Source organism: Aliidiomarina celeris, from assembly GCF_003316875.1.
GTDB lineage: Bacteria > Pseudomonadota > Gammaproteobacteria > Enterobacterales > Alteromonadaceae > Aliidiomarina > Aliidiomarina celeris.
The window spans coordinates 1-57,671 of record NZ_QMIL01000009.1 but is presented as its reverse complement, the minus strand read 5'-3'; the positions used below and the strand labels follow the sequence as shown (position 1 = coordinate 57,671).

The following is a 57,671-nucleotide window of genomic DNA, read 5'->3' as shown; positions in this document are numbered from 1 at the left end:
CCGCAATATATTGCGATAAAAGAAGCGGCTATTCCGGCTTTAATTGGCGTGGGTGTGTGGTTAAGCCAGTTCACCAAGTTTCCGGTGGTCGAAAAACTGCTGTTGAATCCGGATTTAGTGAACGTGGAGAAGCTGCAAAAGCGGCTCGCGGAGCGCAAGCAAACAGCGGCTTTTGCCCAGGTTATAAAACGTGCGGGCATTGGGGTAAGTGGTGGTTTTTTCCTTTCGGCCACCCTCAATTATATTTTGGCGCGCATGATTGTAGTGAGCCCAGCCGGCAGCGAGGCATTCAACCAAGAGCTTGGCCGTATGACCGCGCTAAGTTTTCCCGTGATTGTTTTGCCAGTGATGCTTATACTCATGGGGTCGGTATTTTATTTATTTTGGCAGATCAGCCGGTTAACCGGCGAGTCGATAGAACACTTCTTACATGAAAAATAAGCATAGGGGAGCGCGTTGGTATACGTTGATTTAAAAGACAGCTTTCATTTACGTATAACTCGCGATTTGGGTGACTTTCCCGAACACCATTTCGACGCCTGCTTGTTTGTTCCCGGTGAACTCGAATTTTCCGAAAACTTCCTAGAAGAGCGTGCCTTTTACCAACAAGGGCTGCAAATTCAGCGAACCTACCAAAGTACAGCAACCTTAGAGCCTCTGGTGAAAAGCCGGTTGATTCAGCGTTTGAGTAAGCAACGAGAGCGGCCTGACCCGCAATACCGTATGAGCTTAAGTTTGTACGGCTACCAATATGTAACAGCGATGGAACAGTCGGTGCGCAAAATATTAAGCCAACCGCCTGAAGACTTGCGCGCCGAACTAGGCGAAGTGATTGAGTTAAGTGCCACCATTTTACGCCGCTTGCGGCGCAACCGCCCCGTCGATAACGCTATGTCGTTGTACTTTGTAAACGTGGATAATTATTTGTCGTGGTTTACCGAGCAGCAGTGCCTAAAGCTGGCGGTAGAGCTCGATTGGGCCGACAACGAAAAAGACATGAAGGAGCTGCTCCTTCGAATTGGCCGTCGCGAGTCGCGGTATCGCACCGAGCAACAGTATAACGCCGAACGGGTGAGCCAAGACCCGGTGCGCTTGTCGAATAAAATGCGTTTATTGCGGCGCTTAATTGAATATCCTGTGTCGATGCGCCGGCTTGGGCAAGCGCTCGGTGGCACGGAGCAAAAGTTGGTGCGGGCGGGCGTAGCGGCGGTACTCATGTCTGCGGCATCTGTCATGGTGTTGTTAGCGCGTGATCGGCTTAGCGACGTAACCTTTATTTTTGTACTTGCGCTGGCGGGCTTGTATGCCATACGTGAGCTGTTTCGCGAAGACATACAAACGAAAATCTGGAACTGGTTACGAAAAGGTCGGCCCAAATGGCGTTATCAGTTTATCGACGTGAACTCCGAGCAAACCGTTGGCCGCGCGGTGGAATGGTTCGACTACAAGAAATTTGAGGACTTACCAGAGGAACTGAAAAAAGCACGGCAAAGCACTACGCCACAACGGGAGGAAACCGTGGTGTGGTTTCGAAGTGCGTCAAAAATGCTGCCGGCTCGGTTTTTGAGTGGTTATTCGGGGGCGCGAGAAACCATGACCATAGACATGGCGTTGTTGCAGCCGTTAATGAACCAAAGCGCCTATGCGTTATATATTCAAGAAAACGGCGAGGTGCGGCGCGAAGACGTTGAGCGCCGGTATATTTTTAACTTGGTAACGCGGGAACGGGTTGGGGCGAAGAAAGTAAACACCCAGCGGTGGAAAATTATTATGAATTACTCACGCATTCTTAGCGTAGAGGCGAGCGACTAAATGTATACGCCCTTGCAAGTTAATGCGCCGAAGCGTGAAATCTTTGGTTGGGCCATGTACGACATTGCCAATCAAGCCTACACCACTATTATCATTTCTTTTGTGTACTCTGCTTTTTTTGTGAGCACCATTGTGCCAGCCGACAGTGTTTGGCGTGATAGTTATTGGTCGCTAGCCATTATTGGCTCAACGTTATTGGCCATGGTGCTGTCGCCAATTGTGGGGCAAAAAATAGACCAAGGTATGTCGAAAAAAAGGTTACTTTTTGTTTCCACCCTTATTTGCGCCGTGTTTACCTGCGGGTTATTTTGGGTTGGCCCCGGCGACGTATGGTGGGGCGTGGCTATTATTCTGATTACCAATACTGCCTGGATGCTGGGCGAAGCCATCATGTCGGCGTTCTTACCCGAGCTAGCTACCAAACGGAACTTAGGGTTGGTGTCGGGCTTGGGCTGGGGGCTAGGGTATCTCGGTGGTTTTGTTAGCATGGTGATGGTGTCGGTACTGATTATTCGTGCCGATCCAATTTCCGAGAGCGCGCTTTTTATTAGTCAGCATCAGTGGGCCATGATCGCCATATCCGTTTATTTTATGGTAATGGCCATTCCCACCTTTGTGTTAGTAAAAGGACAGCCACGCAAACCCCGTGCGCGAACGACCGTTACACAACCGTGGTGGCAGAGTTTGAATTTTCGCCAACAACGCCTCGCGCAGCCGCTGCTTTTTAAGTTCTTTGCAGCATTCGTGTTTTACATGGCGGGCGTACAAACGGTGGTGAAATTCATTGGTATCTACAGTACAGGTGAATTGGGGTTGTCGCAGGCAGATTTGGTAGCGGTGTTTTTAGCGACCCAATTCAGTGCGTTATTTGGAGCAATTCTATTTGGGGTATTAGAGCGCAGTTGGGGGGCAAAACCCGTATTGTTGGTGGTTATTGCAGTGTGGATTGTTGCTATTGCAGGCATGTACAGTATTCATTACTTAGGTACTCTTTTACCCTTCAGTACCCGAGATATATTCTTAGTTGTCGCACTGCTGGCGGGTACCGGTATAGGTTCTATTCAAGCGTCGAGCCGCTCGGTGGTGGCGTTATTGGCTGCCCCCGAGCGCGACGGCTCCGCCTTTGGTTTATGGGGCACAGTGAACCGGGTATCTATGCTGTTCGCTGCTAGTTTTGGTGTAGTTGCCGATTTATTGTCGCGCCAGTCGGCATTGTTGTTAGTGATCGGCTTTTTCATTCTTGGCGGCTTGCTTTTAGTTCGGGTGCCGCTGGTATTAGCACCGAAAGTTGAAAGATAACAAAAGGGGCTTCAGATGTTAGGAAATATAGGGTTAATTCTTGGATTAGCATTGCTAATTGCGTTGGCATTACGCGGTGTGAACATTCTGCTGGCGGTGCTGGTGTCGATTCTGGTGATTGGTTTAACCAATGGCATGGCGCTACAAGAAGTGTTTTTACAGCACTTTCCATTTGGCCCGTCGGGAGCGTTTTCCTTTGCCGGGAACTTCCTTTTGCTATTTTTGTGCGGTGCTTTGTTCGGCCGGGTTATGGCTGCAAGCCGGGCCGCACAAAGTGTGGCGTTGGCAATTACTCATTGGCTTGGTGCCAAGCGCGCGTTGCTCATTGCTATGCTGGTATGCGCGTTGTTAACGTACGGCGGTGTGGTGGTGTTCGTGGTTATTTTTACCATGTATCCAATTGGCGTTACGCTCATGCGCGAAGCCAACATTCCGCGGCGTTTGTACGCTGCTGCCATTGCGCTCGGGGCCGGCACCTTTACCATGACCGCTTTACCGGGAACCCCCTCTATTCATAACGTCATTGGCGCCCGTTCGCTAGGAACCGATTTATTTGCCGGCGGCTGGTATGGCGTGCTTGCTGGGCTTGTTATGGCAGTGGTGGGCATGTGGTATTTAGAACGCCAATGGCGCCGCGCCGAAGGCACGGGTGAAGGTTATGAAGCCACCGCAAAAGACGAACAAATGCGTGCTTTAGCTGAGCAACAAGAGGGCAACCAACCCAGTTGGCAGCTTGCCATTTTACCCATGGTGTTTGTGTTAGCCATTATTGTGGTGCCGCGTTTGCTGCAAATGAGCGGCCTTTCTAGCGCATGGATTCAATTTGCTGCAACGCAACCGGTGTTGTGGGCTAGCTTTGCATTATTGGTTGGCGCAGCCAGTTGTTTTGTGTTGTTTGCGCCGGTGCGAAAGCAGTTTGTTAAGGCCGCCGGAGAGGGGGTAGACGACGCGATTTTGCCGCTTATTAATACGGCTGCGGTGATCGGTTTTGGGGGTGTAGTGATTCAAACGGCTGGCTTCCACGCCTTTGCTGCATGGTTGTTGGAAATGCCGATTCCGCCGTTATTGTCGGTGTTTTTGTCGGCTAATTTAATTTCTGGTATTACGGCTTCGGCTTCTGGCGGATTACAGATCTTTATGTCGGCATTGGCGCCGGCCTACCTTGAAGCGGGTATTGCACCCGAACTACTGCACCGGATTGCGAATCTAGCCGCAGGTGGGCTCGATTCGTTGCCCCACTCGGGGGCCGTTATCGCACTACTTACGCTGATGGGACTTACGCACAAAGAAGCCTACCGCGATATTTTTGTAGTAACGGTGGCTATTCCTATGCTGGCGGCGTTAGTGGCGGTGTTTGTGGCACTGGCGGTTACCTAGGTTGAGCTGTTTGGTCGTGTATGCGCTTCGCTTTACCGAGCAAAGCTAGACTTTTACAGCCAACTTCAATACAACCAAAGCACACCAACAACTAGGTTGAATAAAAATGAAAACAGTAACGTTTAAGAAATGGTTGCCCGCCTTGAGCGTGGCCATAACACTCGCTTGGGCTGGGCAAGCGACGGCAAGCGGTTGGTCTGTGGCTGAGCCGCCGCAAGCTGAATTTAACGACATACGCATTGCCACCAGTGAAGGCACCTGGATGAGCGTGGACATTAGCCCCGACGGACAGTGGGTGGTGTTCGATATGCTAGGTGACATCTACCGCATGCCGGCGAGTGGCGGCGACGCAGAGTTACTGCGTGGCGGCGTAGCGTGGAATATGCAGCCTACTTATAGCCCAGACGGCCAGTATATTGCTTACACCTCCGACGAAAATGGCGGCGACAATATTTGGGTTATGAAAGCCGATGGTAGTGAAGCTTGGGCGGTTACTAACGAAAACTTTCGCTTACTGAATAGCCCCGCGTGGAGCCCAGATGGCGAATATCTGGTAGCCCGCAAGCACTTTACCGCACGGCGCTCACTCGGCGCGGGGGAAATTTGGTTGTATCACCGCAGTGGTGGTACTGGCGTGCAGCTTACGGCGCGGCCCAACGACCAAAAAGACTTAGGTGAGCCGGCTTTTTCACCCGACGGTAAGTATGTTTATTTCTCGCAAGACGACACACCAGGCCCTGTTTTTGAGTACAGCAAAGACTCGGTTGCTGGTATTTACTCCATTAAACGCTATGAACTGGAAACGGGTGCGATTGAAACTGTCATTAGTGGCCATGGCGGCGGCATTCGACCGACCCCGTCACCCGACGGTAAGTATTTGGCTTATGTAAGCCGCGACGATTTTCAAAGTAAGCTTTATTTGCTCGACCTTAACACTGGTGAGCGTCGCGAAATTTACGACAACCTCACGCGCGACATGCAAGAAACTTGGGCTATTCATGGTGTTTACCCCGCTATGGGTTGGACCGATAATAGCCGCGAGCTAGTATTCTATGCACAGGGTAAAATTCACCGTATTAACGTGAACAATGGCCAAGTGGCGAACATTCCGTTTGCCGTGGACACCACCAAGCAAGTTCAGCAAGCGGTACGAACGGCGCAGAATATTGACACTGAAAACTTCCGTGTACGCATGTTACGTAGCGTGCAAGTTGCACCGAATGCGAGCCAAGTTATTTATGAGGCGCTGGGTCAGCTGTACACTCGCCCATTACCCAACGGAGAGCCTACCCGGTTAACCAGTCGCGACAATCATTTTGAGCAATTCCCTGCATATTCCAGAGACGGTCGCTATTTGGTGTACACAACGTGGAATGACCAAGAGCAAGGCCAAGTTGTGGTGCGCGATTTACGCAACGGCCGCGAGCGCGTGTTAGCAACTGGCACAGGTAAATTTATTGAACCCACCTTTAGCCCAGACGGCAACGCCGTGGTGTACCGAAAAATTAGCGGCGGTTACTTAACAAACCCTGCTTATGGCTTAAATACCGGGCTTTACTACTTGCCACTCGACAGTGACACGCCTACCCGTATAGCGCGCAGTGGTTCGCAGCCGCACTTTGGCAGCCGCAACGACCGTGTTTACGTACAAGGATTTGGCGCCAGTGGGCCAGAGCTGCGCAGCATTGATCTGGACACCCACGAGAGTAAAACCTTGTATACCTCGTCGCATGCAACCGAGTACCGGGTGTCGCCGAATGGCAAATATTTAGCCTTCGCAGAGCGCTTTCGCGTGCATGTTACGCCCTTTGTGGAGCGTGGTAAGGCTATTTCAATAAGCCCGAGCGACCGCCAGTTGCCAGTGGAAACGCTTTCCAAGCGCGCCGGTAGCGATATTTCTTGGACAGCCGATAGCTCGAACTTATATTGGGCATTAGGCCCAGAGCTCTATTCGGCCTCGTTAGAAGGAATGTTTGACTTTGCCGCTAGCGATATGGAATTGGTAGCCGACGGTACCGACATTGGCTTTGAACATCCCGTGTATGTGCCGGAGCAAACGGTCGCATTCGTCGGTGGCCAAGTGGTAACCATGAACGGCGACGAAGTAATAGAGAACGGTGTAGTGGTTGTCACGGGAAATCGTATTGAAGCGGTAGGGCGCCGCGGTGAAGTACGTGTGCCGTCGAATGCACGCGTAATCGACACCAGTGGCAAAACGGTTATTCCAGGCTTAATTGACACGCACGCCCATGGTGGCCAAGGCGAGCAGCAAATTATTCCGCAGCAAAACTGGATTCTTTATGCTGGGCTTACCTTTGGCGTGACGACCATTCACGATCCGTCGAACAATACCGCGCAAATTTTTACGGCCAGTGAAATGCAGCGTGCTGGCGCTATTGTAGGGCCGCGTATTTTTTCCACCGGCACTATTCTTTATGGTGCTAATGGGGCGGGTATTACTGCACATGTAGACAGTATCGACGATGCGCGCTTCCATTTAGAGCGCATGCAAAAAGTGGGTGCGTTCTCGGTGAAGAGCTACAACCAGCCGCGCCGCGATCAGCGTCAGCAAATTATGCAGGCAGCTCGAGAAATGGGCATGTTGGTTATGCCTGAGGGCGGTTCACTGTTTCAACATAATATGAGCATGATAGCGGACGGTCATACGGTAATTGAGCATGCCATTCCGGTAGAAACCATTTACGACGACGTGAAGCAATTTTGGCGACAAACGGAAACAGCCTACACGCCAACCTTAGGCGTAGCGTACGGCGGTATTTGGGGTGAGCATTATTGGTATGCCCATACCAATGTGTGGGAGCACCCCAAGTTGTCTAAATTTGTACCGGAGCGAATTTTACGCACCCGCTCGATGCGCCGACCTATTGCGCCAGAGCACCACTATAACCACTTTAATGTGGCACGTGGCGCGTACGAGCTGCAACAAGATGGTGTAATGGTAACTGCCGGGGCGCATGGTCAGCGTGAAGGCTTGGCCCAGCATTGGGAAATTTGGATGATGCAACAAGGTGGCATGTCGCCGCACCAAGCGTTGCGTACTGCAACGATAGACGCTGCGCGTAGCCTCGGTATGGAGCAGTCGATTGGTTCCATAGCAAGCGGTAAGTTGGCAGATATTGCCGTAATCGACGGTAATATATTGGCAGACTTCCGGCTGACTGATCGGGTGGTGTATACCATGGTGAATGGCCGTTTATTTGACGCCGAAACTATGCAAGAAATGGGGCCGAATGCGAAAGCACGCCAGCCCTTCTATTTTGAGCAAGTCGTTAACGACTAAGGTTTGCTCAAACGCTCACCAAGCCCTCGTTTGTTGACTCAAACGGGGGCTTTTTATTGAGGCTTTTTTAAACCAGAGAGCTTTGCTATTGTGGTAAAGATTTTGTAAGGTTGTCCGACCAGATGGTTGTATAGTTGTTGCCGTCGATACATAAGAATATGAAAAGTGCGCTTTCCCCAATAAAGGGCAGGAGAAGTACCCATGTCATTTTTAAAACAGCAATTTAATAAGCTGTCTACACGCATTATTGCCGGCTTTGCCGCCGTCGCCGTTTTAATCGCAGTGACAGGGAGTGTCGGCCTCGGGTTTATCAATAGCTTTGAGCGCACCTTAAGTTACGTAACCGAAACCACAACCCCCACAGTAACCCTCACAGGTGAGCTAAAGAACGCCATGTATGAAGCTAACGGACTCGTAGGTTTAGCGTTAGCATCGACCGATATTAGTGAAATCGACAACTACAACACCCAGTTTGACGCTGCTAGCAGCGCATTCTCGAGTCGTTATCAACGCTTAGAGTCGCTCGTGTCTGAGCCGAGTATCAGGGCTACCTTAGCGGAGTCGATGAATGCGCGACGGGACTTTGAGCAACAAGCATCTATTTTATTTGAGCACCACCGTACTGGGCTGTTGCGCGCGGCGGAAGTGCGCCGACGGCTAACCGAGTTTGATCGCATAGCAGCGTTTTTAATCGGCGAGCTTGGCAATATTTCATTTCATGCCGAGCAAGTAGCACAAGATGTTGAGCTCACCTCCGCGGCCACAAACCTGCAAAGTTTAGTTATGGAAATTCAATATTTAACCCGTGACTACTTGAGCCAACGAAGCACGATTACGTTACCGCCATTGGCTGAAGAGTTAGAACAGGTGTTTGAAATTTTCGACTTCCCGATGGAAACCCTGAACGACCGCGCCGACGCAAACATTGCGGCATCGGTAAGTGAAGTGGAGAATTTACTTGCACAGTGGCGCGAAGCGGCCTTTAGTGACGGTGCGCTTTTACTTTCTTACGAACTGCAACTTGAATCGGAAACCGACGCAGCCTTAAGCGCTACAGCGATGGCGGCGGAAATTGAAGCGGTGAATGAAGCGTTGAATCAAGTAGAGCTGGCGGCAATTGAGCTCAATGAAAAAAGCTCTCAACAAGCGGCGGCCAAGGTGCGGAGCGCATTGTGGATTATTGCCACTGTGGTTATTGCTGGGTTTGTACTCGCTGTTGTTTTAGGTGTTTTTGTTACGCGCAGCGTTACGCGGCCATTGGGTGGCGAACCGCAAGAAATGCAAAACTTGGCGGAGAAAATAGCCGAGGGTGACTTACGTATTCAAACGCACGGTGAAGAAACCGGTGTTTTAAGTGCAATGGTTCGCATGGCAGAAGGGCTGCGCGAGCTGTTAGCTGAAATTACCGAGGCGAGCCGTTCGTTAACCCGCTCTGCTGGCGAAACCTACCAAATTGCGGAAGAAACCGCACACGACGTACAGGCGCAAGAGCAATCGGTGGAGCGCGCCGTTACCGCTATTGAAGAAGTTGTGCGTACCGTGGAAGATATTGCCAGTGCGGCGGCAAGAGCTCTGCAAGCAACTCGAAATGCGGAGCAAGAAACGCAAATTACTGAGCGCGTGTTCCAAGAAACCTCAGAAGCCATTCAAGGCGTGGCCGACGATGTAAAACATGCGGCCGAAGTAGTGCAGCATGTTGAAGCTCAAAGCACTGAAATTGGAACCATTTTAGAAGTAATTGAGAATATTGCAGAGCAAACCAATTTGTTGGCGCTAAACGCAGCAATTGAAGCGGCACGGGCGGGTGATCAAGGTCGCGGTTTTGCGGTGGTTGCAGACGAGGTTCGAACGCTCGCGCGGCGCACGCAAGACTCGACCTTAAATATTCAGCGCATTATTGAAACGCTACAGAAGGGCACGCGAGACGCTGCAACCGTAATGCAGGGCAGCCAGAAGGGTGTGGAAATTACCTTAGAGAAGTCGATTGCGGCACGCGGTGCGCTCGACACCATTCGCGAAGCGGTGGGTGAGCTTACCGGTATTAACGATCAAGTGGCGACGGCTTCGGAAGAACTAGCTTCGGTGACCAGTGAAATTAAGCTGAACATTGACGAAATTAGTGAGCGCACCGGGCGCTCGGCGAAAAGTGCGCACCGTATTACTGGCTCCAGCGGCGAGCTTTCCGACATTGCAAAACGGCTGGAAAAACTCGCCTCACGCTTCGACGTGTAACGGTTGCCTAAGCTTGGCTGGCAACGTCGGACACCAATTGGCGGAACCAACGGTGGCCCTCGTCGTGTTGTAGCAGAGGGCTCCAGATCATTTGCAGGTCAATATCGGGAATGGCAAAGGGTGGTGTTTTTAATACTAAGTCTGGGTTGTTTTCGTAAAGCTTCGCGGCACGTGTCGGCAGCGTTGCAACTAGCCCTTCGCGCGCAAGGTGCATGGCAACATGATAGTTACGGGTAAATACCTGAATGCGCCGAGTGTGACCTAGTTTTGCTAAAGCATTGTCGACCCAACCGAGTTTTTGTACAGCGTCTGGCGTCATACCAATGCCAACACCGAACCCTGTTTTACTCACCCAGCAGTGCTGCGCTGCTAAATAGGCGTCTAAGGTATAGTTTTCGAGTATCGGGTGGTCGCGATGTACAAGGCAGGTAAAGTCGTCGCTCCAGAGCTGCTTTTGGTGAAACGACTGCGGTAGGTCGTCGAATCGGTTAATGGCAATATCAACTTTGCCGTTTTCAACGTCGTGAAAGCTCACGTCGCTTGGGGTCATGAGGTCAATTGTAACGTGCGGTGCTTGGTTACGTAAGCTTTTAAGCAGCGGCGACATCAACGTAGACGCTGCATAGTCGGACACCATAATACGAAACACTCGGTCGCTCTCTTGCGGGGAAAAGCTGCGAGTAGGCTGTATAATTTCTTCAACTGAATACAAGATTTGGCGCACTTGCGGCTTCATGGCTAACGCCCGCTCGGTCGGCACCATGCCTTCGCTGGTTCGCACTAAAATTGGGTCGTTCAACAAGGTGCGAAGGCGCTTCAAACCATTACTCATGGCCGGTTGGGTAATATTCAGTTGTTCCGCTGCGCGGGTCACGTTACGCTCACGTAGCAGCGCGTCGAGGTAGATGAGTAGATTAAGGTCGATTTGGCGAAAATGATTCATCGAATGAATTGCCTTAGCGCGTGGTGATAAGTGAGATGAATTATAAAGAACTTCATGGCAAGCGCAAGCGAGGCAAAACGGAACTATGGCAACCTACAGGCAAGTAGCACGCACAATATTAGAAGGCTTTCACCGTCATTATCGGGCATTTCAAGCCATTACCGAAGACGCCCGCGAACGCTTTGTGCAACGTGACTGGAGTGCGATTCAAAACTCTGCCCGACAGCGTATAAGCTTTTACGACACAAGGGTACAAGAGGCGGTTGCCGAGCTAGAACGAATTGTGAATTGCGCGCATATTGACGAGTCGTTGTGGGAAGATGTGCGCCGTTATTATGAAGAGCTTTTGCAGTTTCATCCGCAGGCCGAGTTAGCGGAAACCTTTTTTAATTCGGTATTCTGTAAGCTGTTTCACCGCACCTATTTTAATAACCGTTTTATTTTTGTAGAAAGCGTGCTGGCGCGGCGCATTCCGTTGCCACAGGAAACTGAGTACCGTGCTTACTTTCCGGTGGCCGAGGGTATCGAAACCACCTTGCAACATATTATTGAAGACATGCAATTTGGCGCCGAATTTGCCAATAGAGAAGCCTGCCAAGGGCACCTCATGCGTGCCTTTGTAGAACAGGTTAATATTCGCAAGCTCAGTGACCATCAACTTCGAATAGACGTGTTGAAATACCCGTTTTACCGCAACAAAGCGGCGTATGTGGTGGGCCGAATTGTAACTGAACACCAACAGTATCCTTTTGTGGTGCCGGTGCTAGTGAACCAGCATGGGCTGTTGTATGTAGACGCGCTGATTACCGATGTAGAGCAAATGCTCATTATCTTTAGCTTTGCACGCGCATACTTTATGGTTAAAACAAGAGCGCCTTCTGCGCTCGTTCGTTTTTTGCAGGGCCTGATGCCGCGCAAACGTTTAGCCGAGCTCTATTCAGCCATTGGCCTACACAAACAAGGTAAAACAGAGTTTTACCGCGAGTTACTCCAGCACTTACAAAGCTCAGACGACCAGTTAGTCGTAGCGCCGGGTATTAAAGGCTTGGTCATGGCAGTTTTTACCATGCCTTCGTTTCCTTATGTATTTAAAGTTATTCGCGACGAGTTTGGTGAGAGTAAGCCTTTTGGTCGCGACACTGTGCTTGCGCGCTACCAGCTGGTGAAACGCCATGACCGGGTTGGCCGTATGGCCGACACCATTGAATATTCGAGTGTGGCCTTGCCTAAAAGCCGTTTTTCGGCCGACTTATTAGCGGAGCTTGAAGCAAGTATTGCCGGCTCGATGGAAGTAGAAGGCGACATGATTATTCTCAAGCACGTTTATATTGAGAAGCGCTTAACGCCACTGAATATTTATTTAGAGTATGCGAACGACGATGAGGCCAAAGCGATTCTCGACGACTACGGCCGGGCGCTAAAAGATATGGTGGCGGCAAATATTTTTCCTGGCGACATGCTGTTAAAGAACTTTGGCGTAACCCGAGGAAAGCGCGTGGTGTTTTATGATTACGACGAAGTACAGTACCTTACGGATGTCAACTTTAGGGCGTTGCCGAAGTCGAACGATACGCAAGATCAACTGGCCTCTGAGCAGTGGTATTCGGTGGCCCCGCAAGACGTGTTTCCAGAGCAACTCACTACTTTTGTTTTCCCAAACCCGCGTTTTCGCAAAATTATTGAAGCATTGCACCCAGAATTAGCCGACGTAACTTTTTGGCAAAGCCAGCAACAGCAAATACAAAAAGGGATGCTCCCAGACATATTTCCTTATCCGCAGAGCATCCGCTTTCAATACCAATCTGAGCCTTCTAGTGCTTAGAACTGCTCTTCTTCGGTAGAGCCTTTAAGTGCCGTAACCGACGACTGGCCGCCTTGAATAACATTGGTCACGTCGTCGAAGTAACCTGTGCCAACTTCCTGTTGGTGAGCTACAAAAGTGTAGCCACGGTCCGCAGAGGCAAACTCTTCTTGCTGCAGTTTTACGTAGGCAGACATGTCGTTGCGTGCATAGTCGTAGGCGAGGTTAAACATGTGATACCACATGTTGTGTACGCCGGCTAAAGTAATGAACTGGAACTTATAGCCCATGCTGGCCAGCTCTCGCTGGAACTTGGCAATAGTGGCGTCGTCGAGGTTGCGTTTCCAGTTAAATGAAGGAGAGCAGTTATACGCCAACATTTTACCTGGGTACTTAGCATGCACGGCTTCTGCAAACTGGCGTGCTTCGTCGAGGTCTGGCTTTGCGGTTTCACACCACACTAAATCGGCATACGGAGCGTATGCAATACCACGCGATATGGCTTGTTCAATACCGGCGTTCACCCGGTAGAAGCCTTCGGCGGTGCGCTCTCCAGTTAGGAAAGGCGCGTCGTTTGGATCAACATCGTTGGTCAGTAAATCGGCTGCATTAGCGTCGGTTCGGGCCACAATAAGTGTGCGTGTGCCGGAAACGTCGGCGGCTAAGCGAGCTGCAATAAGCTTTTGCACAGCTTCTTGGGTGGGCACTAACACCTTACCGCCCATATGGCCACATTTTTTAACCGAGGCAAGTTGGTCTTCAAAATGAACGCCAGAAGCGCCGGCTTTAATCATTCCAAGCATAAGCTCGTATGCGTTCAGCACACCGCCAAAACCTGCTTCTGCGTCGGCAACAATAGGCGCAAAGTAGTCGATATAACCTTCGTCGCCCGGGCCAACACCCTTCGACCATTGAATTTGGTCGGCGCGGCTAAACGAATTATTAATGCGCTCAACAACTTTCGGTACCGAGTCTACTGGGTAGAGCGACTGGTCGGGATACATGCTGGCCGCGCTGTTGTTGTCGGCTGCAACCTGCCAACCCGACAAATAAATGGCTTGTAGCCCTGCTTTAACTTGCTGAACGGCCTGGCCGCCGGTTAACGCACCCAGTGCGTTCACATAGTCTTTACCAAATTTTTCTTGAGCTTTGCCGTTCAGCAGCGTCCATAATTTCTCCGCGCCTTTTTCGGCATGGGTATAAGAGACTTGGCGAGAGCCGCGTAAACGAACAACGTCATGGGCGCTGTAAGTACGCTCTACGCCGTTCCAACGTGGGTCTGTAGCCCACTCCTTTTCTAACTTTTCTATTTCGGCTTGCATATGCTGTGGAGCAGTCATGGTATGTTCCTTGTGTTGGTTATTTCTTATTTATAAGTAGTTGTAGCCCGGCAAGGTAAGAAACTCGGTGAGTTGCTCCGCCGTAGTAATTTGGTCCAGTAATTGCTGCGCTTGCTGGAAATGTTCGGCTTGCCAACGATCGTCGCCTACCTCGCCTTTTACCCGCTGCGCTTCCTCATTTAGTAGTGCGCGGAATAGAGCCACGGTAACGCGCTCGCCGTTGCTTAATGTTTTGCCGTGTTGAATCCATTGCCAAATGGAGGTGCGCGATATCTCCGCAGTTGCGGCGTCTTCCATAAGCCCATAAATAGGCACACAACCTTTGCCCGAAAGCCACGCTGCAATGTATTGCAGCGCCACACGAATATTGGTGCGCATACCTTCTTCGGTACGTTCGCCTTCACTTGGCTCAAGTAAGTCGGCAGCCGTTATGGGTGCGTCTTGCTCGCGTAACACCTGCAGTTGATTTGCGTTTGCGCCAAGGTACTTTTCGGCCACCGCACGAACGGTAGGCGCGAGCCCCGGGTGCGCAATCCAGGTGCCGTCATGGCCGTTACTGAATTCCAATTCTTTGTCTGCTTTCACTTTGTTCAGAATAACTTCATTTTCAGCGGGATCTTTTGCCGGAATAAAGGCAGCCATTCCACCCATGGCCAACGCACCGCGGCTATGACAGGTTTTAATTAACAGTCGCGAGTAAGCACTGAGGAAGGGCTGGCTCATGGTGACGACTTGGCGGTCGGGTAATACGCGATCAGCGTGCGCGCGAAGGGTTTTGATGTAACTGAAAATATAGTCCCAGCGGCCGCAGTTTAGGCCCACAATATGCTCTTTGAGGCTGTGTAATATTTCATGCATTTGAAACACAGCCGGTAGAGTTTCAATTAGAACTGTAGCTCGAATGGTTCCTGTGGGCTGGCCAAATTTTTGCTCAGTAAAATGAAACACATCGCTCCACCATTGGGCTTCGCTATGGTGCTGAAGTTTGGGGAGGTAAAAATACACGCCGCTGTTGTTGGCTGTTCGTGTTTTGTAGTTATGGAAAAAATACAGTGCGAAGTCCATCAGCGCGCCTGGAATAGGTTTGCCTTGCCATAACATATGCTTTTCTGGAAGGTGCAAACCACGCACCCGAGCAATAAGAAGTGCAGGGTTGGGTTTCAGTTCGTAGTGCTTGCCTCGTGCTTCGTCTACATAGGATATTTGCCCTGCATTGGCGTCGCGCAGGTTAATTTGCCCTTGCATTAAGCCGTCCCAAGTCGGCGATTGCGCGTCTTCAAAGTCGGCCATAAACACGTCTACGTCAGCGTTTAGGGCATTGATTACCATTTTGCGATCTACCGGACCAGTAATTTCTAAATGGCGCTTTTGTAAATCATGGGGAATGTTTGCCACTTTCCAGTTGCCGGAGCGAATCGCCGCCGTGTTGGGATCGAAGTCGGGAAGTTCTCCTGCGTCGTAATTGTTCTGTGCGTGCTCTCGCGCCACTAAAAGCTGCTCTACTCGAGGGGCAAATTTCTCACACAGCTCGGTGAGAAAAGCTACAGCTTCGGGGGTGAGAATTGATTCATAATCATTCGATAGCGGTTGGGTAATTTCTAGTTGCGATGCGCTCATAATTCAACCTGACTTGTTAGTTTGTTGTGAAACACGGAGCTAGTATGGACCGCGCACTTGTATTCATCTAGAGCATGCTAATTATTTTCTATATTTTGTACATGAATGTTATTCCTGTCATTCATTTCGTGAATGCAGGATATGAGGCAGGTAAAATACCGTAAGGAAGGTATTTCCATTAGACATTAGTAGTAGGGGTGATTTTCTACGAGTTTTTAACAAAACCCTGTGCTATTATCCGCGCCGCATAAATCCCTCCCGTTACTCACAGGTATTAAAATGACACGCTTGATCGTTGTAATTATTTCGCTACTTGCCGTGTTGGCGAGTCCGGCGGCGTTTGCTGCTGGGCCTGCTCCGCTCGATCTCACCGGCTCACTAATAGGCTTTATTTGTATTGGTATTTTCGTACTGGCGTACGTGCTGGTTATGGGTGAAGAAAAGCTTCACATGCGAAAGTCGAAGCCTGTTTTAGTCGCGGCGGGAATAATATGGATACTTATTGGCTGGGTATATGTGCAGCATGGCTTTACTGATCAAGCCGAAACAGCCTTCCGCCACAATTTACTCGAGTTCTCTGAACTGATGCTGTTTCTTTTGGTGGCAATGACGTATATCAATGCATTGGAAGAGCGGCGACTTTTCGACGCCCTTCGTGCATGGCTTATTCGTAAAGGGTTTAGCTACCGGAGTTTGTTCTGGATTACCGGGCTCTTAGCCTTCTTTATTTCACCCATTGCCGACAACTTAACCACAGCATTGCTGATGTGTGCGGTTGTTATGAAAGTGGCAGAAGGGGACCGCAAATTCATTAGTTTGTCGTGCGTTAATATTGTTATTGCGGCAAATGCGGGTGGAGCATTTAGTCCCTTTGGCGACATTACTACTCTTATGGTTTGGCAGGCAGGGCTGGTTTCCTTCAATGAGTTCTTGGCGCTGTTCATACCGTCGATGGTGAACTACCTTGTGCCTACCTTGCTCATGAGCTTATTTATTGAAAATCGCAAACCGTCGCAATTAGAAGAAGATGTAGAGCTTAAGCGCGGTGCACTGCGCATTACCTTCCTTTTCCTTTTTACCGTGGCAACGGCGGTAGCATGCCATACATTCTTACATTTGCCGCCGGTACTCGGCATGATGATGGGATTAGGCTACTTACAATTCTTCGGCTATTTTTTACGCATGACCTTACCAGGTTCACTAGCACGCAAACGTGCTATGGCCGAGCGTGCGGGTGACGTTGAAAAGTTAAAACGGCTTGGTGGTGTTATACCGTTCGACGTATTTAGCCGAGTGTCGAGAGCCGAATGGGACACATTGTTGTTCTTTTACGGCATTGTAATGTGTGTCGGGGGGCTCGGATTTTTGGGCTATTTAGGGCTAATGTCAGACATTCTCTATACGCAATGGGACCATACTTACGCCAATGCGGCGTTAGGGATTGTTTCAGCGGTCATCGATAACATACCGGTTATGTTCGCGGTGCTGTCGATGCAGCCGGAAATGTCACATGGGCAATGGCTGCTTATTACGCTTACCGCAGGTACGGGAGGCAGCCTGTTGTCGATTGGCTCGGCAGCCGGTGTAGCGCTTATGGGGCAAGCACGAGGCTACTATACCTTTGCCAGCCACCTAAAATGGACACCGTTTATCTTACTCGGCTATGTGGCGTCCATTTTTGCCCACCTTTGGTTAAATGCAGACCTTTTTGCAGTATTTGGAAGCCATTAAGGCTCTATCTGCCGGGCAATAGGCTGTTGTAAAGAAATGAGCGTTTCAGTGGATTGAACTTCGTCGATTACCTGTAAACGCTCAATTAACAACCTGTGTAAGGCGTCGATGTCTTTCACGAATATTTTTACTAATATGCTGTATTGCCCTGTTGTGTAATACGCTTCCACAACCTCAGGTAATGCCCGAAGTTTTTCCAAGGCTTTCGGGTAGTCGCCAGCTTGACGCAGAATAATTCCAATAAAACAACTAATGCTATAGCCCAAGGCCTTTGCGCTGGTCACAACTTGAGTACCGGTAATAACCCCCGCCTTACGTAATTTCTCAACTCGCACATGTATGGTGGCGGGCGATACTTGGTTTTCTTTTGCTATTTCGGCATAAGACGTTCGAGCATTGTGTTGTAAACGCTTGAGGATTTGTTTGTCTAGATTATCGATCATTCAATTACCGCCTTAGTTTTTCTACTTTAATTGTTCTTTGTATATCATTATGGCTTTTTGGTTAAATAAAAATCTAGTGATCGGCTATTTATTTTAGCGCATATTGCGTTTTTCGGCGATTTTGTTGATTAATAGCTTTTATTTAGGAAGGAGATAAAGTTCATGAGCGCAGAATATATTCGTCATCAACAAGCCATTCGTTGGATCAAACACAGCTTTACCGAAGCACTCTGTAAGCAACTGCACTTAACCGAAGTGGAGGCCCCCATTCTAACCGACCCGAGCGAGGGGGTTCAGGACGGATTGTCGGGGGCGGAAACAGCGGTTCAAGTGCATGTACAATCGTTGGCGCGGAGCTATGAAGTGGTGCATTCATTAGCGAAATGGAAGCGCCAACTACTGTCACTACAAAACTTTCCCGTTGGCACTGGTATTGTTACGCAAATGAAAGCATTACGACCGCTTGAGGACCTATACAGCCCCGTTCATTCGGTTTTTGTGGAGCAGTGGGATTGGGAGCAAGTTATTGCTGATCACGAGCGCACAGCTGTGCAATTGCACAGTGCTGCGGACCGAGTTTTTGCGTCATTGAGCGAAGTTTTTCACGCTTACAAAACACGCTACGATTCAGCCCTGACATTACCGACAGAGTTGACCAAAGTTACCTCAGAGCAATTGCTCCAGTGGTACCCAAAACTCAGCCCGAAGCAGCGTGAGCATGCTATTGCGCGGGAATGTGGAGCGGTTTTTATACAGGGCATAGGGGGCAAATTAAGTGACGGTTCCATGCACGACACCCGTGCTCCCGACTATGACGACTGGGCACTTAATGGCGACCTTTTGGTATGGAACCCAGTGTTGGAACGTTCGCTGGAGCTAAGCTCAATGGGGGTTCGAGTGAACGGGCCAACACTCAAAGAGCAAGTGGCACGTGTTGAGCGAGAGGAGTTACTCGCATTACCTTGGCACCAGCGTTTATTAGCCGGCGAGCTTTCGCAAACCGTTGGGGGCGGCATCGGTCAGTCACGGGTAGTGATGTGGATGATGCAACAACCTCATATTGGTTGTGTGCAAGCCAGTGTATGGCCTGCAGCACTGAAAGAACGCTATGCGTTATTGGCGTAATTCTCGGAATGACGCCCAACAATATTGATAGACTCGCCACCGTCTACAGTTAGTGTTTGGCCACAGACAAAGTTGTTGTTGATAATGTACTGTAGTGCTTGAATTAAGTTGTCGGTACTGCCTTGGTGTTTCAATGGAATGCCGTCTTCCCGCCAGCGAATGTAGTCGTTAGTGCGTTGTGAAGCTGGCAATATAACGCCCGGCGCAATTGCATTTACACGAATGTTAGGAGCAAACTCTAAGGTTGCCATGGCATTAAATTCGCTAAACGCTTTTTTCGACAATAAATAAGCCGAATAAGGATACTGATTATAAGCAATTTTATTGTCCAGCACGTTGATCAGCAATGCTGGTTGGCGTTCGCTACCATTGTGGGTTGCGAGTTGAGAAAAGCGTTTACTTAGCAGAAAAGGAGTGAATAAATTCACTTGAAACTGGGTTTGTAACGTTTCGAGAGAGGTTTCTTGAATAGTGCCGGGTGCATAGGTAGAGGCACTATTTAGAAGCAAATCGATACGCCCCATTTGTTCGACGACTGTATCGATTAAGCACGACACATCGCCGTTTAGGAAGTCACACTTAAAAACGTTTGCGCGGCCACCCGCGGCGCGGATCGTTTCGACCGTGTCCTCAGCGCCTTCGCTTGAACTATTGTAGTGCACGGCTACTGCATAACCGAGTTCCGCAAGTGCTAAAGCAAAAGCTTTCCCAACACGAGTTCCACCACCCGTTACCAACGCAACTTTCTCAAACTTCGCCATTTTCTAACCTTTTCATAATTAAACCCTCAATAACCTTAGAATACCGCAAAACCCCCAAAAAAGATCCAACTACGGGGTCAGATAACGATTTTCTAGCCTGCTTCTAGAGAAAACAAGGGTTTAGGGGTGGGGGGTCAGATACAAAAGGGCGTGATATCTGAAGAGTTACACCTAAAGTTTTAATTTTATGGAGAAAAGTCGGGGTTCTGACCCCTGGTTGTTGGGTTCTGACCCCCCTGGGGCTCGGCCTACGGCCCGCACGTTGTGCGTCCAAAACGGCCCCGAAGGGGGGAGGCGCATGGATGCGCCGAATAATCTGGAGCCTCTGGCACATAAAAGAAAACCCGCCGGAGGCGGGTTTCTCATTAATTTGGTGCCCAGAGGCGGAATCGAACCACCGACACGGGGATTTTCAATCCCCTGCTCTACCGACTGAGCTATCTGGGCGTGGGTGCAATTAAACGTTTTCAGCGGATCAAAGTCAAACGCTTTTTGGCGTTTTGTGTTTGATTGGTCAGGAATTGCCCGTTTTCAACACTTTTCTTCAATCCACCGAAATAACCGATTAACGTAAGTACGTGGTGCCTGCCAAGCAGCGCTCGTAAAAGTCGGTCCAACGCACGCCTTCGCGCGGTGCTAGGTTACCTTTGCGAATTTCACGGTCAATCGACTTTTTCACTACTTTCGCCATGTAATCGGTATTGTATTGCATGGTTTCCAGCACCTTTTCAGCCGAATGGCCAGGTACAATTTCCTCAATGTAGAAGTCGCCGGGCTCGTCGTCGTGGCTAAAAATATGTACTTCGGTAAGGCGCCCAAATAAATTGTGCATATCACCCATTACGTCTTGGTAAGCACCGGTAAGGAACATACCAATGGTGTACTCCTCACCCTTACGCAGCTTATGCATGGGAATATTTTCACTGATTTGGTTGCTTTCAATATATTTGCCTATTTTACCGTCGCTGTCACAGGTAATGTCAGCGATTGAGCAGCGAACTTCTGGTTTTTCATTCAAGCGGTGCAGGGGAATAATTGGCAAAAGCTGGCCAATCGCCCATGTGTCTGCCGCCGATTGGAAAATTGAAAAGTTAGCTAAATACTGGCTAGCAAGGCTGTCTTCTAGGTCGTCGAGCTCTTGTATTTGTCGCGTTTCGTCGTCTAAGGCATTGTGAATATCGCTCAAAATCTGCCAATACATGGTGTCTATTTTGGCCATGTCGATAATGCTAAGAATTCCCAGTTTAAACGCCTCATAAGCGCTTTGTTTGTACGCAGCTGCGTCGTTGTAACGTTCTTGTGGGTGCATTTCTTGCGCAGTAACGAGCTCACGCATGTTCGACAGCAATACGTGCTCACCTTCTTCGGCGCTAATATCAAACTTAGTGCCGGTAAGTGAAACTTCGCCAACAACGTTGGTGACCACAAGGCTATGGTGGGCCGTGATGGCACGGCCACTTTCGCTAACAATATTTGGATGGTTTACGCCTTCAAGATCACAAATCTGTTTAACGCCGTAAACCACGTCTGCAACATATTCTTCGGTTGAGTAGTTACGTGATGAGTCGGTTGTGGTACTCGAACCGTCGTAGTCGATTCCTAAACCACCACCAATGTCGAGGTACTCAAGCGGAACGCCCATTTGGACCAGCTTTGCATAAAGCCGTGCGCCTTCGGTTACCGCTTCTTTAATTTTACGGATGTCGGACAGTTGGCTACCAATATGAAAGTGCAGTAGTTTTGCACAATGCAACATGTCATTTTCTTTCAAATACTCAATCGCGTTAACAATTTCTGCAATACTGAGACCGAATTTGGCGCGGTCGCCTGAAGAACTCGACCATTTACCTGTACTACGCACCATCATTTTTGAGCGCAGGCCAATCATGGGGTCAACTTTAAACTTCTTCGCGAGCCGAACCAGCATTTCAAGCTCTGAAAACTTCTCTACAACCACAATCATTTTGCGTTGTAAATGGCGGCCCAATAGCGCCATAGTGAGGTAGTCTTCGTCTTTATAACCATTCAATATAGTAAGCGCATTCGGGTTGTCGTTGTACGCCATCACGGCCATAAGTTCTGGTTTGGAGCCTGCTTCTAGCCCGTAATTGTAGGGTTCGCCAGCGTCTAGAATTTCCTCCACAACCTCGCGCATTTGGTTTACTTTAATCGGGTAAACACCAACATATTTGCCTTCGTAACCAGCGGTTTCGATGGTTTCAAGAAAGGTTTCGTTCAGAATTTCAACTTGTGAACGCAAAATGTCATGAAAGCGAATAACGGCAGGAAATTGAATGCCTTCAGCTTTCATTTCTTCAATGACTTCTGCCATATCAATAGTAATTTCTGGCATGCGGTGATTGGGCGCTACTTGAATATTGCCATTTTCGCCAATACTGAAATACCCGGCTCCCCACTTTTTTACACCGTATAGGTCTTCAGAATCTTCAATAGTCCATGCGTTGGTCATGAGCGAGCTCCTTCAAGTACAAGCAGAAGTTCGCGTACTACTTTTGCAGCGAACACGTCGGAATTTCCCGTTGGGTCAATTTCGGGTGAAAGTTCAACAACATCGGCGCCAACGAGATTGCGCTCGCGCAACAACTTAATAAGGCTGATGAAAGAGTGGAAGTCTTCGCCGCCGGGCTCTGGTGTGCCCGTTCCTGGTAAGAAAGACGGATCGAAATAGTCTAAATCTAGAGTAAGGTAAATAGGGCGATTTTTCGCAATAGCGGCAACGCTGTCGAGAAAGTCTTTACGCGACGTGCGTATAGTTTTGTGCTCGCGCATGTATTGATACTCTTCGCGCGTGCCCGAACGAATTCCATACTGAATAAGCTCGTGCTCGGGGCCGAAGTGATCGAGCGCGCGGCGAATAATAGACGCATGGGAATAGTGGTAACCGCTAAAACCGTCGCGTAAGTCTGCATGGGCGTCGAGATGCAGTAGCACTAAATCTGGATATTGTTTCAGGTACTTCACAATCGGCGCGTAGGAAATAGAATGCTCGCCTCCTAGCGTGAGTACTTTAATGTTGTTCGCTGCAAGATCGATCGGCTCAAACACCGCATTGAAGTCGTCGCTTGCGCGTTGCCATTGCTGTTCAACGTCAGTACTCTCGCCAAGTTGCAAGTTGCCGAGGTCTTGAAAATCATAGGCTTCCAAGTCGTCGTCTTGATAGGGTGAATACGACTCGATGTCTTCTGAAACGGCACGTAAACCGTTGGGTCCATAGCGCGTTCCTTTGCGGAAACATGCGGTGCCGTCGAAGCCAAACCCAATTATATAGGTTTGGTTAGCAGTAATTTCAGTGGCTAAGTTCGCGCCGAAGTATGCGCGTACCGGCTCGTCTAGTGTTACTGGAACAGGGAATGTTTGTGCCAATTCCTAATACCTCTGCGTGCTTGAAAGCGAATGAAGTGGTTAAAAAAGGGGCGCTATTATGCGTTTTTGCGTACCTTTTTAGAAGTAAAATTTACACCTTGCAGTCCGAGTTGAAGGTTAACAAGCCGAGGGGCGAGCGGCTTATCTCTGTCGAAGGTAAGATGAAGCGGTACTTCAACCACATGTTCGTTCTCTAAACCTATCATTACGTCACTGCTTCCTTCAAGAATAGCACTTACGGCTGCTTGTCCTAGCTGCATGGCCAGAATACGATCTTGGGCATTGGGTCGGCCGCCTCGTTGAATGTGCCCTAATGGACATGCATGGCAGGTAACTCCTGTAGCCTTGGTTAAGCTTTCGGCCAAGGCATGAACGCCGCCTGGCCATAAATTCTCCGACAAAATAACAATGTAGCTACTGTCTGGAAAAGCTACCCGGGCTTGTTTGATATTGTCGGCAAGCTCCGGTAGTTTTGGCTGAGGATCCATTTCTGGCAAAATCATAGCTTCGGCCGCACTTGATATTGCAGCGTGCAAGCCAATAAAACCTGCTTGTCGCCCCATAACCTCGATAATAAACACGCGGGCCATGGCTTCCGCCGTTTCACGTACGCGATCAATCGCTTCCATTGCCGTGTCGACTGCTGTTGCAAAACCTATAGTAATGTCTGTGCCGGCTAAGTCGTTGTCGATGGTGCCGGGAATGCCGATTATTTGTCCTTGCCAATAGTTGGCTAGGTGAGCTGCGCCGCGAAATGACCCGTCGCCCCCAATAACCACCAGTGCAGAAATGTCGTGGTTATTTAACTGCGTAGCCGCTTTTTGAGCCGTTTCCACTTCTCTAAATTCAGGATAGCGGGCGCTCTTTAAAAAGGTGCCACCGCGTTGGCTCACTAGCCGCATATCGTCGGGATGTAAAGGCTGAAATAAATTGTCTACAATGCCTCGGTAACCATGGCGAAAACCAACAACTTCAATACCTTCTTGATACGCGGTATTTACAATGGCGCGAATACAAGCGTTCATACCAGGAGCGTCGCCACCACTGGTGATCACGGCAATTCTTTTCATCAAACAGATTCCTTCTTGGTGTCAGAGTGACAGCTTAACGGAGACTGAGGCGCTGACCAAGTGAGATTTAAGCGGTACACTGATATTTTACCCGAAAAGAGAGCTAAGCATGATGCCAAACCAAGGTGTTTACGTTGACTATTTAGAACTGCAGAGTTGGAGTGTTGCGTGTTTTGAACGCGCAGGTGCAGTGCCGCAAATGGCAGAGGCGATGGCAAACGCCTTACTTAACGGTGACTTGCTCGGTTTTCGTACACATGGCGTGCGTCGTTTACCCTACAATGTGAAGCAATTAGTCACCGGTAAAATACGGGGGCAGGGCGAGCCTACCGTGCTGAAAAAGAAATTGGCCGTGCAAATGTGGGACGCCACGGAGCTTTCTGGTTTATATGTGATGCCACAGGCAGTAAGTCGTGCCATTCAGATGGCCCAGCAAGCGGGCACCGGTACGGTGGTGGTCCGTCGAGCGGAGCATGTAGCTAGTTTGGCTGCGTATTTAGAGCAAGCAACAGCTGCAGGCATGGTGATCAGTATGATGGCCTCCACACCTGCCCAGTCAAGCGTAGCACCTTTTGGTAGTAGCGAACCTTTATTTTCGCCTAATCCATTCGCGATAGGCGTGCCAACTTCGGGTTCACCGCTATTGTTAGATATGAGTTTTTCCACTACAGCTGCAGGAAAAGTTCGACAGGCATACGAACACAATGAGTTATTACCCTGGAATGCATTGGTGACCGCGAGTGGGCATGCGAGCCGTGATCCAAAAGTATATTTTGAGGAGCCCAAAGGAGCAATTATGCCTTTGGGTGGTTTAGATTTAGGTTACAAGGGCTACGGCCTTTGTTTAATGAGCGAAATTTGGACCATGGCACTCAGTAACTATGGCCGTGCGCAGGGCCAACACGACGGCGAATGTAATTCTGTTTTTGTGCAGGTAATGGATCCTGCTGCGTTCGGTGAGCCGGAGCAGTTTATTGCGGTAACCGACGACTTATTAGCTCGCTGCAAGGCCTGTAAGCCCATTCACCCCGATATTCCGGTTCGCATTCCTGGCGAAAACGCTTTGCAGTTGAAGCAGCAACAACTCGAGCAGGGCGTTTTTATCGACCACTTAACTTGGGCAAAGCTTTTGTCCTGTAGCGAGCGGCTGGAGCTTACTGCTCCTTTAGCGCGTGAGGCGGCTGCCAACTAAGCTCAGGGTTGCAGGCGAGAGAGTAGCCAGTCGCCGTTTTCCTGACGGCGGTATTCAAAGCGGTCGTGTAAGCGTGCTCGGCCGCCTTGCCAAAATTCATAGCGGTCTGGGTGAACCTGAAAGCCGCCCCAATGTGGCGGCCTAGGGATCTGTTTTTCGCTGGCAAATTTCTTTTCCATTGCTGCAAACTTTTCGTCGAGCGCAGCGCGGTCGTGAATGGGCTCACTTTGTGCCGACGCCCAAGCGCCGAGCTGGCTGGCGCGCGGCCTTGAATGGAAATAGCGGTCGTTTTCCGCGTCGGTTAAGCGCGTAGCCTGACCTTGAATTAAAATTTGCCGTTCCATCGACAACCATGCAAAGTGTAAGCTGCATTGTGCGTTACTTGTGAGCGAACGCCCTTTGTGGCTGTTGTAATTGGTGTAAAAGCAGTAGCGGTCGGGTTCTGCATGCTTCAGTAATACAATACGTTGCGTTGGCATACCGTCTAAAACGGTTGCGAGTGTCATTGCCGTTGGATCGGGTAAATCGGGTGATGCTACGGCTTCGTTAAACCAAAGATTAAACTGCTCGTGAGGATGGTTTGGAAGCTCATCGCGGTCGAGCGAGCCGCGGTCATAATCGCGGCGAATGTGGTCGATGCTCATTCAGTACTACCTGTGTTATTGAAGAACAATTCAGCATGTTCGAAGGCAATGGCGGTATTGTTCATAAACATGTCGAGTAGTTTACGGTCAGTTTCGTTGAGGTTGCTAATACCGCGTATATAAAGAAGGTAAAAGTGCTTGGCCGATGTTTTATACACGCCGTAATAGGTGCCGTCGGCAATCTCAAAGCCAACGTGTTCGTGTTGTTGCAAGAGGTTAGACACTATGTCGCGGTTTAGGACATGCCGCACGGAGCCGCCGACTTGAGCAATGAACTCTCCGGTTGCTGCAATAATGTGCATCGGTTGATCGTCGTCGCCACTTGCAGTGAAACCGTCGATTCGATAGTAAGCCGCTGTATTCGAGCGCGTGAGTAAGGCGACAAGTTGTTCAAGAATGCCTTGGCTGAGTTGGTGCATAGACTTGGCATGAAAAATTTCTGCAGACGCTTCAATAATCCGCTCCAACCCCACCTTGTAACGCTCGATGGCCTGTAAGTCGCGGAACGCTCGTAAACTGGAGTACATAAGGGTCATGAGTTTACGGTAGGTCAGTTCAGTTTTTTCTTTGTAGTCGTCTATTTCATACTTGGCTATAACTTCTTCTTCGGGGGCTTGCCCCGGCTGACCGGTACGCAACACAATGCGCACCATACGGTTTTTTAGAATTTCGCGTGTCCACTTTACAAGGTCTAAACCTGCATGGTCGTCTTCCATAACTACGTCGAGCAACATCATGGCAAAGTCGTCGCGCGCCGCCAAAATTTCACGTGCCTGCGCACCGGAGTACACCGAGGTGAATGCCAGTGGACGACCGTCGAGCTTGAAATCACTGAGTGCCATTTTTGTAATAACGTGAATTTCTTCGTCGTCATCTACAATTAGAATTTGAAAAGGCTCCACCGGCCCAATGTTCTCAGGCTCTGCTTCCTCGGCGAACACAAAAGAATCCTCAACCATAATTTGCTCTCAGTATCTGTCTATTAGGGAACGAATCGGTACTTTTGCTCACCGGCTATGTAGGTGCTCAGTACCTTAATACGCCAAAGTTGCGCGGCTTCAATTTCAAAGGGGTTTTTGTCGACAACGATGAAATCGGCCCATTTGCCCGGTTCTAAGCTGCCGGTGCTGGTTTCTAAATGCCCCGACCAAGCAGCGTCGAGTGTGAAGGCTCGTAGTGCTTCCGCTAGCGTCATACGCTGTTCTGGATACCAGCCCTCAACAGGCTGATTATTTCTATCTTGCCGAGTAACAGCTGCGTGGATGCCGAAAAATGGGTTGGCTAACTCCACCGGGAAATCGGAGCCGGCGGCAATAACGGAGCCTTGGTCTAAGAATGTACGCCACGCATAGGCACCGGCGATACGTTCGCTGCCAACTCTATCTTCAGCCATGTTCATGTCGCTGGTGGCGTGAGTGGGCTGCATGGAAGGAATAATGCCGAGCTCTTTAAAGCGTGGAATGTCACTTAGCGCCACAATTTGTGCATGTTCGACACGATGCCGTAATGGGTTCAGTTCGGCATGTTCTTGTTCCGCAAAAATGTCGGCAAAGGTGTCAAGGGCAAGCCGGTTGGTGTAGTCGCCAATGGCATGGTAGTTAATTTGAAAGCCTGCGTCGTTTACTGCATTGAAGAGTTCATACAAGCGGGCTTCAGGAGTAACTAACAGCCCTTTGTTTTCAGGATCGTCGCTGTAAGGTTCGATGAGAGCTGCGCCGCGGCTACCTAGTGCGCCGTCACCATAGAGTTTTACGCTATTAATTTGCAAGCGATGTTGATCGTCTAAATACGGCCCGTCTTGCAACATTTGTGCGAGAAGCGGGTCGGTACCACTGATCATGGCATGTATACGCAAATTTAACTGCTGCTGTTGCAATAAAGCCTTATAAGCTTCGAGCGCGTCATAAGACACACCTGCGTCGTGTACTTGCGTAATACCTAAAGCCAGTAAGTGGTCAACGGCCTGCTTTGTGGTTGCGGCCAACTGTTCTTGCGTAGGTGCTGGAATATGTTGCGCAACAAGGTCCATGGCCGTGTCGATTAACACACCTGTTGGCTCACCATTGCTGTCTTTAACAATTTGACCGCCCTCTGGTGATGGTGTGTCTGCGGTAATACCCGCAATTTCCAGTGCTTTGCTATTCACCCACGCAGCATGTGCATCTACTCGGGTGAGATAAACAGGGCGGTCGCTAAGTACAGCGTCGATATCTGATTTGTTGGGAAACTGGCGCTCTGGCCAAAGTACTTGGTTCCAGCCGCGGCCAACAATCCAATTCAGTTGCAAATTTTTGTCGGCATAGTTGGTAACTTCTGCCACGGCAGCCGTTTTGCTTGTTAATCCCCGCAGGTCTACTTGCTGCAAGTATTCGCCAAGACTCAAAATATGGCCATGCGCGTCGATGAGACCCGGCAACACGGTGCGACCGCCGAGGTCCACGTGCTTGGCGTCAGGCAATAAACTAAGCAAGCCGTGATCTCCAGTGGCAATAATGCGACCGTTTTGCACAGCCATAGCGGAAAAGGTGTTTAAATGAGTGCTTAGCGCTTGGCTGTCGGCATTACCGCCAATAAAGCTATAGCCTGTGAAGTTATGATAAACCTTGGTTTCTGTTGCCTGTGCCAAGGGCGCTGCACTCAGAATAGTTAGCGCCAGTAGTGCGGAGAATAAACGTTTTATATTCATAGTTTTTTTTATCGTTAAGGTCATAGTAGATTCGCTTTATTGAAATATACGTGTTTTTTGCCAAATTTGCAGTTCGCCCCGAGAGGTAATCATAAAAACTTTTGTTGGGTCGATAAAAACGGCGGCTATTGTACCTTGCCGCAGTGGGTTTTGAGCTTCGCCGAGTTGCCCTGTTTGCGTATTTGAATGTTCAGTATGAAAGGCGAACCAGCGATTATTACTGCCACCAACGACGCCGAGGGAACCATCGAAGGCGAAGCTATGCGCAGTAAAGTTAGGGCTTAATAAGCGCTTTTGTAGGTGGTCACTTTCTGTAATTTGAGTCACAGACAGCGGATTGGTGCTCGCCACAGGGCTATTCGACTCGTTGGATATAATCCAAAGGTTTTGGTTGGTGTCGGTTAGCACCTGCTTAATTGCACCGTGAATGCGCCAGACTTCTCTGTTTTGCATATTATTAATGTTGCCAAGATACAAATTACCACGAGTGTCTGCGGCAAATAGCTGTTCATCGGTGTGTACACTGGCAGGAATAAAGCCAATGCTCTGGATAGGGTGAGGCAGTGCGGCCATGATCGTAAATTGCGGTGTAGGCGTAAAGGTGATCCGAATCAGTTGCTGCTGTTCTGTGGCAATCACAAGTTCGGAGTCATTACTCGCAACATAACGAATAGAATGTGGACTCGCATGAACCAAGGTGTCGAGCGTGTTCGAGCGCCATTGGAAACGCATGAGTTGATCGCGGTCGTATATCCACAGAATGTCGTTATTTTGCCAGTGAACGCGCCAAATGCCATTGGGGTTGCCCACGTTAACGGCTTGCGCCAAGCTGCCGTTGGGTTGGTAAATACCGACTTGCGCTCCGCTCGACAACGCCAGCATTCCTGTTGTAGAAAATGCCGCGTGTTCAGCGGCGGTAGTGTTGAGTTGGACGCGCTCTACCCCCGGTACTGAGTCGCTGCACGCGAGCAGAAAAAAGCTGCCTAGCAGAATGATCTGTATACCAATGAACGTACGTAGTGGCTTAAACAAATTGCGCTCCAATACTAACATTTGTTTAATATATTTGTTAAAGTAACATTCGTTTCATTTTTAGCAAAGTAAGGCGTAATTTCTTTACGCAATTGTAACAGTTGCAGTGGTGGTTAAAAGCGTTACAGCACAGTAAGTCACCCTCGCATAGTCGAAAGCAAGTAACCGCGGGAAGTAGAGCCCGGAGACATACAACATGAAAATTCTTATTATTGATCCGCAGTTTATTACGCGCTCTGGCCTCATTTATTTATTAACAAGCTATACCTCTGAAGTGGCTATTTATGAGGCGACCGACATTGAAGTAGCAGAAAGCTATTTAACCAGCGGCGAGAGTTACGATTTAATTTTCACTGAGCTCGACTTGCCTGACGCCGATCATAAAAACGTGGTGTCGCGCCTAGCTGCACTTGCACCTGATGCACACATTGTGTTGTTTACCTGGCGGCAGCATCAAGCAGACATTCGCCAATGCTACAACCAAGGTGCGAAAAGCTATTTACGAAAAGACATTTCTGCAGAAGAAGTAAAATTAGCTGTGCATGGCCTGCTACAGGGCAAAGCGTACGTTCCAGAGAGCAGCACTCGGTTTGAGAGTTATCGCTCAGACGCGGAACGAAAGTTGTCACCACGCCAGCAGGAAATTATGCAGTTGTTGGCGCAAGGCCTATCTAACAAAGAAATAGCCAATATTCTGGGGATTACCGAAGGGACCATTCGGGTGCATTTGTCGTCTATTTTCAAGGCCATTAAAGTGTCGAATAGAACAGAGGCAACCTTGTGGTATTTGTTACGGCAGAATAAAGTTGCGAGTTAAATGCGGCTAGATCAGCTTCAAGCACAGGTAGAAAAGCTTCACAGAGCACCGACAGAGCGCTGGAACCCTGAGTTTTGTGGTGATATCGATATCGAAATTAAGCGCTCCGGTGAGTGGTTTTATGGTGGTTCGAAAATTAGCCGACCACAGCTTGTGCGCTTGTTTGCAAGCGTGTTAAGGCACGAAAACAACGAATATTTTTTAGTTACCCCCGCAGAAAAAGTACGCATACGGGTTGAAGACTTGCCGTTTGTTATTGTGGGCTGGAAATTAGTAGAGAATGACGGTTTAACCTGGCTGCAGGTAGAAACCAATATTGGCGAGCAGTATTTAGTTTCTGAACAGCACCCTGTTGTGAGTGTTGCTGAACTACCAGCCGTTCAAATTCGTGACCACCTATTAGCACGTGTGCACCGCAATGTTTATTATCAATGGGCCGACCGGCTAGAAAATGCCAAGCCAAGCGAAGCGCCCGGTTATTATTTAGTGAGTGGTACAGAGCGCTTTTTAATTGGAGAAGTAGGCCCCTAAAAGGCTTGCCACTAGATACAGATCAAACAAGCCTAACATTGAACATTCACAGGGTTCATGAAACAGGGTAATCTAAGCGTAGAAGAATAATTGGAAGCGACAAAGAGGAATTGTTTGCCTTGAGCATTGCGAACCAAACAACCACTGTCGTGGTGTCGAATGACGAAAACTTGGCCCGTGAATTGGCAACTATTTTTGCCTTCGTGGGTGAACACGTTGAGTGTTTGTCACTTGGTGAATTTGAGCGGGCGTTACGAACGTCTCCGCAAGCAAAGGTCTGTGCCGTGTTAGACGACCCCAATGTGTCTGCCGAGCTGCCTAAAACCTATCCTGGAATTCCTTTTTTACTCACAGAGAAATTACCCAGTCAGCTGCTTGAGCGGTCGAACTGCTTAGGCATGCTCTCTGCAAAACCCACTTATGGTGAAGTGATTCGCTTGCTGCATTACGCGCAAGAGTATCACCGACAAAAACCCGGCCGAGAAGAAGCTCACAAGCAGCATGCAATGAAGCGCCTTATGCAAACCTTAGTGGGGCAGAGCGATACTATGCGTGAAGTGCGTGAGCTCATTGTGCAGGTTGCACCGTCGAATGCCAATGTACTGATTTTAGGCGAGTCGGGCACGGGTAAAGAAGTGGTGGCGCGCGGTATTCACGACGCATCACTTCGCGCCAATGGCCCTTTTGTTCCAGTGAATTGCGGGGCCATTCCTGCGGATTTGCTTGAAAGTGAACTTTTTGGCCACGAAAAGGGTGCTTTTACAGGCGCAATTGGCGCGCGAAAAGGGCGCTTTGAATTAGCCGAAGGCGGCACGCTGTTTCTCGACGAAATAGGTGATATGCCGTTGCCCATGCAAGTGAAACTACTCCGTGTTTTGCAGGAGCGAGAATTTGAACGCGTTGGTGGAACGCGCACGCTGCGTGCAGATGTGCGCATTGTGGCGGCAACACACCAGCGCCTTGAAGCGTTAATAACGGAAGGCAAGTTTCGAGAAGACTTGTTTTACCGCTTAAATGTATTTCCGATTGAAATGCCTGCTTTGCGTGATCGTGAAGGTGACGTTCCGCTATTGCTGAACGAAATGATCGAGCGCTTGCGTGCACAAGAGGGTGTCGACTTTCGATTTACCGACGCCGCGTTGGGCTCATTGGCGATACAACGGTGGTCGGGTAATGTGCGAGAGCTTTCGAACCTTGTGGAACGCTTAAGCATTACGCACCCCGGCCGTGTTGTTGACGTTTCTGATTTGCCAAGTAAGTATCGCGACGCCAATGCCGAGCCTTTTAAACCGGTGTATCCGGAAGAAATGCAAGAACGCGATGCCTTGAATGCCATGTTTGCAGAAGACGACGCGGCACTTGACGACGTGCTTTACCCCGAGGGTTCAGGGCTTATTCCTGCCACGCTGCCGGAAGAAGGTGTAGATTTAAAAACATTGTTGGGCGACCTTGAAGTTGAGCTCATTCGCCAAGCGCTAGAGCAGCAAGACTGGGTAGTTGCAAGAGCTGCCGAACGGCTTGGTATGCGGCGCACCACCTTGGTTGAAAAAATGCGGAAGTATCAACTGGCGCGCGACTAGCGTCAAAAATAAGTCCTCCTATCTTACTGAAATAAAACAATTTTTGCATGGCATGCTGTTTGCATAATTATTCCTAACCCATTATGGAGAGGAATTTATGGCAGTTATGTCAACGGCAACCGCCAACGGTATTCGTCCACGCATTACTCGCGACGGCTCGTCTCGAGTAAAAAGTTTGGTGCATGCCATGCCAAATGGTGTGGTGTTACTCGACGCGCGGGGTTACGTACGCGAAGTGAACGACGAAGCGATTCGGCTGTTGGGCGAGCCTTTAGAAGGAACTTTGTGGCGTAAAGTTATCGCGCGGGCTTTTCGGCCGCAGCACGACGATGGTCACGAAGTGTCACTCAAGTCGGGGCGCAGAGTTCGGCTCGACATCTCCTCATTAAGCCCTGAACCTGGGCAGCTCATTGTATTAACCGACATGTCGGAAACCCGTGCTCTACAGGCGCGGATTAGTCATCTGCAAAGGCTCACCGCGATGGGTCGAATGGTAGCGTCTTTGGCGCACCAAATTCGCACGCCGCTTTCTGCAGCACTGCTCTACGCTGACAATTTGGCGCATAAAAACCTCCCCGCAAGCCAACAAGAAAAATTTTTGGGCAAGCTTAAAGACCGATTAAAAGACTTAGAGCAGCAGGTAAACGACATGTTGCTGTATGCAAAAAGCGGTAGTCAACAACCTGTTCAGCGCATTGTTATGGGTGATCTGATAGCACAGCTAGGAAGCCAAGTTGCGGCGGCGCTCGAGCAGCATGAGGTGAGCCTTGAGGTTTTGCTTCGCTGCCCAGAGGCGCTTGTGGTGGGGAATCAAAGCGCCTTGTTAGGCGCGTTACAAAACCTCTTGATTAACGCGGCGCAGGCAAGTGAGCCCAATGCTCCAGTACGGTTAACGGTGGGCCGTAATGAGTCTGACATTCTGATTGATATAGAAGACCAAGGAAAAGGGATTGCAGAGAGTGAGATTGAGCAAATATTCACACCGTTTTTCACCAATAAAACTCATGGTACGGGATTGGGTTTAGCCGTTGTAAAAGCGGTAGTGAGTGCCCACCACGGAACGATAGAGGTAGAAAGTACCGTGGGCAAAGGCACGTTATTTCGGTTGCGTATTCCGACCGCAGATTCTTTTGCTGCTGGCGCGGTAAAGAAAGAGGCCGAAGTGAAATTAAAGGAGAAAAGCTATGACGCATAATAGAAGCGTGCTCTTAGTAGAAGACGACCGCGCCTTGCGTGAAGCATTAACCGATACTTTAGAACTCAATGACTATAAAGTACGGACGGCGGAAAGTGTCGAACAAGCGCTGTTGGCGGTAAAGGAACAAATACCCGGTATTATTTTGTCGGACGTACAGCTAGGTGCGCTCTCAGGGTTGCAATTGTTGAGCAGTTTACAGCGCCAAGGATATGAAATTCCCGTTATTATGATGACCGCGTATGCACAAGTGGACGACGCGGTAAAAGCCATGCGCATGGGGGCGGTTGACTACCTCAGCAAGCCTTTTGAAATGAGTCAGCTTTTTGACTTAATCGAGCGTTATGCGCCCAAAGTGAATGGACTACAAATTAAGCCTGTGGTTGGCGACGCGTCTAGTGAAGAGCTATTGCGTTTGTCGCAACGTGTTGCAGCAACAGACGCTACCGTTATGGTTACTGGGCCAAGTGGTTCTGGTAAAGAAGTGCTGGCGCAATATATTCATACCAGTTCGCCGCGGGCAGATGGTCCATTTGTGGCTATTAACTGCGCGGCCATTCCTGAAAACATGCTAGAAGCAACCTTATTTGGTTACGAAAAGGGCGCGTTTACAGGAGCGGTGCAAAGTTGCGTGGGTAAATTTGAGCAAGCCAACGGCGGCACTCTGCTGCTCGACGAAATTACTGAAATGGATCTAGGCCTACAGGCAAAATTGTTACGTGTTCTACAAGAGCGCCGGGTGGAGCGGCTCGGTGGCCGTAAAGAAATAGTGCTCGACGTACGCATTATTGCCACGAGTAACCGCGATCTTCGCGAAGCTGTGCAGTCTGGGGTTTTCCGTGAAGACTTGTATTACCGTTTGAACGTGTTCCCCTTGGCTTGGAAACCTTTGGCAGAGCGACCGGGTGACATTATGCCATTGGCAGAGCATTTACTTGAACGGCATGCTGGTAAAATTGGTATTGAAAAGCCGGTATTTACCTTAGCGGCGCAGCGCAAATTAACGTGCTACTCATGGCCCGGTAATGTGCGAGAACTTGAAAACGTGATTCAACGAGCGCTGATTATGCACGTTCAGCAGAAAATTGACGATCAGGACATTATGCTCGACGATCGTTTTAATGCAATTGATGCGTTAGCAAGCCCCGCAATAATGCCAGAGCAAGTGTTGCCGGAAGATAAATTAGGGAACGAGTTAAAAGCGCAGGAGCAGCAAATTATTCTGGAAACTCTGGAAAAATATTCAGGTAAGCGTAAACGCGTTGCGGAGGTTCTGGGTATCAGCCCTCGTACGCTCCGTTATAAACTTGCCCGTATGCGTGAGCAAGGTGTAGCGCTGCCTTAAGGTAGTTTTGCGCGCAGAGTTTTGCTCGGCCTGAAAAGTTGGCATTTTAAATGCATAAAACCTCTTATCAAGTGTCTGTCAGAGATTTGACAGCCTGCCAAGATAAGAGGTTTTTTTTATGAACGTGAGCAATAACCCTTTACTCGCCGATATGCAAAGCATGTTAGCTGACCTGCGCGCTTCACAAAATGTAACGCAGCTTCCTTCGCAGCCTGTTCAACCCGTAGAGAGCACTGGTAACACCGCACGAGCAGACTTTGGTGGCATGTTGAAAAGCGCTATCGATAACGTAAATGGACTAGCGCTTGAAGCCGGTGATATGCGCGCACGTATGGAAATGGGTGACACCAGCATTACCCTTGCAGAAACCATGATTGCGGCACAGAAGTCGAGCATCGCTTTTGAAGCGGCTGTTCAGGTACGTAATAAGTTCGTAGAAGCGTACGACAAAATAATGCAAATGCCGGTTTAATACTGGGGCTTGAGGAGATTGAACCATGGCTGAATCAACAGACTTAATGCTAACCGATGACCTTCCTAAGGACACCCGTGGCGGTGATAAGGAAGAACAAAAGTCGGGCTTTATGAGTGCGCTCGCCAATATAGACGTGATGAGACAAATTATTATTGTACTGGCATTAGGCATTTGTTTAGCCATTGCGGTGTTTATTATGCTGTGGGCCCAAGAGCCAGAGTATCGCCCCTTAGGTCGCTTGGAAACTGACCAGCTGGTAGAGACTCTCGATTTCCTCGACGCGAACAGCCATAAATACAAAGTAGAAGGCAACACCGTTTTCGTACTTGAAAGTGACTTTGAAGCCATTCGTTTACAAATGACCCGCCAAGGCTTACAGCCGCGCTCGGCGACCTCTGGTGACGATATTTTAATGCAAGACCCCGGTTTTGGCGTGAGCCAACGGTTAGAAGCTGAACGCCTGAAACATTCCCGCGAACAGCAATTAGCGCGCACCATTGAAGAAATGCAGTCGGTAGCCAAAGCGCGAGTGTTGCTCGCCATTCCGCGTGAAAACGTATTTACTCGCCGCGAGCGGCCACCCAGTGCAAGTGTAATGGTGAGTTCGCGCCGTGCGCAGTTGAGCCGTGAAGAAATAGACTCAATTGTAGATCTTGTTGCTTCGGCGGTGCCTCAGCTTGCGCCGGCACAAGTGACAGTTACTGACCAAAATGGCCGCTTATTGCATTCCGGATCGCAAAATACCTTGTCGGCAGCTGCACGGCGAGAGTATGAAATTGAACGCCAACGCGAGCGCGAATACCTCGACAAAATCGACCAAATTCTGTCGCCGGTGTTGGGCTATGGTAACTACACGGCGCAAGTTGACGTGACCATGGACTTTACTCAGGTTGAGCAAACACAGCGGTCGTTCAACCCTGATTTACCCGCTGTACGTAGCGAGATGATCATTGAAGATAGTAGTGTTGGTGGTGGCCCCGGTGGTGTTCCTGGCGCGCTCAGTAATCAACCGCCGTTAGAGTCAGACATTCCTGAAGTTGCCAATGGTGGTGGCGCAGGCGCTGCTGCGCCGGGCCGAAGCCATCGCGAGCAAACACGTAACTTTGAGCTCGACACTACCATTAGCCACACGCGCCAACAAACGGGAACGTTAAAGCGTTTGAGTGTGTCGGTGGCGTTGGACCATAAAAATACCAGTGGTGCAGAAGGGCAAACTGTGCGCGAACCGTTTTCGGAAGCAGAGTTGGCCTCTATTCGTCGTTTGTTGCAAGGTGGCTTAGGTTATAATATTAATCGAGGTGACTCACTTGAAGTGGTAAGCTTTGCGTTCTTAAACGAGCCGCTGATGACCGACACGCAAGCACCGTGGTGGGAAGAGCCATGGGTTTGGCGTTTACTTCGCCTTGTGGTGGGTGGCTTGGTGATTATTGTGCTGATACTCACTGTTGTGCGGCCAATGTTGAAGAAACTCATTTACCCAGACGACACGGGCGAAAATGAACTGGATCAATTGTTAGCGCAGGATCAAGATCTTGGTGACGAAACTATCGACATGCTCAGCCAGCAGTTTGATTCGGAGTCGATTGGTTTTGCCCCAGATGGTACATTACGACTACCAGACCTGCATAAAGACGAAGACCTATTGAAAGCTGTTCGTGCACTGGTAGCTAATGAGCCCGAACTTTCTTCTCAAGTTGTGAAAGCGTGGTTGAACGAAGATGCCTAATACAATGCAAAATACACGTACCATGGAAGTGGCTACGGAAGAACGCAAAGGTGGCTTTGATGTACATCGCCTTGACGGTGTTGAGAAGGCTGCAATTTTACTGCTGAGTTTGTCGGAAGAAGACGCCGCGCAAATTCTCAAGCACCTTGAACCTAAACAAGTGCAGCGAGTGGGTATGGCTATGGCCGGGCTTGAAGAGTTTAGCCAAGAGAAAGTGAATGCGGTGCATAATCTTTTTCTCGACGACATTCAGAAGTTCACCACTATTGGCTTTAAGTCTGAAGAGTTTGTGCGTAAAGCACTCACCGCAGCTTTGGGTGAAGACAAAGCCGGTAACCTCATTGAACAAATAGTAATGGGCAGCGGCGCACGCGGCCTCGATTCATTGAAATGGATGGACTCGAAGCAAGTTGCCACTATTATTCGTAACGAACACCCGCAAATTCAAACGATTGTGTTGTCATACTTAGAGCCGGAGCAGTCGGCAGAAATTATGTCGCAGTTTAGCGAAAAAGTTCGCTTAGACTTGATGATGCGTATTGCCAACCTAGAAGAAGTTCAGCCAGCAGCCTTGCAAGAGTTGAACGAGATTATGGAGAAGCAGTTCGCAGGTCAGTCGGGAGCGCAAGCGGCGAAAATGGGCGGCCTGAAAGCAGCCGCCGACATTATGAACTACTTCGACAACACGGTAGAGTCGCCATTAATGGACGCTATTCGCGAGCAAGACGAAGAAATGGGTCAGCAAATTCAAGACCTTATGTTTGTATTCGAGAACTTGGTCGACGTCGACGACCGTGGCGTGCAAACGATTTTGCGCGACGTGGAAGGCGATACCTTGCAACGCGCGCTCAAAGGCTCAGACGACAAAGTACGGGAGAAATTCTTCAAGAATATGTCGAAACGGGCTGCAGACTTGCTGCGTGACGACCTTGAGGCCATGGGGCCGGTTCGTGTGGTAGACGCTGAAGCAGCCAAAAAAGAGATTTTGGGTGTGGCGCGGCGCTTGGCCGACGCAGGCGAAATTATGCTTGGCAGCGGTGGCAAAGACGAATTTGTATAACCATTCAGTGCGGCGACAGTAAGCCTGTAGCCGCGCGACGAGAGGCAGAAGTACGACATGGCAGATGAGTCGTCAAAAGCATGGGAACTACCTGACATTACTGATACGGATTCAGGCCAAGAACAACGCCGCAATGCGTTGAACATGCCGTTGCGCTGGAAATATGAACCCCCAGAAGCAGAGCAAGGTAGCGACTCGGAAAGCGACGTAACAACGCCGCTTACTGCAGAAGCCTTAGAACAGATTCGTGAGGCGGCACGTCTTGAAGGTTACGAAGACGGCCGTGCAGAAGGTTTAAAAGTAGGCCAAGAAGAAGGCTTTGAAGCCGGTTATAAAGAAGGCTTGCAGTCGGGTACTGAAGCAGGGGAAGCGCAAGCGAAGCAACGCGCAGAGGCCCAACAAAAAGCGCTCGCTGAACAGTGGCAAACCCGAATTGAAGGGCTTCGTCACCCACTTGCTCAGGTTGACCAAGCGGTAGAGAACCAATTGGTTCATATGACCAAAGCGCTTGCAAAGGCAATTTGCTGGCAAGAGGTGAAGCAAAACGACGAGATTGTGCGTGAAGCGTTGAAGCGCAGTTTAAACGACCTCGGTATGACCTCTCAGAAAGTCGAAATTTATGTACACCCCGACGACTTTAACGCGATTGATACGCGCTGGGACGAAAAAGTGCGTGCCGATAAAGGCTGGTTTTTATATTCCGACGACAGTATGAGCCGAGGCGGCTGCCGTATACAAACACCGATTGTAGACATTGATGCCACGATGGAAACGCGTATGCAGGAAGTGTTTGATAGTTTACTGCAAGGCGTAAAAGCGGTTCCCACTGATGCGCTGGTTAAACCAGACTCGGCAGAAACGGCGGAGCAGGAAACACCAAACGCGTCCAGCGAGCAGGACAGCCATGAGCTTGGTTAAGAAGCTAGAACGGCATGCGGGGCGTATTCACTCTGCCCGCCCTCATGTTGCGGGCCATTTAACCCGTGTCGTGGGGCTTACGTTTGAAGCCGCTGGGGTTAAAGCTGCCATTGGCTCGTTGTGTGCCGTAGAAACCGCACGAGGCGAAGTTATTGCCGAAGTGGTTGGCTTCGACGACGATATTATTTATTTAATGCCACATGACGATACCCATGGGGTATTGCCCGGAGCGCGCGTGCGACCCTTGTCGACAAAAGCCGGGGTGCCCTTAGGAATGGAGTTACTCGGGCGCGTTATCGATGGCTCGGGCAACCCTCTTGACGGTCTAGGCCCAGTGCTGACTTCAGAACATTCACAAAGCCACAGAAACAAACTCAATCCTCTTGTTCGCCGGCCTATTCGCGAGCCTCTCGACGTGGGCGTAACGGCTATTAATGGCGTTATTACTGTTGGTCAGGGCCAACGAATGGGGCTGTTTGCCGGCTCGGGTGTAGGTAAAAGCGTACTCATGGGGATGATGACACGCGGGACCACGGCCGACGTAATTGTGGTGGGGCTCATTGGTGAACGTGGCCGCGAAGTAAAAGAATTTATTGAAGATATTTTAGGTGAAGAAGGCCGCGCGCGTTCTGTGGTAGTTGCAGCGCCAGCCGATCAGTCGCCGTTAATGCGCTTGCGTGGTTGCGAAACAGCAGCGCAAATTGCTGAATATTTCCGCGACCAAGGGCTGAACGTATTGTTGCTCATGGACTCGCTTACGCGTTACGCCATGGCGCAGCGTGAAATCGCGTTGGCCATAGGTGAGCCACCGGCAACTAAGGGTTATCCGCCCTCTGTTTTTGCGAAGTTACCCGCACTGGTAGAGCGAGCGGGTAATGGTGGCGACGGACAAGGGTCTATTACCGCGTTCTATACGGTGTTAACCGAGGGTGACGACCTACAAGACCCGATAGCCGATGCGGCACGGGCCATTCTTGATGGCCATATTGTGTTGTCGCGCGATCTTGCCGAATCTGGGCATTATCCTGCAATTGATATTGAAGCGTCGGTAAGCCGTGTGATGCCACAAGTGGTGAGTGCAGAACATATGCGTAACGCAATGGCAGTAAAGCAGCTTTATTCAACTTACCAACGCAGCCGCGACTTGATTTCTATAGGCGCTTATACGCGCGGCTCTGACCCTCGCATAGACCGCTCCATTCAACTCATGCCGTTAATTGAGCGCTACTTACAACAAGGCATGAAAGATATCTCTCCATACGACGACTGTGTAACTATTTTGGCGCAGCTGGCGCAACAAGCACAGGGCCAGCAGGCTCATAATCAGCAGGCCAATAACCAAAACAGCGGGGCTAAACGATGAAAGCGAATGCGTTAACCTTGGTGTTGGAGCTTGAACAAAAACGTGAAGACGAAGCAGCGCGCGAGTTTGGACAGGCGAAGTCGCAGCTCAGTATGCAGCAACGCCGGTTAGACGGTTTAGTGCAGTATCGGCAAGACTATTTGCAGCAAGCGAATGATCGCGCTCGCCAAGGTATGGGTTCAACGAGTTTTGGCCAATACCACGCGTTCGTTGGCAAGCTCGACGACGGGATTAGCCAACAGCAAGCGCAATTACAACGGGTTATTGAGCATGTGGAGCGGCTGCGGCAAAACTGGTTGAGCCAACAGCAGCGCCGTAAAGCGGTTCAACACTTGCTGGAAAAGCAACACCAACAAGCTGAAAAATTAAAAAGTAGGCAGGAACAACGCACGTCCGATGAATTTGCGATGCAAGGTTTTTTACGCCGAGCACGTGACGCAAAGTAATTAACGGCACGCTTTTTGCTTAATATTCTGACGAGAGGTGTACGCCGTTTTTCAGACTGCGTAATACCCTAAACAGAGTGTCAATACGCTGAATAAGTAGAAAAGGCTAGTCGGATGATGCAAATAATCGAGATTCGTCAGGGTGTAGAAGCGGCAAAAGAGCGCGCGTCCGTGGGTAGTGACAAGCAGTTTGAGCAAGCCCAGTCTGGACATAAAGGCGAAGCTTTTGGAGCGGTGCTTGCCGACGAACGTGGGCGCCAAGAAACCGACGCTCTCGGCAAATTAAACGATGAACAGCACAGCAATGAAAAACGCAGCGGCTCAGACCGAGCGGCAAATATTGCCGCTGCCGAAAGAGAACAAGCTGAGCCAGTGGCTACAAACGGCCAAAAGCAGACACGAAATGATAAAGCTGATGCGCCTACAGAAAACGTGATAGAAGCGCAGGCGGAACCGAAAACGGGCACGAAGCCTGAGCAAACCGACGACGAACCCGCAAGCGATTGGCATGGCTTTTTAAGCAAAGTACATGCGTCGATTGAATTCTATCGAAGCGAAAAGAATCCAGGAAAAACCAAGGGTGGTAATGATACTGACCCCATCTATCATATTGGCCCAGTGCCAACTTCGCCAAAATTTGAACAAGCCAGTGACGACAAAACAGAACCAGCAAGCGGCTCTACAACTGAAATTGATTCTAATACGCCAGTAGCGGCTAAGCCTGACGAAAGCCCGAAAGTCGATAATTTCGCACCTCTGTACACTGGAGGGCCTGTTGAAGAAGAGCCCGGCGTGAGTGTAGGTTCGGATGCACCCAAAGTAAGGCCTGACAGCGAGCCTGCACCGATTATTGATCCGCGGGGGTTAGAACCGATCTATACAAGCCCAGTGATTACTGAACCAAAACCCGAACTGAGTGCGATTACTCCTATTTCTAGCGAGAACGGTAGTGAACTATTAACAAGCAATAAGGGAGCTGCGCTTGCCGCTTTAGTTGAGCAACTGACTTCAGCGACCACTACCAATGAACCAGTAGGTGAAGGAAAAGGTGATGACAAAACGGAAGGACAAACGTCTACCGTTACGCCGCTGTTGAATGAGCTTAAAGCATTGCTCAGTAAAGCAGATGAACAAGGTTTTAGCGCCCTTTCAAAGCCCGAACAAGAACGTGTTGGTGAGATTTTGGTGGAATTAGAGGGTTTACCAAACGTTGAACTTGCGCCGTTAAAAGCATTTATCAGTGGGCAATTGTTAGATAAGCAGTTGACTGTTGAGGGTACGAAACAAAGCCCTGCTCCTGAGCATACGTCCATGGCCGTGCTTACCGAAGATCGATTAGAACAAGCATGGCAAGCCTTGCCCGTTGAGGCAAAACAGGCGCTCGAACACGCTGTGGCCGCCTACAAAAATGGCGATCCTAAACCGTTAGAGAACTTGATGCAGCGCTTCAATGTACCGGCGGAAGACGCGCAAGTATTGCTTGATAAGGCTGCTTTAGACGTACTTCCAGCGAAGGATATTCGTGACTTGTTGGCGGTCGTTGTAAATGACCAAACCGCAAAGGCAAACGTGACACAAAATGCCACGGCAGAGGAGAGTGCGCGGGCAGCGTTACCGCAGGCCACCGCAGTAGAGACCTCTAACGTAGCACTAGCGCAGACTAAAGCCGTAGCAGCAGAACGCAAAGAACTGACACCGACAGAAGCGGTTGTGGCTTCATTTAAGCAAGCCGCCGATGAGTCGAAGCAGGCAAACCGCGCCGCGGTGCAAGCGGAACAATATGAGCAAACCGAGCCTGTAGACAAGGGGCGCAGTAGCCGCATTACAGAAGCATTGTTAGCTGCAAACACGAATAGTGAGCCGGCTCGTGTGGTAGCGGCTCCCGTAATGGCCAATGTCGCTTCTACGGCAATGCCAGCACAAGGCTCGGCAAACAGTGCTTTTACGCCAGTGAGTGCACAGGCTAGTGCAGCAACAGCGGTGCCCGACACTCCCTTTGAACAAGCGCGACAAACACAGCAGTATATCGAACTATTTAGCCCACAAGCCCCACGGCAGCTTCGTGACCAGGTGGCTGTGATGTATAATAATCGGCATCAGTTTGCTGAAATGCGGCTCGATCCACCAGAGCTAGGCCGGTTGCAAATACGTGTGCAGTTCAATAGCGAGCAACAAGCGAGCGTAACTTTTACGGTAAATTCGCCACAAGCTCGTGAAGCGGTTGAACAGGCGATGCCGCGGTTGCGCGAAATGCTGGAAGAGCAGGGTATTAAAATGGCCGACGCGAATGTGCGTGAAGAGAATCAGCAGCAGGCTCAGGCTCAGCAAGGGTATCAGCAATCGGGCTCTGGTAGTCAAAATGGTAATCAGGGCAGTGGGTTGGGCGCTGACCAAGAGCTTGCAGGAGAGCTTGAAGCGCTTCAGCAGCAGTTTATTGACGTGGAAAATGGCCGCGTAGACTTTTACGCCTAAAGCGCGCCTGAACACCCAAGCATGAACAAAATAAAAACGAAAGAGTAGAGAGACATGGCAGCGGAAATAGACGAGCAAGAAGCGCAGCAAGAGAATGAACAAGGTTCGAAGAAGAAACTGGTTATTCTTATTGCCAGTGGTGTGTTGATTTTGATCATCGGGGTTGTCGGTACTTTCTTGTTTTTAGGTGGTGACCCTGTAAATGAACAAACAACCGCTGGCGCTCAAGCAGACGACGTGCCGTTAGGAAACGCCTACTATGTTTCACTACCGCGCCCGTTTATTTTTAATGCGCCGGGGCAAACGCGGGACCGTTTAGTGCAAATTAACGTGCAGTTAATGGTTCGCGGCACCCGTAATGAAGACTTAGCACGGCAGAATATTCCGGCGATAGAAGGTACGCTACACCGGACGTTTTCTTCAACAACCGCAGAAAGTTTGTTGACGAGTGACGGTCGAACTCAGCTGCGAGCAGGTTCGTTAAATGTGCTGCGTAATGAAATGACGGAATTAACCGGAAGCCCAGTGATTGAAGAAATCCTTTTCACCGGCTTTGTAATTCAATAGTGAGCTAAATTATGGCTGTGAGCGATTTATTATCCCAAGACGAAATCGACGCCCTGTTGCATGGGGTCGACGATGTAGAGGAAGAGGATGTTGACGGTTCGGGCTCCGCTGCCGACGCCGTAGAATTCGACTTTTCTTCGCAAGATCGTATTGTTCGCGGGCGTATGCCTACGCTTGAGATCGTCAATGAACGCTTTGCACGCCACATGCGCATATCGCTCTTTAACATGATGCGCCGGAGCGCAGAGGTGTCGATTAACGGCGTGCAAATGATTAAGTTTGGTGAGTATGTGCATACGTTGTTTGTGCCGACCAGCTTGAACATGGTGCGTTTTCGCCCGCTGAAGGGTACCGCGCTTATAACCATGGAAGCGCGTCTTGTTTTTATTCTCGTGGATAACTTTTTTGGCGGTGACGGCCGATACCACGCAAAAATTGAAGGCCGTGAATTTACGCCAACTGAACGACGCATTATTCAAATGCTGTTGAAGCTCATTTTTGAGGACTATAAAGAGGCTTGGGCGCCGGTAATGGATGTAGGCTTTGAATACCTTGATTCTGAGGTAAACCCTGCCATGGCAAACATTGTTAGCCCAACCGAAGTTATTGTTATTAGTTCTTTTCATATTGAGCTCGACGGTGGTGGTGGCGATTTCCACGTAGCCCTGCCGTACAGCATGTTAGAGCCTATTCGTGAGTTGCTCGACGCGGGTGTGCAAAGTGATAAAGAAGACACCGACTTGCGTTGGAGTAAGGCGCTACGCGACGAAATTTTAGACGTGCCGGTGGAAATGCGGGCAAAGTTGGTAGAAACCGAATTGTCGCTGCGAGAAGTTATGGACTTGGAAGCGGGTGACATTATTCCTATTGAAATGCCTGAAAACTTAACCGTTTACATTGAAGACCTACCGACATTCCGCGGTAAGCTGGGTCGTTCGCGCGACAACCTCGCCATTCAGGTGGCGTCGAAGATTCGACGTCCAGAAACGGTGAAGTCTGATATTCACATGTTAACGCGCGGTGGCCGCCGTATTGGTGGCGACGCTGAGCTGCAAGAATTAGAAAAAGATTTTGACCCGAAAGCACGTTAAAGGGCGAGGAGAGAAAGATGAGTGACGATACAAAAAATTCAGATATGGATGATTGGGAAGCAGCGCTGGCTGAGCAAGCAGCGTCAGAAGACGGCAGTGACGGCGCCGACGGGGTACAAACGCCAGAGCTTGAGGAGTTAAAGGATAATCCGAGCTTAGGTGCTGAAGAGTCGCGCAAGCTCGACGCCATTTTGGATATTCCGGTGACCATCTCGATGGAAGTAGGCCGCAGCCAAATTAGTATTCGAAATCTTCTGCAGTTAAACCAAGGTTCGGTAGTTGAGCTCGAGCGTATCGCCGGTGAGCCGCTCGATGTACTGGTAAATGGTACATTGATAGCCCACGGTGAAGTGGTGGTGGTGAATGACAAATTTGGTATCCGCCTAACCGACGTAATTAGCCAAATTGAGCGTATTCGGAAGCTGAAGTAATGAATTCGGAAACCACAGCTGGCGCAGGACTGATAGGCTGGGGCGATATCGCAAGCATGATTTTTATGCTGGCCATTGTGCTGGCGCTTATTTTTATTCTGGCGTGGCTTGCGCGTCGCTTTAATATTACTTCGGCGCTACCGGCGCGCCAGGGTATAAAAGTGGTTGCGTCCCATTCGTTAGGTACAAAAGAAAAACTTGTGGTTGTTGAAGTAGCGAACGAGCAGCTGTTATTGGGCGTAACTGCACATAACATTCGGTTATTAAAAACGTTGCCAGCGAATAGCCAGCTTACAGAACCGCAGAAAGGCAAGTAACCGCATTCGCCCCTTGTATGATAAAGCAAGGACAGCAATAATGGCGCTAATATAACCATAACGGTATTCAACCGAATGAAATACTTATTCCCTCTGTTCATTCTTATTTTAATCGCATTCCCAGACATAGCGCTGGCGCAGCAAGACAGTGTGAACGCGATTACCGTGACAACCAACGAAGACGGTAGTCAGGAGTATTCCGTTACCTTGCAAATCTTAGCGATTATGACCGCGCTAAGCTTTATTCCCGCGTTTGTGATCATGATGACTTCATTTACCCGCATTATTGTGGTGTTGGGTATTTTGCGTCAGGCCATTGGTTTGCAGTCTGCGCCGAACAACCAAATCTTGATTGGTATTGCGTTGTTCATGACTTTCTTCATTATGAATCCGGTGTTTAATCAAATTAACGAAGAGGCATTACAGCCCTACATTGCAGAAGAAATAGCGCCTTTGGAGGCAGTGGAAAGAGCGCGTGCTCCGTTAAAAGCATTTATGCTCTCGCAAACGCGGGTGTCTGACCTAGAAACCTTTCTTGATATTGCCGGTTACCTAGAAGTTGATCAGGTGGAAGATGTGCCGATGTCGGTGCTTATTCCTGCGTTCATTACCAGTGAGTTGAAAACAGCGTTTCAAATTGGGTTTATGATCTTTATTCCGTTTCTTATTATTGATCTTGTCGTGGCCAGTGTACTGATGGCCATGGGTATGATGATGCTGTCGCCGATGCTGGTGTCGTTGCCCTTTAAGTTAATGCTCTTTGTGCTAGTAGACGGATGGGGGCTTGTAATGCGAACCCTCGCCGGCAGCTTTGGGATATAGAGGAGTCTGTTATGAGTCCTGAAATGTTTGTAGACGTGTTTAGCGACGCCATGTACATGGTGGTATTAATGGTGAGCGCGATTATTATTCCAAGTTTGTTAGTGGGCTTGGCGGTTGCGGTGTTTCAAGCTGCAACCTCTATTAACGAACAAACCTTGAGCTTCTTGCCGCGGTTAATTGTAACTATTATGACGATAGGTTTAGCGGGTCATTGGTTCGTACAAAAGCTTATGGAATTTACCATTGGAATGTATATGCGAATTCCTGAAGTTATTGGCTAATGGACGTTCAACTCGACACGATTTTACAATGGTTAGCGCAGCACTTTTGGCCGTTCACTCGTGTTGCTGGTATGTTCGTAACCATGGCAATTTTCTCGGGCCGTACTATTCCCACTCGTATTAAGCTGTTTGCCGCGGTGGCAATCACTATGGCGATAGCTCCCGTGCTCCCTCCGATCGATGTACCTTTCGAAACTGTATCGCCTGCCGGTATGCTGGTTACCGTACATCAAATCACCATTGGTATGTTATTGGGTATTATCTCGTTGATGGTGATTCACACCTTTTCTGTTGCAGGACAAATTCTGGGTATGCAAATTGGCCTAGGTTTCGCCTCGATGGTGGACCCGGGATCTGGGCAGCAAGTGCCGGTGTTGGGTCAATTCTATTTAATGCTTGCTACGTTAATGTTCCTCGCCTTCGACGGCCATCTCACCATGATTCGAATTGTGGTACTGAGTTTCGATGCCATTCCCATTGGGCAGCGTGGCCCCGACGTAGATGCTATGTACTATGTGGCAATGTGGGGCGCGAACATGTTTCGAGCTGGGCTTACTTTTGCGCTGTCGGCGGTTATCGCGATTATGACCATGAGCCTTGCCTTCGGCATTATGACGCGGGCGGCACCGCAGCTAAATATTTTTACCATTGGCTTTCCTATTAAGCTGGTGTCTGGGCTTTTGATTTTGTGGCTTACCATGGGGAATTTTGTACGCCATTTCGACAAACTTTGGGGCAGTGGTGTAGAAGCACTCTGTTTCGTTCTCGGCGGCCAGTGCTAAGGAGGGAAATGTGTCAGACGAAGAACGCACAGAAGAACCCACGGCCAAACGCCAAGAAGAAGCCAAGAATAAAGGCCAAATTGCCCGCTCAAAAGAGCTTGGCACCTTAGGTGTGTTGCTGTCTGCCGCTATTGGTTTGGTGGTGGTTGCACCCTCGCTCAGTTATGGTTTAAAGAGCATTATGGCTCAGCAATTTTTGTTAGAGCGCGACGATGCGTTCGACAAAAATATGATTTTCACCCTCTGGTCTGGGGTAGGCAAAGCGTTGTTTTTTCCGAGTGTGGTATTTTTCGCCATTGTAGTTGCCGGCGCTTTTCTCGGCAATATTCTGCTTGGTGGTTACAACTTTACCTGGCAAGCGGCTGCGCCAAAGCCTTCAAAAATGAACCCGTTAAAAGGCTTCAAGCGCATGTTTGGCGTACAGGCACTTGTTGAGCTGCTGAAAAGTATTGGCAAATTCGCCATTGTGGTTGCGGGCGCGTATTTTCTATTGCGTTGGCAATTTCCCAATATTATTCGGTTGTCTGACGGTTTAGAGCCAAATGTTTACGTGGAGTCGATGAAGCTCCTCGCGCTTATTTTTATTTTGCTCATTTGTACCTTAATTGTGATTGTGCTGATTGATGTGCCGTACCAAATGCACAAGCATCATGAAGAACTCAAAATGACTAAGCAACAAGTAAAAGACGAGCGTAAAAATGCGGAAGGAAACCCGCAAGTTAAAGCAAAAATGCGCTCTATGCAGCTGTCTATGTTGATGAAACGGATGATGCAAGACGTGCCAAAGGCTGATGTGGTGGTAACCAACCCGACTCACTTTGCCGTTGCGCTTATGTACGATCCGAATGGTAGAGCCGCTCCACGGGTGGTTGCAAAGGGAACTGACGATATTGCTGCGCGTATTCGCGAGGTGGCCATGGACGCCGATGTGCCGATTTTACAAAACCCACCACTCGCACGTTCCGTGTATTACACCACCGAGCTTGGCCATGAAATACCAGAAGGGTTGTTTATGGCCGTAGCGCAGGTGCTCGCGTATGTTTACCAATTGCGAGACTTCAAGCGTGGCCGAGGCAAACGCCCAAAAAAACCGTCGCAAGATTTACCGATACCCGAGGCAATGCAGTTTGACGCGGAAGATGAATAGGTTTGCTCAAGGGCAGGGCTTTCGCTATGATTCGCTCCATTTTGCCTCAGTTCATTGTTCAAGGGTGATACACAACTATGGTTACCGAAACGCTCAACGTTGCTTTAGCGCAAGTTAATTTTGTAGTGGGAGACCTGCGCGGAAACTTATCTCGGATTGAGAGTGCTGTTGCAGCAGCAAAGGAGCAAGGCGCGCACTTGGTTGTTTTTCCTGAGCTCGCGTTAACCGGCTACCCGCCTGAAGATTTACTCTATCGGCCAGATCTCTACGCAACACTAGAAGAGATGAAAACACGGCTTTGCGAGCTTGCAAGCGACATTGCATTGTTGGTCGGGTACCCCGAGAACAATGGCAATTCGATTTTTAATGTCGTCGGCTTCTTTCACAATGGGCGGTTAGAGGCAAGCTATCACAAACGTATGTTGCCAAATTATGGCGTATTTGATGAAAAGCGTTATTTTACTGCAGGGCATGAACCTGTGGTGATTACCTTACGCGAACATCGATTAGGTTTGCTGATTTGTGAAGATTTATGGTCGCCTGAAGCTGCTCGGGAAACCCGCGAGGCGGGAGCGGATATCTTGATTTCGATAAATGCCTCGCCATACGAAGAATATAAATTGTCACAACGCATGCAGGTGCTCAGTGCCCGTTGTCACGAAACTGAATTACCTTTGGTGTATGTGAATGCCATCGGTGGTCAGGACGAGCTGGTTTTTGATGGCAACTCGTTGGTACTCGACAGCAAAGGCGAGTTGAAGGTGAGTCTCCCGCACTGCAGTGAGTCGTTAGCGGTGGTTGGGTTTCGTAAACGTGAAGTTTTATCGAAGTCGCTGGCTTCGGAGCCAGAACTGTATGAGGCGCTTTATCAGGCTTTGGTACTTGCTGTTCGTGACTATGTTGAAAAAAACGGCTTTCGGCAAGTGCTACTTGGGCTGTCGGGGGGCATTGACTCCGCGCTTACGCTCGCCATAGCCGCAGACGCGCTTGGCGCAGATCGTGTTCGTGCAGTGATGATGCCATACAACTATACGGCGCAAATGAGTATTGACGACGCCAAAGCACAAGCTGACATTTTAGGTTGTAAATTCGACGTGGTGCCGATTGAACCTATGGTGAGTTCGTTTCTAACACAGTTGGCACCGCTATTTTCGGGCACAGAAACCGATACCACCGAAGAGAATTTGCAAGCGCGTTGCCGAGGCACCTTACTTATGGCACTGTCGAACAAGTATGGTGCGTTAGTGCTCACTACAGGCAACAAAAGCGAGCTTGCGGTCGGGTACTGTACGCTTTACGGCGATATGTGCGGTGGGTTTGCGCCCATTAAAGACCTACCCAAAACCTTAGTGTACGCATTGTCGCGTTACCGTAACCAGAACGGTATTGTTATTCCGCAGCGTGTTATCGATCGGCCGCCGTCGGCTGAGCTTGCACCGGATCAAAAAGACGAAGACTCATTGCCGCCTTATGACATGCTAGACGAGATTATTGACGGTTATGTGGAGCGTGATATGAGTGTTGACGATCTGGTAGCGCAGGGTTACCCAGCACACCGCGTGAAAGATGTAATTAAATTGATTGAACGCAATGAATATAAGCGCAGGCAAGGGGCTATCGGGCCCAAGGTTACACGCCGCAACTTTAATAAAGATAGACGAATGCCGATAACCCACGCTTATTTAAAAACTGTGTTAAATTAAACGGTAGCAGCGAACTGTTGAGGGTAGTATGAAAAAAATAGAAGCAATTATTAAGCCGTTTAAACTCGACGACGTGCGGGCAGCTTTGTCTGAAATTGGTATTGCGGGTATGACGGTTTCCGAAGTGAAGGGCTTTGGTCGCCAGCGTGGTCATACTGAGCTTTATCGTGGCGCTGAGTACATGGTCGATTTTTTGCCAAAAGTTAAACTGGAAATTGTGGTTGCAGACGGTGACGTAGATCGCTGCATTGAAGCCATTATGGAAACGGCGCAAACCGGTAAAATTGGCGACGGGAAAATTTTTGTTTCAGACGTAACTCGTGTCATTCGAATTCGTACGGGCGAGGAAAATGAAGACGCGGTATAAACCGCGCCTTCTATAATGATTAGTTTGTGTAGGCTTGTAGTAGGCTTTGTGCGTCGCTCGCCAGTGTGTCCATACCGAGTTTTGTGTAGCTCTCTACCATAATTTCTAACGCGCGCTTTTGCTCCGGAGCGTGCGGGTGCGACTCAATAATTCCTTTTGCGCGATTAGCCGCCGCTACGAATGCTTCTCGGCGTAAGTAATATTCTGCAACCGCAATATCATGGCGTGCTAAACGTGAGCTTAATGCTAGCATGCGCATGCGCGCGTCGGGTGCATATTGGCTGTTCGGGTAGCGGCGAATTAACTCTCCAAACTCTTCGAAGGCTCGCTCTGCGTAATAGGTGGAACGGTCCGAACGGTCGATATTAAAGAGGTTCTGAAAGAAACTAAATTCTGCTTGTTGGTAAACCAAAGCACGCATGTAGCGAACATAGTCTAGGTCAGCATGATTCGGGTTTAACTGCAAAAAACGGTCAATGGTTGCGAGTGCTTTGTCTTGGTCTGCAATCTTGTAAAACGCAAACATTAAGTCGAGTTGAACTTGTTGTGTGTATGCACCAAAAGGATAAGCCGTGTTGATTTGCTCAAGCACTTGCGCTGCGTCTGCGTACCGGCCTACGTCTAGATGACGTTGCGCCGTGTCATACATCACTTCTAAGGTACTTCTCTCAATTTTTTCGTCTGGGCTAGCAGAACAGCCTGCCAAAACGAACACGCTGACCAAAAGGGCAGCAACTACTTGTCTCATGCCTGAATCCAACCTTAATTCTTATTTCACTGGGATGATTCTTCTCATCGGGTTAAACTTAACAAAACGCCCGAATTGTAACGTACTGACACGAGGATGCACAGCGTAACTTCTATGACAAACCATGTTCGCGAAACCGCAATAGTACCCGACGAAGCGCTAGGTCTTCGTTTCGACCAAGCTTTAGCTGATATGTTCCCACAATTTTCACGCTCGCGCATGAAAACCTGGATTCAAGACGGCAAAGTAACCTTAGATGGCGCAGTGGTCACCAAACCGAGGGAAAAAGTTGTTCCTGGCATGGAAGTGAGCATTGATATTGAACTTGAACCTGAAGTAGAGCATGAGCCGGAAGCGATAGATCTTAATATTCAGTACGAAGACGAACACATCTTGGTGCTAGAAAAGCCAGCTGGGCTCGTTGTTCATCCGGGTGCCGGTAATAATCAAGGCACCTTACTCAATGCCTTACTTCATCATTGTCAGAGCCTAGAAAACTTGCCAAGAGCAGGCATTGTGCACCGGCTAGACAAAGAAACCAGTGGGTTAATGGTGGTTGCGAAAACGCTAGAAGCGTACACCGGATTAGTTGACGCCTTACAAGAGCGTGACATCACTCGTGAGTATGAAGCAGTGGTGACAGGAGTACTTACCGCCGGCGGAAAAGTGGACGCAGCGATTGGGCGTCACCCGTCAAAACGCACACTTATGGCGGTGACGCGTTCTGGTAAACCTGCGGTAACACATTATCGAGTGATTGAACGCTTCCGTGCGCATACACATGTTCGGCTGCGCCTCGAAAGCGGTCGTACGCATCAAATTCGGGTGCACATGGCGCATATTAAGTATCCGCTCATTGGTGATCCTCAATACGGCGGGCGTCCGCGGCCACCAGCACAAGCAAGTGATTCATTATTGGCCATGCTGCGTGAGTTTCCGCGCCAAGCATTACATGCGGTCCATTTGGAGTTTGCTCACCCGATTACCAGTGAAATTATGGCGTGGTCGTCAGTGCTACCGGCCGACATGCAAGCGTTACTTGCGGAATTAAAAACAGACCTGAAGGCGCATCAGAAATGATTGAAGTGCTCACACCCCAATGGTCCGTGTCGACAAAGGTGCATGCCTTGGTGACAACACGAGTTGGGGGTTTGAGTGCCGCACCTTTTCAAAGCCTTAACTTAGGCGCACATGTAAATGATTTGCCCGCCGCGGTGCAAGAAAACCGGCGGCTATTGCAGCAGCAGTTTAAATTGCCGCAGCCGCCACGGTGGCTTAACCAAGTGCATGGCCAGCAAATTGTGCAGTTTTCGGCTTTAGAGCATAGTGACATACCCGAAGCCGACGGTAGTTATACGAAACACCCCGGGGTTGTACTTGCGGTATTAACAGCCGACTGCCTTCCTTTATTTTTAACCAATGCCGAGGGCACTGAGATTAGTATTGTGCACTGTGGTTGGCGCAGTATTGCCCAAGGCATTATTGAACAAGCGTTGCAAAATTTTGATTCGGCCGCAGATACTCTACAGGCTTGGCTCGGGCCAGCGATTGGTCCGCGTGCTTTTGAAGTTGGCGACGATGTTCTGTTAGCGATGAGAGCTTTAAATAAAAGCCATGAAGCTGCTTTCACGCCTCAGCCTTCGCGTTGGCTCCTTAATATCTATGCATTGGTAAGCGCTGAGTTAAAGCGCCACGGTGTAACTCATATTACCGGCGGTGAGCACTGCACCTTCAATCAAGCCAATTCATTTTTTTCGTACCGGCGTGACGGTGTTACAGGACGCATGGCTTCTTTGATCTGGATCGAAGAATAGATTAGCAGCGCTTGATATTTGTTCAACAAGCACCCACATATACAGTATACGAAAGACTGATTGTGAGGTACTTATGCGTCTTGACCGTTTTACAAGTAAATTTCAACAGGCCATTTCAGATGCGCAATCTTTAGCGCTTGGCCGTGATCATCAATTTATCGAACCCGTGCATTTAATGACTGCGTTACTGAACCAAGAAGGAGGTTCGGTAAGGCCGTTGCTGCAAATATTGGGCGTGAATGTGAATAACTTTCGCGCAGAGCTTTCGAAAGCACTCGACAACCTTCCACAGGTAGAAGGTACGGGTGGTGAAGTGCAGCTCTCGTCAGCGAGTGGTAATTTACTGAACCTTTGTGACAAATACGCACAGAAACGCAAAGACGACTACATATCGAGCGAGATGTTCTTGCTTGCTGCAACGGAAGACAAAGGCAAGTTAGGCGATATCGTTCGCGCGAGTGCGATTCAAAAAAGCCAAATTGAAGCGGCCATCGAGCAAGTTCGTAACGGGCAGAAAGTAGACGATCCTAATGCCGAAGAGAAGCGCCAAGCGCTGGACAAGTACACTATTGACCTCACCGAACGCGCCGAACAAGGCAAGCTTGATCCGGTGATCGGTCGTGACGAGGAAATTCGCCGTACCATTCAGGTTTTACAGCGGAGAACGAAAAACAACCCTGTTCTTATCGGTGAACCCGGTGTCGGTAAAACCGCCATTGTAGAGGGGCTTGCGCAACGCATTGTGAACAACGAAGTACCGGAGGGTTTAAAACACAAGCGTGTTCTTTCGCTTGACCTCGGTGCATTGCTTGCGGGTGCGAAATATCGTGGCGATTTTGAAGAGCGCTTGAAGGCCGTACTCAACGAACTCCAACAAAAAGAAGGTCAGGTCATTCTTTTTATTGATGAGCTGCATACAATGGTCGGGGCTGGTAAAGCCGACGGAGCGATGGACGCTGGCAATATGCTAAAACCCGCGCTTGCGCGTGGTGAACTGCATTGCGTTGGTGCAACCACATTAGACGAATACCGCGAATATATTGAAAAAGACGCAGCACTAGAGCGACGCTTTCAAAAGGTTTTAGTGGAAGAACCGAGTGTTGAAGACACCATTGCAATTTTGCGTGGCTTGAAAGAGCGCTACGAAGTTCACCACGCAGTTGAAATCACAGACCCTGCAATTGTTGCGGCGGCTGCTTTATCGAACCGATATATTAGTGATCGGCAGCTGCCAGACAAAGCTATCGACCTTATTGATGAAGCTGCGTCGAGTATTCGTATGCAAATCGACTCTAAGCCAGAAGAGCTCGACCGTCTTGAGCGCCGTATGATCCAACTGAAATTAGAGCGCCAAGCACTAAGTAAGGAAAAGGACGAGGCCAGCAAAAAACGGCTCGATACACTGCAAGAAGAACTTGACGAGCTGGAAGTGAAATATACGGAACTCGAAGAGATTTGGAACTCCGAAAAAGCCGCCTTGCAGGGTCACCAACATATTAAAGAGCAATTGGAGCAAGCGCGGACTGATCTCGAGATTGCTCGCCGAGCCGGAGATCTTAATCGGATGTCGGAATTACAGTATGGCCGCATACCAGCACTTGAGAAGCAGCTCGATTTAGCGCTGCAAGCAGAAATGCAAGGCATGAGTTTGTTGCGTAACCGGGTTTCTGAAGAGGAAGTCGCCGAAGTATTGTCACGTTGGACAGGCATTCCTGTGGCGCGCATGTTGGAAGGTGAGCGAGACAAACTATTACGCATGGAAGATGAGTTACATAGTTCGGTTGTGGGCCAGCATGAAGCCGTGGTTTCAGTGGCCAACGCAATTCGTCGATCAAGAGCAGGGTTAAGCGATCCTGATCGGCCGATCGGATCGTTTCTTTTCCTTGGTCCAACAGGAGTAGGAAAAACAGAGCTGTGTAAGTCGTTGGCTCGGTTTATGTTTGACACGGAAGAGGCAATGGTACGGATTGATATGTCGGAGTTTATGGAGAAACATTCCGTGGCGCGTTTAGTTGGCGCACCTCCGGGCTACGTGGGATACGAGGAAGGGGGTTATCTCACGGAAGCCGTTCGCCGTAGGCCGTATTCGGTAATTTTGTTAGATGAGATTGAAAAGGCACATCCCGATGTGTTCAATATCTTACTGCAAGTGTTAGACGATGGGCGTTTGACCGACGGCCACGGCCGCACTGTCGATTTTCGTAATACCGTAATTATTATGACATCGAACTTGGGTTCAGAGTTAATTCAAGAAAAGGCAGGCAGTGCAGACTACGACGAAATTAAGAGCTTGGTGATGGGGGTGTTAGCGCAATCTTTCCGCCCAGAGTTTTTAAACCGCGTCGACGAAACTGTGGTATTCCACCCACTGGCGAGCGAGCACATTAAGAAAATTGCGGGTATTCAATTACAGCGACTTATAAAACGCTTGGCTGAACGCGACTTGTCACTGGACATCACCGAAGAGGCTCTAGCGCAACTCGCCGAGGTTGGGTTCGACCCAGTGTTCGGTGCGCGTCCGCTCAAGCGCGCTATTCAACATGAGCTAGAGAATCCGCTTGCGCAGCGCATTTTAGCGGGAGACTTTAAACCAGGCGACACCATAAAGGTTGATCGTGGCGAAGGCGGATTAGCAATCGCTTAATTCGGAAGCTCTTGTCATTCCACCAAAAGACTGTGATATCCTGATGGGTGTCACAGTCTTTTTTATTTGAGAGCTTATATGCCAGATCAACAAAATGCGCTCGCACGGCGAGGAATCTATTTATTACCGAACCTGTTAACAACCGCGGGGTTATTTTCGGGGTTTTTCGCGATAGTAGCGTCCATGAATGGTAATTTTCAACAAGCAGCAGTTGCCATCTTTGTCGCAATGGTATTCGACGGCTTAGACGGTCGTGTTGCGCGATTAACCAATACTCAAAGTGAGTTTGGCGCCGAATATGACAGCATGGCTGATATTGTTTCTTTCGGTATGGCACCCGCGTTGGTCGCCTATAATTGGGCATTGCATGACTTGGGCAAGTTCGGCTGGTTGGCCGCTTTCATTTTCGTTGCTGGTGGTGCATTACGGCTCGCTCGTTTTAACGCGGTTCATGCAACAGCAGACCATAACTACTTTCAAGGTTTAGCCATTCCAAGTGCTGCTGCTATTGTGGCGGGAATGGTATGGGTGGGCGCACGTTACGGCATAGAGCCCGAGCATGTGCATTGGTTGGTTGCGTTGCTAACCATAGCGGCAGGCTTATTAATGGTGAGTAACTTTAAGTATCATTCATTTAAAAATGTAGATTGGCGCGGGCGTGTAAACTTTCTTGTCATCCTTTTTATTGTGTTGTGCTTTGTTGTTGTGGCTACTGCTCCAGCGCTCGTTTTATTTGCATTATTCACAGGATACGCAATTTCTGGTCCATTTATGACGCTGAAAAAAGCAGGGAAATTAAAGTTAGAAGATATCCTTGGCGACCCGATAGAGCGTGACGCTGATTTTGCCGACGAAAAGCCAGCACCGAAAACAGAGCAAAATAACGACAAGGCGAGCAAGGATTAGCCGCATTTGATTAAGATCGTTTATAAAATGCGCAGTCAGTAAAAAGTTTCAAAAAAGGGCTTGATCGCGCTTCGAAGATCTCTATAATGCGCCTCCGTTGTCAGGCAACGCCGAGCAACGAGAATTCAGAAGGTACAAGGTTTGAACGGGATCAAAAAAGATCATTCAAGTACTTGACTTCACCAAGGAGAAGCGTAAAATTCGCTTCCCTGCTTCGGAAGGAAGCAACGTTCTTTAACAATATATCAAGCCAAGTAATCTGTGTGGGCACTTGCACGAGAAGGCATCAAAAAAGACCAACTTCGGTTGGCAACTTTAGCGAAGCTTTTGAGT

49 protein-coding genes and 1 tRNA gene (1 of these 50 running past the window's edge) are annotated in these 57,671 nt (G+C 49.4%); 36 read left to right on the top strand and 14 right to left on the bottom strand.

Features of this window, described 5'->3' with window-relative positions:
* The 6 genes from DQW12_RS13185 to DQW12_RS13160 all read left to right on the top strand — a co-directional run.
* Positions 1-441: the 3' portion of a VC0807 family protein gene (locus DQW12_RS13185; RefSeq protein ID WP_113908342.1), read on the top strand. It extends 267 nt beyond the left edge of the window; the window shows 441 of its 708 coding nt (coding positions 268-708); its start codon lies off the left edge, out of view; it ends in the stop codon at positions 439-441.
* A 15-nt stretch (positions 442-456) separates the two neighbouring features.
* Positions 457-1,812 (top strand): hypothetical protein, encoded by a 1,356-nt coding sequence (locus DQW12_RS13180; protein WP_113908341.1) that lies wholly within the window; start codon positions 457-459, stop codon positions 1,810-1,812.
* Positions 1,813-3,111, top strand: coding sequence for an MFS transporter (locus DQW12_RS13175; RefSeq protein WP_113908340.1), 1,299 nt, complete (start codon positions 1,813-1,815; stop codon positions 3,109-3,111).
* Between the two features lie 15 nt (positions 3,112-3,126).
* On the top strand, positions 3,127-4,488 hold the full coding sequence (locus DQW12_RS13170; RefSeq protein ID WP_113908339.1) for a GntP family permease: 1,362 nt from the start codon (positions 3,127-3,129) through the stop codon (positions 4,486-4,488).
* Positions 4,489-4,594: 106 nt separating this feature from the next.
* Positions 4,595-7,789, top strand: a complete 3,195-nt coding sequence (locus tag DQW12_RS13165; RefSeq protein WP_113908338.1) for an amidohydrolase family protein — start codon at positions 4,595-4,597, stop codon at positions 7,787-7,789.
* Between the two features lie 201 nt (positions 7,790-7,990).
* Positions 7,991-10,021 carry a methyl-accepting chemotaxis protein gene (locus DQW12_RS13160; RefSeq protein ID WP_113908337.1) on the top strand — a complete coding sequence of 677 codons (2,031 nt, stop codon included), beginning with the start codon at positions 7,991-7,993 and terminating at the stop codon, positions 10,019-10,021.
* A 7-nt stretch (positions 10,022-10,028) separates the two neighbouring features.
* On the opposite strand, the gene DQW12_RS13155 is transcribed toward DQW12_RS13160, so the two are convergent.
* Positions 10,029-10,964, bottom strand: coding sequence for a LysR family transcriptional regulator (locus DQW12_RS13155; RefSeq protein ID WP_113908336.1), 936 nt, complete (start codon positions 10,962-10,964; stop codon positions 10,029-10,031).
* Between the two features lie 85 nt (positions 10,965-11,049).
* Here DQW12_RS13155 and aceK point away from each other — a divergent pair, with 85 nt between their 5' ends.
* The gene (gene aceK / locus DQW12_RS13150) at positions 11,050-12,786 is read left to right on the top strand and encodes a bifunctional isocitrate dehydrogenase kinase/phosphatase (protein WP_113908335.1); all 1,737 of its coding nucleotides are present in this window, start codon (positions 11,050-11,052) and stop codon (positions 12,784-12,786) included.
* Here the strand turns inward: aceK and aceA are convergent.
* Together aceA and aceB are read right to left on the bottom strand one after the other, a co-directional pair.
* Positions 12,783-14,105, bottom strand: coding sequence for an isocitrate lyase (gene aceA / locus DQW12_RS13145; protein WP_232819999.1), 1,323 nt, complete (start codon positions 14,103-14,105; stop codon positions 12,783-12,785). The genes aceK and aceA overlap by 4 nt on opposite strands.
* Before the next feature lie 30 nt (positions 14,106-14,135).
* Positions 14,136-15,722, bottom strand: coding sequence for a malate synthase A (gene aceB / locus DQW12_RS13140; RefSeq protein WP_113908334.1), 1,587 nt, complete (start codon positions 15,720-15,722; stop codon positions 14,136-14,138).
* Positions 15,723-16,001: 279 nt separating this feature from the next.
* Between aceB and nhaD the strand changes: the two genes are divergently transcribed.
* Positions 16,002-17,453 carry a sodium:proton antiporter NhaD gene (nhaD, locus tag DQW12_RS13135; RefSeq protein WP_198683964.1) on the top strand — a complete coding sequence of 484 codons (1,452 nt, stop codon included), beginning with the start codon at positions 16,002-16,004 and terminating at the stop codon, positions 17,451-17,453.
* Here the strand turns inward: nhaD and asnC are convergent.
* Positions 17,450-17,896: a transcriptional regulator AsnC gene (gene asnC / locus DQW12_RS13130; protein ID WP_113908333.1), complete on the bottom strand. Its 447-nt coding sequence runs from the start codon at positions 17,894-17,896 to the stop codon at positions 17,450-17,452. The two genes, nhaD and asnC, sit on opposite strands and share 4 nt — an antisense overlap.
* 162 nt (positions 17,897-18,058) lie before the next feature.
* Here asnC and asnA point away from each other — a divergent pair, with 162 nt between their 5' ends.
* Entirely contained in the window at positions 18,059-19,021 is a 963-nt protein-coding gene (asnA, locus tag DQW12_RS13125; protein WP_113908332.1) for an aspartate--ammonia ligase, read from the top strand.
* Here asnA and DQW12_RS13120 read toward each other — a convergent pair.
* The 5 genes from DQW12_RS13120 to DQW12_RS13100 all read right to left on the bottom strand — a co-directional run bounded on the left by DQW12_RS13120 (position 19,003) and on the right by DQW12_RS13100 (position 24,236).
* Positions 19,003-19,782 (bottom strand): SDR family oxidoreductase, encoded by a 780-nt coding sequence (locus DQW12_RS13120; protein WP_113908331.1) that lies wholly within the window; start codon positions 19,780-19,782, stop codon positions 19,003-19,005. The genes asnA and DQW12_RS13120 overlap by 19 nt on opposite strands.
* A gap of 371 nt (positions 19,783-20,153) precedes the next feature.
* Positions 20,154-20,229 (bottom strand) — tRNA-Phe (locus DQW12_RS13115).
* Positions 20,230-20,347: 118 nt separating this feature from the next.
* Positions 20,348-22,252, bottom strand: coding sequence for a biosynthetic arginine decarboxylase (gene speA, locus DQW12_RS13110; RefSeq protein WP_113908330.1), 1,905 nt, complete (start codon positions 22,250-22,252; stop codon positions 20,348-20,350).
* Positions 22,249-23,166 carry an agmatinase gene (gene speB, locus DQW12_RS13105; RefSeq protein WP_113908329.1) on the bottom strand — a complete coding sequence of 306 codons (918 nt, stop codon included), beginning with the start codon at positions 23,164-23,166 and terminating at the stop codon, positions 22,249-22,251. The genes speA and speB overlap by 4 nt, the downstream gene beginning before the upstream one ends.
* 56 nt (positions 23,167-23,222) lie before the next feature.
* Entirely contained in the window at positions 23,223-24,236 is a 1,014-nt protein-coding gene (locus DQW12_RS13100) for an ATP-dependent 6-phosphofructokinase (protein ID WP_113908328.1), read from the bottom strand.
* 109 nt (positions 24,237-24,345) lie between these two features.
* On the opposite strand from DQW12_RS13100, the gene DQW12_RS13095 reads away from it, so the two are divergent.
* Entirely contained in the window at positions 24,346-25,428 is a 1,083-nt protein-coding gene (locus DQW12_RS13095; protein WP_113908327.1) for an Ldh family oxidoreductase, read from the top strand.
* Positions 25,429-25,430: 2 nt separating this feature from the next.
* On the opposite strand, the gene pdxH is transcribed toward DQW12_RS13095, so the two are convergent.
* Genes pdxH through DQW12_RS13075 form a run of 4 tightly spaced genes read right to left on the bottom strand, consistent with a single transcriptional unit; the run spans position 25,431 to position 29,790 of the window.
* Positions 25,431-26,072 carry a pyridoxamine 5'-phosphate oxidase gene (pdxH, locus tag DQW12_RS13090; protein ID WP_113908326.1) on the bottom strand — a complete coding sequence of 214 codons (642 nt, stop codon included), beginning with the start codon at positions 26,070-26,072 and terminating at the stop codon, positions 25,431-25,433.
* A complete protein-coding gene (locus DQW12_RS13085) occupies positions 26,069-27,031 on the bottom strand; it encodes a DUF3369 domain-containing protein (protein WP_113908325.1) in 963 nt (320 codons plus the stop codon). The genes pdxH and DQW12_RS13085 overlap by 4 nt, the downstream gene beginning before the upstream one ends.
* A gap of 23 nt (positions 27,032-27,054) precedes the next feature.
* Positions 27,055-28,758, bottom strand: coding sequence for an amidohydrolase (locus DQW12_RS13080; RefSeq protein WP_232819998.1), 1,704 nt, complete (start codon positions 28,756-28,758; stop codon positions 27,055-27,057).
* Positions 28,759-28,794: 36 nt separating this feature from the next.
* Complete coding sequence (locus tag DQW12_RS13075; RefSeq protein ID WP_157957931.1) at positions 28,795-29,790, bottom strand: hypothetical protein; 996 nt, start codon at positions 29,788-29,790, stop codon at positions 28,795-28,797.
* A 196-nt stretch (positions 29,791-29,986) separates the two neighbouring features.
* Between DQW12_RS13075 and DQW12_RS13070 the strand changes: the two genes are divergently transcribed.
* The 22 genes from DQW12_RS13070 to glnB all read left to right on the top strand — a co-directional run bounded on the left by DQW12_RS13070 (position 29,987) and on the right by glnB (position 51,226).
* Entirely contained in the window at positions 29,987-30,607 is a 621-nt protein-coding gene (locus tag DQW12_RS13070) for a LuxR C-terminal-related transcriptional regulator (RefSeq protein WP_113908323.1), read from the top strand.
* Positions 30,608-31,138 carry a DUF1285 domain-containing protein gene (locus DQW12_RS13065; protein ID WP_113908322.1) on the top strand — a complete coding sequence of 177 codons (531 nt, stop codon included), beginning with the start codon at positions 30,608-30,610 and terminating at the stop codon, positions 31,136-31,138. It abuts the gene before it with no gap.
* A gap of 125 nt (positions 31,139-31,263) precedes the next feature.
* Positions 31,264-32,718, top strand: coding sequence for a sigma-54 dependent transcriptional regulator (locus tag DQW12_RS13060; RefSeq protein WP_198683966.1), 1,455 nt, complete (start codon positions 31,264-31,266; stop codon positions 32,716-32,718).
* Positions 32,719-32,815: 97 nt separating this feature from the next.
* Complete coding sequence (locus DQW12_RS13055) at positions 32,816-33,913, top strand: sensor histidine kinase (protein ID WP_113908321.1); 1,098 nt, start codon at positions 32,816-32,818, stop codon at positions 33,911-33,913.
* Positions 33,903-35,258: a sigma-54-dependent transcriptional regulator gene (locus DQW12_RS13050; RefSeq protein ID WP_113908320.1), complete on the top strand. Its 1,356-nt coding sequence runs from the start codon at positions 33,903-33,905 to the stop codon at positions 35,256-35,258. The genes DQW12_RS13055 and DQW12_RS13050 overlap by 11 nt, the downstream gene beginning before the upstream one ends.
* A gap of 118 nt (positions 35,259-35,376) precedes the next feature.
* Positions 35,377-35,730, top strand: coding sequence for a flagellar hook-basal body complex protein FliE (gene fliE, locus DQW12_RS13045; protein WP_113908319.1), 354 nt, complete (start codon positions 35,377-35,379; stop codon positions 35,728-35,730).
* A 25-nt stretch (positions 35,731-35,755) separates the two neighbouring features.
* A complete protein-coding gene (gene fliF / locus DQW12_RS13040) occupies positions 35,756-37,459 on the top strand; it encodes a flagellar basal-body MS-ring/collar protein FliF (protein ID WP_113908318.1) in 1,704 nt (567 codons plus the stop codon).
* A 4-nt stretch (positions 37,460-37,463) separates the two neighbouring features.
* Entirely contained in the window at positions 37,464-38,519 is a 1,056-nt protein-coding gene (gene fliG / locus DQW12_RS13035; protein WP_232819996.1) for a flagellar motor switch protein FliG, read from the top strand.
* Positions 38,520-38,576: 57 nt separating this feature from the next.
* Complete coding sequence (locus DQW12_RS13030) at positions 38,577-39,437, top strand: flagellar assembly protein FliH (protein WP_113908316.1); 861 nt, start codon at positions 38,577-38,579, stop codon at positions 39,435-39,437.
* Complete coding sequence (gene fliI, locus DQW12_RS13025) at positions 39,424-40,800, top strand: flagellar protein export ATPase FliI (RefSeq protein WP_113908315.1); 1,377 nt, start codon at positions 39,424-39,426, stop codon at positions 40,798-40,800. The genes DQW12_RS13030 and fliI overlap by 14 nt, the downstream gene beginning before the upstream one ends.
* Positions 40,797-41,246 (top strand): flagellar export protein FliJ, encoded by a 450-nt coding sequence (gene fliJ / locus DQW12_RS13020; RefSeq protein ID WP_113908314.1) that lies wholly within the window; start codon positions 40,797-40,799, stop codon positions 41,244-41,246. Before fliI ends, fliJ begins: the two co-directional genes overlap by 4 nt.
* A 114-nt stretch (positions 41,247-41,360) precedes the next feature.
* Positions 41,361-43,718 carry a flagellar hook-length control protein FliK gene (locus DQW12_RS13015; RefSeq protein WP_113908313.1) on the top strand — a complete coding sequence of 786 codons (2,358 nt, stop codon included), beginning with the start codon at positions 41,361-41,363 and terminating at the stop codon, positions 43,716-43,718.
* 54 nt (positions 43,719-43,772) lie between these two features.
* Positions 43,773-44,285: a flagellar basal body-associated protein FliL gene (gene fliL / locus DQW12_RS13010; RefSeq protein WP_113908312.1), complete on the top strand. Its 513-nt coding sequence runs from the start codon at positions 43,773-43,775 to the stop codon at positions 44,283-44,285.
* Between the two features lie 17 nt (positions 44,286-44,302).
* Positions 44,303-45,376: a flagellar motor switch protein FliM gene (gene fliM, locus DQW12_RS13005; protein WP_113908352.1), complete on the top strand. Its 1,074-nt coding sequence runs from the start codon at positions 44,303-44,305 to the stop codon at positions 45,374-45,376.
* A gap of 17 nt (positions 45,377-45,393) precedes the next feature.
* Positions 45,394-45,807: a flagellar motor switch protein FliN gene (gene fliN / locus DQW12_RS13000; RefSeq protein WP_113908311.1), complete on the top strand. Its 414-nt coding sequence runs from the start codon at positions 45,394-45,396 to the stop codon at positions 45,805-45,807.
* Positions 45,807-46,124, top strand: a complete 318-nt coding sequence (gene fliO / locus DQW12_RS12995) for a flagellar biosynthetic protein FliO (RefSeq protein ID WP_113908310.1) — start codon at positions 45,807-45,809, stop codon at positions 46,122-46,124. Before fliN ends, fliO begins: the two co-directional genes overlap by 1 nt.
* A gap of 75 nt (positions 46,125-46,199) precedes the next feature.
* Positions 46,200-46,946, top strand: coding sequence for a flagellar type III secretion system pore protein FliP (gene fliP, locus DQW12_RS12990; RefSeq protein ID WP_113908309.1), 747 nt, complete (start codon positions 46,200-46,202; stop codon positions 46,944-46,946).
* Between the two features lie 11 nt (positions 46,947-46,957).
* The gene (gene fliQ, locus DQW12_RS12985; RefSeq protein WP_113908308.1) at positions 46,958-47,227 is read left to right on the top strand and encodes a flagellar biosynthesis protein FliQ; all 270 of its coding nucleotides are present in this window, start codon (positions 46,958-46,960) and stop codon (positions 47,225-47,227) included.
* Entirely contained in the window at positions 47,227-48,009 is a 783-nt protein-coding gene (gene fliR, locus DQW12_RS12980; protein WP_113908307.1) for a flagellar biosynthetic protein FliR, read from the top strand. Before fliQ ends, fliR begins: the two co-directional genes overlap by 1 nt.
* Before the next feature lie 10 nt (positions 48,010-48,019).
* Entirely contained in the window at positions 48,020-49,156 is a 1,137-nt protein-coding gene (gene flhB / locus DQW12_RS12975; RefSeq protein WP_113908306.1) for a flagellar biosynthesis protein FlhB, read from the top strand.
* Positions 49,157-49,233: 77 nt separating this feature from the next.
* Entirely contained in the window at positions 49,234-50,859 is a 1,626-nt protein-coding gene (locus DQW12_RS12970) for an NAD+ synthase (protein ID WP_113908305.1), read from the top strand.
* 28 nt (positions 50,860-50,887) lie between these two features.
* Complete coding sequence (gene glnB, locus DQW12_RS12965) at positions 50,888-51,226, top strand: nitrogen regulatory protein P-II (protein WP_113908304.1); 339 nt, start codon at positions 50,888-50,890, stop codon at positions 51,224-51,226.
* A 19-nt stretch (positions 51,227-51,245) separates the two neighbouring features.
* On the opposite strand, the gene DQW12_RS12960 is transcribed toward glnB, so the two are convergent.
* The gene (locus DQW12_RS12960; protein ID WP_113908303.1) at positions 51,246-51,974 is read right to left on the bottom strand and encodes an outer membrane protein assembly factor BamD; all 729 of its coding nucleotides are present in this window, start codon (positions 51,972-51,974) and stop codon (positions 51,246-51,248) included.
* A 114-nt stretch (positions 51,975-52,088) separates the two neighbouring features.
* Here DQW12_RS12960 and rluD point away from each other — a divergent pair, with 114 nt between their 5' ends.
* The 4 genes from rluD (at position 52,089) to pssA (ending at position 57,338) form a co-directional block, all read left to right on the top strand.
* Positions 52,089-53,054 carry a 23S rRNA pseudouridine(1911/1915/1917) synthase RluD gene (rluD, locus tag DQW12_RS12955; protein WP_113908302.1) on the top strand — a complete coding sequence of 322 codons (966 nt, stop codon included), beginning with the start codon at positions 52,089-52,091 and terminating at the stop codon, positions 53,052-53,054.
* Positions 53,051-53,788, top strand: coding sequence for a peptidoglycan editing factor PgeF (pgeF, locus tag DQW12_RS12950; RefSeq protein WP_113908301.1), 738 nt, complete (start codon positions 53,051-53,053; stop codon positions 53,786-53,788). Before rluD ends, pgeF begins: the two co-directional genes overlap by 4 nt.
* Before the next feature lie 73 nt (positions 53,789-53,861).
* Complete coding sequence (gene clpB, locus DQW12_RS12945; protein WP_113908300.1) at positions 53,862-56,432, top strand: ATP-dependent chaperone ClpB; 2,571 nt, start codon at positions 53,862-53,864, stop codon at positions 56,430-56,432.
* A gap of 78 nt (positions 56,433-56,510) precedes the next feature.
* A complete protein-coding gene (gene pssA, locus DQW12_RS12940) occupies positions 56,511-57,338 on the top strand; it encodes a CDP-diacylglycerol--serine O-phosphatidyltransferase (RefSeq protein ID WP_113908299.1) in 828 nt (275 codons plus the stop codon).
* Positions 57,339-57,671 lie beyond the last annotated feature (333 nt).

What these genes read in the sequence shown, in the direction of transcription:
- asnC (WP_113908333.1), bottom strand. Translation starts at nt 17,896, where the DNA reads ATGATCGATAATCTAGACAAACAAATCCTCAAGCGTTTACAACACAAT.
- aceB (WP_113908334.1), bottom strand. Translation starts at nt 15,722, where the DNA reads ATGAGCGCATCGCAACTAGAAATTACCCAACCGCTATCGAATGATTAT.
- fliP (WP_113908309.1), top strand. Translation starts at nt 46,200, where the DNA reads ATGAAATACTTATTCCCTCTGTTCATTCTTATTTTAATCGCATTCCCA.
- fliL (WP_113908312.1), top strand. Translation starts at nt 43,773, where the DNA reads ATGGCAGCGGAAATAGACGAGCAAGAAGCGCAGCAAGAGAATGAACAA.
- fliQ (WP_113908308.1), top strand. Translation starts at nt 46,958, where the DNA reads ATGAGTCCTGAAATGTTTGTAGACGTGTTTAGCGACGCCATGTACATG.
- fliE (WP_113908319.1), top strand. Translation starts at nt 35,377, where the DNA reads ATGAACGTGAGCAATAACCCTTTACTCGCCGATATGCAAAGCATGTTA.
- DQW12_RS13070 (WP_113908323.1), top strand. Translation starts at nt 29,987, where the DNA reads ATGAAAATTCTTATTATTGATCCGCAGTTTATTACGCGCTCTGGCCTC.
- fliG (WP_232819996.1), top strand. Translation starts at nt 37,464, where the DNA reads ATGCAAAATACACGTACCATGGAAGTGGCTACGGAAGAACGCAAAGGT.
- nhaD (WP_198683964.1), top strand. Translation starts at nt 16,002, where the DNA reads ATGACACGCTTGATCGTTGTAATTATTTCGCTACTTGCCGTGTTGGCG.
- DQW12_RS13155 (WP_113908336.1), bottom strand. Translation starts at nt 10,964, where the DNA reads ATGAATCATTTTCGCCAAATCGACCTTAATCTACTCATCTACCTCGAC.
- DQW12_RS13095 (WP_113908327.1), top strand. Translation starts at nt 24,346, where the DNA reads ATGATGCCAAACCAAGGTGTTTACGTTGACTATTTAGAACTGCAGAGT.
- aceA (WP_232819999.1), bottom strand. Translation starts at nt 14,105, where the DNA reads ATGACTGCTCCACAGCATATGCAAGCCGAAATAGAAAAGTTAGAAAAG.
- fliF (WP_113908318.1), top strand. Translation starts at nt 35,756, where the DNA reads ATGGCTGAATCAACAGACTTAATGCTAACCGATGACCTTCCTAAGGAC.
- asnA (WP_113908332.1), top strand. Translation starts at nt 18,059, where the DNA reads ATGAGCGCAGAATATATTCGTCATCAACAAGCCATTCGTTGGATCAAA.
- fliO (WP_113908310.1), top strand. Translation starts at nt 45,807, where the DNA reads ATGAATTCGGAAACCACAGCTGGCGCAGGACTGATAGGCTGGGGCGAT.
- DQW12_RS12970 (WP_113908305.1), top strand. Translation starts at nt 49,234, where the DNA reads ATGGTTACCGAAACGCTCAACGTTGCTTTAGCGCAAGTTAATTTTGTA.
- DQW12_RS13065 (WP_113908322.1), top strand. Translation starts at nt 30,608, where the DNA reads ATGCGGCTAGATCAGCTTCAAGCACAGGTAGAAAAGCTTCACAGAGCA.
- DQW12_RS13160 (WP_113908337.1), top strand. Translation starts at nt 7,991, where the DNA reads ATGTCATTTTTAAAACAGCAATTTAATAAGCTGTCTACACGCATTATT.
- speA (WP_113908330.1), bottom strand. Translation starts at nt 22,252, where the DNA reads ATGACCAACGCATGGACTATTGAAGATTCTGAAGACCTATACGGTGTA.
- fliI (WP_113908315.1), top strand. Translation starts at nt 39,424, where the DNA reads ATGAGCTTGGTTAAGAAGCTAGAACGGCATGCGGGGCGTATTCACTCT.
- clpB (WP_113908300.1), top strand. Translation starts at nt 53,862, where the DNA reads ATGCGTCTTGACCGTTTTACAAGTAAATTTCAACAGGCCATTTCAGAT.
- DQW12_RS13030 (WP_113908316.1), top strand. Translation starts at nt 38,577, where the DNA reads ATGGCAGATGAGTCGTCAAAAGCATGGGAACTACCTGACATTACTGAT.
- DQW12_RS13050 (WP_113908320.1), top strand. Translation starts at nt 33,903, where the DNA reads ATGACGCATAATAGAAGCGTGCTCTTAGTAGAAGACGACCGCGCCTTG.
- fliN (WP_113908311.1), top strand. Translation starts at nt 45,394, where the DNA reads ATGAGTGACGATACAAAAAATTCAGATATGGATGATTGGGAAGCAGCG.
- DQW12_RS13120 (WP_113908331.1), bottom strand. Translation starts at nt 19,782, where the DNA reads ATGGCGAAGTTTGAGAAAGTTGCGTTGGTAACGGGTGGTGGAACTCGT.
- DQW12_RS13165 (WP_113908338.1), top strand. Translation starts at nt 4,595, where the DNA reads ATGAAAACAGTAACGTTTAAGAAATGGTTGCCCGCCTTGAGCGTGGCC.
- DQW12_RS13080 (WP_232819998.1), bottom strand. Translation starts at nt 28,758, where the DNA reads ATGAATATAAAACGTTTATTCTCCGCACTACTGGCGCTAACTATTCTG.
- DQW12_RS13055 (WP_113908321.1), top strand. Translation starts at nt 32,816, where the DNA reads ATGGCAGTTATGTCAACGGCAACCGCCAACGGTATTCGTCCACGCATT.
- DQW12_RS13085 (WP_113908325.1), bottom strand. Translation starts at nt 27,031, where the DNA reads ATGGTTGAGGATTCTTTTGTGTTCGCCGAGGAAGCAGAGCCTGAGAAC.
- DQW12_RS13170 (WP_113908339.1), top strand. Translation starts at nt 3,127, where the DNA reads ATGTTAGGAAATATAGGGTTAATTCTTGGATTAGCATTGCTAATTGCG.
- glnB (WP_113908304.1), top strand. Translation starts at nt 50,888, where the DNA reads ATGAAAAAAATAGAAGCAATTATTAAGCCGTTTAAACTCGACGACGTG.
- DQW12_RS13100 (WP_113908328.1), bottom strand. Translation starts at nt 24,236, where the DNA reads ATGAAAAGAATTGCCGTGATCACCAGTGGTGGCGACGCTCCTGGTATG.
- pssA (WP_113908299.1), top strand. Translation starts at nt 56,511, where the DNA reads ATGCCAGATCAACAAAATGCGCTCGCACGGCGAGGAATCTATTTATTA.
- rluD (WP_113908302.1), top strand. Translation starts at nt 52,089, where the DNA reads ATGACAAACCATGTTCGCGAAACCGCAATAGTACCCGACGAAGCGCTA.
- pdxH (WP_113908326.1), bottom strand. Translation starts at nt 26,072, where the DNA reads ATGAGCATCGACCACATTCGCCGCGATTATGACCGCGGCTCGCTCGAC.
- aceK (WP_113908335.1), top strand. Translation starts at nt 11,050, where the DNA reads ATGGCAACCTACAGGCAAGTAGCACGCACAATATTAGAAGGCTTTCAC.
- DQW12_RS12960 (WP_113908303.1), bottom strand. Translation starts at nt 51,974, where the DNA reads ATGAGACAAGTAGTTGCTGCCCTTTTGGTCAGCGTGTTCGTTTTGGCA.
- DQW12_RS13015 (WP_113908313.1), top strand. Translation starts at nt 41,361, where the DNA reads ATGATGCAAATAATCGAGATTCGTCAGGGTGTAGAAGCGGCAAAAGAG.
- DQW12_RS13175 (WP_113908340.1), top strand. Translation starts at nt 1,813, where the DNA reads ATGTATACGCCCTTGCAAGTTAATGCGCCGAAGCGTGAAATCTTTGGT.
- pgeF (WP_113908301.1), top strand. Translation starts at nt 53,051, where the DNA reads ATGATTGAAGTGCTCACACCCCAATGGTCCGTGTCGACAAAGGTGCAT.
- fliR (WP_113908307.1), top strand. Translation starts at nt 47,227, where the DNA reads ATGGACGTTCAACTCGACACGATTTTACAATGGTTAGCGCAGCACTTT.
- fliJ (WP_113908314.1), top strand. Translation starts at nt 40,797, where the DNA reads ATGAAAGCGAATGCGTTAACCTTGGTGTTGGAGCTTGAACAAAAACGT.